The following is a 54471-nucleotide window of genomic DNA, read 5'->3' as shown; positions in this document are numbered from 1 at the left end:
CAGGTGTGCCATGGCCGGATGGCGCGCCTCGTCCACGGTGATCACGCCGCTGAAGAAGTCGCCGAACAGCATGGGCCCGATGGCGATGAAGCCAATGACCACCGACGGAATGGCCAGCAGGACCAGCGGCAGCGTGACCACCCAGGGCGACTCGTGCGGCCTGGCGGGCGCATGGCCGTGATGGTGCTCGTGCGCGTGCGGGTCCTGGTCGTAGCGCTCCTTGCCATGGAAGACCAGGAAGTACATGCGGAACGAGTAAAAAGCCGTGATGAACACGCCGGCCAGCACGGCGGCGTAGGCAAAGCCGGCCGCGGGCAGGGTGCTGTGGCGCACCGCGTCCACGATGCTCTCCTTGGAGTAGAAGCCCGAGAAGAACGGCGTGCCGATCAGCGCGAGCGAGCCCAGCAGCGAGGTGATCCAGGTGACTGGCATGTACTTGCGCACGCCGCCCATCCAGCGGATGTCCTGGTTGTGGTGCATGCCGATGATGACCGAGCCGGCGCCCAGGAACAGCAGGGCCTTGAAGAACGCGTGCGTCATCAGGTGGAACACGGCCACCGAGTAGGCCGAGGCGCCCAACGCCACCGTCATGTAGCCCAGCTGTGACAACGTGGAATACGCCACCACGCGCTTGATGTCGTTCTGGATGATGCCCAGGAAGCCCATGAACAACGCGGTGATGGCGCCGATGATGAGGATGAAGTTCAGCGCGGTGTCGGACAGTTCAAACAGCGGCGACATGCGCGAGACCATGAAGATGCCGGCCGTGACCATGGTGGCGGCGTGGATCAGCGCGGAAATGGGCGTCGGGCCTTCCATCGAGTCGGGCAGCCACACGTGCAAGGGGAACTGCGCCGACTTGCCCATGGCACCGATGAACAGGCAGATGCAGATCACCGTGATCAGCATCCAGTCGGTGCCGGGAAAGCCCAGCGTGCCCAGTTCGCCGGCCTTGGCGAAGATCTCCGCGTAGTTGAAGGTGCCGGCGTAGGCGCCAATCAGGCCGATGCCCAGGATGAAGCCGAAGTCGCCCACGCGGTTGACGAGGAAGGCCTTCATGTTGGCGAAAGTGGCCGAAGGCTTGTTGTACCAAAAGCCGATCAGCAGATACGACACCAGGCCCACCGCCTCCCAGCCGAAGAACAGCTGCAGCAGGTTGTTGCTCATGACCAGCATGAGCATGGAGAAGGTGAACAGCGAGATGTAGGAGAAGAAACGGTTGTAGCCGGGGTCTTCCTCCATGTAGCCGATGGTGTAGATGTGCACCATCAGCGACACGAAGGTCACCACGCACATCATCATGGCGGTGAGGCTGTCGATCAGAAAGCCCACCTCCATCTTCAGATTGCCGACCACCATCCAGGTGTAGAGGGTCTGATCGAAGCGCGCGCCGTCCGACACGACGCTCTGGAACACCAGCGCCGACAGCAGGAACGAGACCAGCACGCCCAGGATGGTCAGCGTGTGCGACACGCCACGGCCAATGCGGTTGCCGCCAAAGGCGGTGCCGAAGAGGCCGGCGAGCAGCGAGCCGGCCAGCGGCGCCAGCGGCACCGCCAGCAGCGTCGAGACAGAAAGCGTTTGACTCATTGTGGAGAACCTTGCAAGTGGCGGGACCGCATCAACCCTTGAGGTCGTTGAGGTCTTGCGCGTCGATGCTCGAGCGATTGCGGAACAGCAGCACCAGGATGGCCAGGCCGATGGCGGCCTCGGCCGCCGCCACCGTCAGGATGAAGAACACGAACACCTGTCCGTGCATGTCGCCCAGGTAGTGCGAAAACGCCACGAAGTTCATGTTCACGGCTAGGAGCATCAGCTCGATGGCCATGAGCAGCACGATGAGGTTCTTGCGGTTCAGGAAGATGCCCACCACGGCCATCGCGAACAGCATCGCGCCCAGTGACAGGAAGTGACCCAGCGTCGGTGTCATGGCTTGCTCTCCTCGGCGGCGGGTGCTGCGGGTGGCTCGGGGGCGCGCGTGGCCGGCACGTTGACCATGACCATGCGGTCGCGGGCACGCACGCGGATCTGGCTGGCAGGGTTGATGGCCTTGGAGTCCTTGCGCTCACGCAAGGTGAGCGCGATGGCGGCGATCATGGCCACCAGCAGGATCACGGCGGCGATCTCCACGGGCAGCAGGTACTCGGTGTAGAGCAGCATGCCCAGCGCCTTGGTGTTGGACACCTCCACCACCTGGCCAGCGCCGTTCACCACGGCGGCCATGGCCTGCGGCGCCTCGACGGTGTGAAAGCCCGTCATCAGCACGGCCGCCATCTCCAGGCCAACGATGCCGCCGACGACCACCGCCAGCGGGAAGTGCCGCCAGAAGCCCTGTCGCACGGACTCGATGCGGATGTCCAGCATCATGACCACGAACAGGAACAGCACCATGACGGCCCCCAGGTACACCAGCACCAGGACGATGGCGAGGAACTCCGCCTTGAGCAGCAGCCACACGCCGGCGGCCTGCGAGAAGGCGAGGATCAGATGCAGCACGGCGTGCACAGGGTTGCGCGCCGTGATGACCCGGAAGGCCGCATACAGCAGCACCACCGAGAACAGGTAGAAAAAGCCGGTCGTGACTTCCATGAATCGGTTCTTTTCAACAAAGGTTCGGCAAGAAAGTCACCGGGTCAGCGGTAGGGCGCGTCCGCGGCCTTGGCGGCGGCGATCTGCGGCTCGTAGCGGTCGCCCACAGCCAGCAGCATGTCCTTGGTGTAGTACAGGTCGCCGCGCTTTTCGCCGTGGTATTCGAGGATCTGCGTCTCGACGATGGAGTCCACCGGGCAGCTTTCCTCGCAGAAGCCGCAGAAGATGCACTTGGTGAGGTCGATGTCGTAGCGCGTGGTGCGGCGCGAGCCGTCGGCGCGCACGTCCGACTCGATGGTGATGGCCAGCGCCGGGCACACGGCCTCGCACAGCTTGCAGGCGATGCAGCGCTCTTCGCCGTTGTCATAGCGGCGCAGGGCGTGCAGGCCGCGAAAGCGCGGCGACAGCGGAGTCTTTTCTTCTGGGAACTGCACCGTGACCTTGCGGCGGAAGGCGTAGCGGCCGGTGAGGGCCATGCCCTTGGCCAGTTCCCAGAGCATGAAGCTCTTGAAGAAGTCCCGAAGAGAGAAAGTTGAAGGAGCAGCAACAGCAGCCATGGATGCCCCCGTTATTTCCAGATGTTCCAGGGCGACAGCAGCCAGCCGCCCACGAGGATCAGCCACACCAGGGTGACCGGGATGAAGATCTTCCAGCCCAGGCGCATGATCTGGTCATAGCGAAAGCGCGGGAAGGTGGCGCGGATCCAGATGAAGCAGGACACGACCATGAAGGTCTTTAGCCCCAACCAGATCCAGCCGGGAATGAAAGCCAGGAAGGACAGCGGCGCCGACCAGCCACCCAGGAACATGAGCACCGCCAGGATGGACACCAGCCACATCGCGGCGTACTCGGCCAGGAAGAACACGGCAAAGCCCATGCCCGAATACTCGACCATGTGGCCGGCAACGATCTCGGCCTCGCCTTCCACCACGTCGAAGGGGTGGCGGTTGGTTTCGGCCACGCCCGAGACCAGGTAGACGATGAAGATGGGCAGCAGCGGCAGCCAGTTCCAGGACAGGAAGTTCAGACCCATGCCGGCCATCATGCCGCGCTCCTGCACGGCCACGATGTCGGTCAGGTTCATGCTGCCCGAGACCATGATCACCACCAGGAAGCAAAAGCCCATGGCGATCTCGTAGCTGACCATCTGCGCCGAGGCGCGCAGCGCGCCCAGGAAGGCGTACTTGGAGTTGGATGCCCAGCCGGCGATGATCACGCCATAGACCTCGATGGAGGCGATGGCGATCACCAGCAGCAGGCCGGCGTTGATGTTTGCCAGCGCCATGTCGGGCCCGAAGGGGATGACCACCCAGGCGGCCAGCGCCGGCATGATGGCCATGATCGGGCCGAGGTAGTACAGGCCGGTGCTGGCGGCCGTGGGCTTGATCAGCTCCTTGGTCAGCAGCTTGAGCGCATCTGCGATGGGTTGCAGCAGCCCGAAGGGGCCGACGCGGTTGGGGCCCATGCGCACCTGCATGAAGCCGAGGAACTTGCGCTCCCACAGCGTCAGGTAGGCCACCGCACCCATCAGGGGCGCCAGCACGGCGACAATCTTGATCAGGTTCCAGAGCACGGGCCAGGCCAGCGTGCTCCACCACTCGGCGGCGACCAGGTTGAGGCCGCCGTTGTACAGGGTGTCGATCATGCGGTGGCTCCTTCACCGCGTGCAGCACGCGCATCGGCGGTCAGTTGCAGCGACGGCGCACGGCGCACCAGGCTGTCGAGCTGGTAGATACTGGCGGCCACGGGCTCGGCGCTGGCGCCGGCCTGGAGCGGAGCTGCAGGGGCGCTGGTGCGGTTGGCCAGGCGCTCGGCGGGCAGATGGCGCAGTTCGCCGACCGGCTGGCCGGTGGCCTCGGCCAGCACGTCCTGCGAGGTCTCGTGGCCCATGCCCTCGACGCCCAGCAGATTGCCCAGCACGCGCAGCACCTTCCAGGCCGGACGCGTCTCGCCGGCCGGCTTGACCACGGCGTGGAAGCTCTGCACCCGGCCTTCGGCGTTCACGAAAGTGCCCGAGGTCTCGGTGAAGGGCGCGATGGGCAGCAGCACATCGCTGAACTCCAGGTTGGCCTTGAAGGGGCTGAGCGTGACGACCATCTCGGCCTGGCCCAGCGTGCGTGCGGCCTCGGCGCCCAGCACCGAATCGTGCACCGGCTCGGTGTTGAGCAGCAGCGCCGCCTTGACGCCGCCCTGCAGCATCTGCAGGGCGTTCAGCCCCCCGCCCTGCGGCTGTGCGCCCACGAACTGTGCGCCCACCGTGTTGGCGGCCTCGGTCAGGTAGCCCACGGTCGCGCCGGTCTGCTCGCCCAGCCACTGCGCCAGCGCCAGCAGCTGCGAAGCCTGGGCGTGGTGCGCGGCGGCGTTGCCCAGCAGGATGGCGCGGCGCTCGCCCTGCAGCAGCGACTGCGCGATGGCGCGCGCCTCGTCGCCGGCCTGCACGTCCGCCACGGGGGCGGAGGCGCCCCGCTCGGCCGCCACGGCCGAAGCGACCTGGGCCAGCAGACCCGTCCACTGCGCGGCCGGTGCCAGCAGCGTGGCGGCCAGCGGCATGGCCCAGTCGTAAGCTACTGCATTGATAGCTGCAACCCTACAACCCACGCGGGTTGCCTGGCGAATTCGCTGTGCAAACAGCGGATGGTCCTTGCGCAGGTTGGAGCCCACGACCAGCACCGACTGCAGCGTGTTCAGGTCGGCGATGGGCATGCCCAGCCAGCGCACGCCTTCAGCCGGCGCGAACTCGGCCTGGCGCAGGCGGTGGTCGATGTTGTCGCTGCCCAGGCCGCGCACCAGCCTGGCGGCCAAGTGCAGCTCTTCCAGCGTGCTGTGCGGGCTGACCAGGGCGCCGATGGCCGCGGCACCGTGCTCGGCCTGGATGTTCTTCAGGCCGTTGGCGACGTATTCCAGCGCGGTCTGCCAGTCCACCGCGCGCCATTCGCCGCCCTGCTTGAGCATCGGGTGCAGAAGCCGGTCATCGCCGTTGAGCGCTTCGTAGGAGAAGCGGTCGCGGTCGGCCAGCCAGCATTCGTTGACCTCTTCGTTCTCCAGCGGCAACACGCGCATGACGCGGTGGTTCTTGACCTGCACGATCAGGTTGGCGCCGGTGGAGTCGTGGGGGCTGACCGACTTGCGCCGTGACAGCTCCCAGGAGCGGGCGCTGTAGCGGAAGGGCTTGCTGGTGAGCGCGCCCACCGGGCATAGGTCGATCACGTTGCCCGACAGCTCGGAGTCCACCGTGTCACCGATCACCGTGGTGATCTCGGCATGCTCGCCGCGGTTGACCATGCCGAGCTCCATCACCCCGGCGATCTCCTGGCCGAAGCGCACGCAGCGCGTGCAGTGGATGCAGCGCGTCATCTCCTCCATGGAAATGAGCGGGCCCACGTCCTTGTGCGGCACGACGCGCTTTTCCTCACCGTAACGCGAGCTGCCCATGCCGTAGCCCACGGCCAGGTCCTGCAGCTGGCACTCGCCGCCCTGGTCGCAGATGGGGCAGTCCAGCGGGTGGTTGATGAGCAGGAATTCCATCACCGATTGCTGGGCGGTGATGGCGCGTTCGCTCTTGGTGCGCACGATCATGCCCTGCGTCACCGGTGTGGCGCAGGCAGGCACGGGCTTGGGCACCTTCTCCACGTCCACCAGGCACATGCGGCAGTTGGCAGCAATCGAGAGCTTCTTGTGGTAGCAAAAATGCGGAATGTAGGTGCCTGCCTTCTCGGCTGCATGCATGACCATGCTGCCTTCGGCGACCTCCACCTTCTTGCCGTCCAGTTCAATTTCAACCATATGCGTGTGGCCCCTTGTTCAGGCGGCTGCGGCCTGCCGGGTGGCGGCCTCGATCTTGGCGACGAACTCGTGCCGGAAATGCTTGATCATGGCGCGCACCGGCATGGCCGCGGCGTCGCCCAGGGCGCAGATGGTGCGCCCCATGATGTTGAAAGCGACCGAATCGAGCAGCTCGATGTCCTCGGGCCGGCCCTGGCCGTGCTGGATGCGGTCGACCACGCGCCACAGCCAGCCCGTGCCCTCGCGGCAGGGCGTGCACTGGCCGCAGGATTCGTGCATGTAGAAGTACGACAGGCGCAGCAGCGATTCAACCATGTCGCGCGAGTCGTCCATGACGATCACCGCGCCCGAGCCCAGCATGGAGCCTGCCTTGGCGATGGAGTCGTAGTCCATCGTGCATTCCATGATGACGTGCGCGGGCAAAACCGGAGCGGACGATCCACCAGGAATCACCGCCTTGAGCTGCCGGCCCTTGCGCACGCCGCCGGCCAGCTCCAGCAGCTTGGCAAAGGGAGTGCCCAGGGGAATCTCGTAGTTGCCGGGACGCTCCACGTCGCCCGAGACCGAGAAGATCTTGGTGCCGCCGTTGTTGGGCTTGCCGCACTCCAGGTAGGCCTGGCCGCCGTTGCGGATGATCCAGGGCACCGCCGCGAAGGTCTCGGTGTTGTTGATGGTGGTCGGCTTGCCGTACAGGCCGAAGCTGGCCGGGAAAGGCGGCTTGAAGCGCGGCTGGCCCTTCTTGCCCTCCAGCGATTCCAGCAGTGCGGTTTCTTCGCCGCAGATATAGGCGCCGAAGCCGTGGTGGGCGTGCAGCTGGAAGTTGAAGCCGCTGCCCATGATGCCGTCGCCCAGGTAGCCGGCCGCACGCGCCTCTTCCAGCGCAGCCTCGAACCGCTCATAGACCTGGAAGATCTCGCCGTGGATGTAGTTGTAGCCCACGGTGATGCCCATCGCGTAGGCGGCGATGGCCATGCCCTCGATCACGATGTGCGGGTTGTACATGAGGATGTCGCGGTCCTTGCAGGTGCCCGGCTCGCCCTCGTCGGAGTTGCACACCAGGTGCTTCTGGCCCGGGAACTGGCGTGGCATGAAGCTCCACTTCAGGCCCGTCGGAAAGCCCGCGCCGCCGCGGCCGCGCAGGGCCGATTCCTTCACGGTGGCGATGACCTGCTCCTGGGTCAGGCCCTCGCCGCCATCGGCGCCGAGGATCTTGCGCAGCGCCGCGTAGCCGCCGCGCGCCTCGTAGTCCTTGAGGCTCCAGTTGGTGCCGTCCAGGCCCGCGTAGATCTGCGGCTCGATGTGCCGGCCGTGAAAGCATGTCTCCACGCCCGTGGCCTGGAACTGCGCCAGGATGCTGCTGGCAGCGCTGCTGTTCATGCCCTGCCCTCCGCGCCACGCAGGCCGTCAACGAGCTGGTCGAGCTTGTCGTCTTCCATGAAGCTGCACATGTTGCGGTCGTTGACCAGCATCACCGGCGCGTCGGCGCAGGCGCCCAGGCATTCGCACTGCTGCAGCGTGAACAGGCCGTCGGGCGTGGTCTCGCCCATCCGGATGCCCAGCTTGCGCTCCAGGTGGTGCAATGCCTCCTGGCCGCGGCGCAGCTGGCACGGCAGGTTGGTGCACACCGCCAGCTTGTACTTGCCCACCGGCTGCTGGTTGTACATGTTGTAGAAGGTCGTCACCTCGTGCACGGCGATCTCGGGCATGCCCAGGTAGGCGGCGATCTCCGCCTCGCTTTGCTGGGTGATGTGGCCCTGCTCCTGCTGCACGATGGACAGGCAGGCCATCACGGCCGACTGCCGCTGGTCTGCCGGGTATTTCGCCACCTCGCGGGCGAAACGTGCTTTGGTCGCTTCGGTAATCATCGATCAATCTCTCCGAACACGATATCCAGGGTGCCGATGATGGCCACGGCATCCGCGATCATGTGCCCGCGCGCCAGCTCGTCGAGCGCCGCCAGGTGGGCAAAGCCGGGCGCACGGATCTTCATGCGATAGGGCTTGTTGGCGCCGTCGCTCACCATGTAGATGCCGAACTCGCCCTTGGGGTGCTCCACCGCCGCATAGGTCTCGCCCTCGGGCACGCGAAAGCCCTCGGTGAAGAGCTTGAAGTGGTGGATCAGGTCCTCCATGCCGCTCTTCATGCGCTCGCGCGGCGGCGGGGCGATCTTGTGGTTGTCGGTGATGACCGGACCCGGGTTGGCGCGCAGCCACTGCACGCACTGCTGGATGATGCGGTTGGACTCGCGCATCTCGGCCACGCGCACCAGGTAGCGGTCGTAGCTGTCGCCGGTCACGCCCACGGGGATGTCGAAATCCATCCGGTCATAGACCTCGTAGGGCTGCTTCTTGCGCAGGTCCCAGGCGATGCCCGAGCCACGCAGCATGGGGCCCGTGAAGCCCAGGTTCAGCGCGCGCTCGGGCGAGACCACGCCGATACCCACCGTGCGCTGCTTCCAGATGCGGTTGTCGGTCAGCAGCGTCTCGTACTCGTCCACGCACTTGGGGAAGCGCCGCGTGAAGTCCTCGATGAAGTCCAGCATCGAGCCCTGGCGGTTGCGGTTGCGCTCGGCAATCGCGCGCTCGTTGCGCACCTTGCTCGCCTGGTACTGCGGCATGCTGTCGGGCAGGTCGCGGTACACGCCGCCCGGACGGAAGTAGGCCGCGTGCATGCGCGCGCCCGACACCGCCTCGTAGATGTCGAACAGGTCCTCGCGCTCGCGGAAGGTGTAGATCAGGATGGTCGAGCTGCCGCAGTCGTTGCCGTGCGAGCCCAGCCACATCAGGTGGTTCAGAAGGCGCGTGATTTCGGAGAACATCACGCGGATGTATTGCGCGCGCAGCGGCACCTCGATACCCAGCAGTTTCTCGATCGCCAAGCAGTAGGCGTGCTCGTTGCTCATCATGGACACGTAGTCGAGACGGTCCATGTAGGGCAGCGACTGGATGTAGGTCTTGTGCTCGGCGAGCTTTTCGGTGGCGCGGTGCAGCAGGCCGATGTGCGGGTCGGCGCGCTGCACCACTTCGCCGTCGAGCTCCAGCACCAGGCGCAGCACGCCGTGCGCTGCCGGGTGCTGCGGACCGAAGTTCAGGGAATAGTTCTTGATTTCAGCCATGGGTCGATCACCTGGGCGCGGCCGCGCCTTTAGTGCAGGCCTCCATAGTTTTCCTCGCGGATGATGCGCGGGGTGAGCTCGCGCGGCTCGATGGTCACGGGCTCGTAGACCACGCGGCGCAGCTCGGGGTCGTAGCGCATCTCGACGTGCCCGGACAGCGGGAAGTCCTTGCGGAAGGGGTGGCCGATGAAGCCGTAATCGGTCAGGATGCGGCGCAGGTCCTGGTGGCCGTCGAAGACGATGCCGTACAGGTCGAAAGCCTCACGCTCGAACCAGTTGGCCGAGTTCCACAGCGGCGTGACCGTAGGCACCACGGGGAAGTCGTCGTCGGTGCAGAACACGCGCACGCGCACGCGCTGGTTCAGCGACACCGACAGCAGGTGCGAGACCACGGCGTAGCGCGGGCCTTCGGTGCCGACGTTGTGCCAGGCGGAGTAATCCACGCCGCACAGGTCGACCAGCTGCTCGAAGCGGCAGGCGGGCGCGTCGCGCAGGATCTGCATGGCCTCGAGGTAGTGCGCCAGCGGCACCACCGCGGTCACCTCGCCCAGGGCGATGGTGACCTCGCGGGCCTTGTCGCCCAGCGCGGCGGCCACGGCGTCGCGCAGCGCCTCGGGCGCGATGGCCACGGGGGAAGAAGCAATGGAGGCAGAAGCAGTCATGGCCCTTCCCTTTTCAGGCACGCGCGATGGTGTTGGTGCGGCGGATTTTTTGCTGCAGCTGGATGATCCCGTAGATCAGCGCCTCGGCCGTGGGCGGGCAGCCCGGCACGTAGACGTCCACCGGCACGATGCGGTCGCAGCCACGCACCACGGAATAGCTGTAGTGGTAGTAGCCGCCACCGTTGGCGCACGAGCCCATGGAGATGACCCAGCGCGGCTCGGCCATCTGGTCATAGACCTTGCGCAGGGCCGGCGCCATCTTGTTGCACAGGGTGCCGGCCACGATCATCAGGTCGGACTGGCGGGGGCTAGCGCGGAACACCTCGGCGCCGAAGCGCCCCAGGTCGTAGCGCGCGGCGGCCGCGTGCATCATCTCGACCGCGCAGCAGGCCAGACCAAAGGTCATGGGCCACAGCGAGCCCGTCTTGGCCCAGTTCACCACCGAGTCATAGCTCGTGGTGATGAAGCCTTCCTTCATCACACCATCAATCATCGTGTCGTTCCTTTGCACAGCGGCCGTGGCCGCTCATTCCCAGTTCAGCGCACCCTTTTTCCACTCGTAGGCAAAGCCCACGACCAGGATGGCCAGGAAGATCAGCACGGCGACGAACCCGGTCATGCCCACTTCCTGCAGGCTCACGGCCCAGGGAAACAGGAAGGCGATCTCCAGGTCGAACAGGATGAACAGGATGGCGATGAGGTAGTAGCGCACGTCGAACTTCATGCGCGCATCGTCAAAGGCCTCGAAACCGCACTCGTAGGGGGAATTCTTGGCCGGATCGGGCCGCTGCGGGCCCAGCAGATAGCCCAGCAGCAGGGGTATCACGCCGACCCCGGCCCCTACCAGAAGGAACAGGAGAACCGGGAGGTACTGATCGAGATTCATCTGAGGGCCTTCTCACCGCTGAAAAGCCGCCCCACCCGTTCCGCTCAGCGGTTCAGACAAGGCGGCCTTTTTTGTGATTGGTGCCGTCGGCGAGACTCGAACTCGCACAGCTTTCGCCACTACCCCCTCAAGATAGCGTGTCTACCAATTCCACCACGACGGCTGTCTTGTTTTGCACGTCTGCAAAGCCCGTTTCCGGTGCCGGTCGGCTTTCCAGACAGACGGCGATTCTAACCCGGAAAAACCCTGTCACATACCCGGGCGCCGCTTTTTTGACACCCGGCCGGGCGTCAGTTCTTCGGGATCTGCGCCGCGCCCGGAGCCGGCTCGGCCGCGGGCGGGGCTTCGGCGGCGCTGGCCGCGGGAGCCGGTGCCGGCTCGGGCGGGGGAGCCGTCGTGGTCGGCACGGCGGCAGCCGGGCCTTCCAGCACGCTGCCCACGCTGGGCGCACGCTGGTTGCCCAGGTAAGCCAGCGCCAGGGTGGCGACGAAGAACACGGTAGCCAGCCCCGCCGTGGTGCGCGACAGGAAGTTGGCGCTGCCGCTGGCACCGAACAGGCTGCCCGAGCCGCCGCTGCCGAAGGCCGCGCCCATGTCGGCCCCCTTGCCGTGCTGGATCAGGATCAACCCGATCATGGCCAGGGCGGTGAGCATCTGCACCGCCAGAATCACGTTCACAAAGGCACTCATGTCAATTTACTCCTGAAACTGTAGCTGCATCTCCTTGCGCAGCGCTGGCTGCGGCAATGATTTGCAGAAAATCCTGGGCCTTGAGCGAGGCACCGCCCACCAGCCCGCCGTCGATGTCGGGCTGGGCCAGCAGCTCGGCCGCGTTGGCGGCGTTCATGCTGCCGCCGTAGAGGATGGGCACCCGCGCGGCATGCGTGGTGGCCGCGGCCAGCTGCGCCCGCAGCACGGCGTGCACCTGCTGGGCCTGCTCGGGCGTGGCCGTGCGGCCGGTGCCGATGGCCCAGACCGGCTCGTAGGCCACGACGATCTCGCTGATGCAGTGGCCATTGGCATGGATGACGGCGGCCAGCTGGCGCCGCACCACGTGCTCGGTCTCGCCAGCTTCGCGCTCGGCCAGCGTCTCGCCCACACAGACGATGGGCGTGATGCCGGCGGCCAGCGCCTTTTGCGCCTTGGCCGCCACGTCGGCATCGCTCTCGCCGTGGTATTGGCGGCGCTCGGAATGGCCGACCAGCACGTAGCGCGCGCCGAAGTCGCGCAGCATGGCGGCCGAGACCTCGCCGGTGTAGGCCCCGCCATCGTGCTGCGAGACGTCCTGCGCACCCAGCGCGATGGGCGAGCCCGACACCAGCGTCTGCACCTGCGCCAGGTAGGGCGCGGGCACGGCGACGGCGACAGCGCAGGCAGCGCCCTGCGGCAGGCCGGCTCGCAGGGCCGACAGCAGCGCCTCGTTGGCGGCCAGGCTGCCGTTCATCTTCCAGTTGCCGGCAATGAGCTTGGGTCGGTTCATCGTCAGGTGCTCCATGTCAGAACGATCTTGCCCACATGCTGGCTGGACTCCATCAGCGCATGGGCGCGGGCGGCCTCGGCGGCCGCGAAAACGCTGTGCACCACCGGCCGGATGGTGCCCGACTCCAGCAGCGGCCAGACCTCGCGCCGCAGCGCGGCGGCGATCTGCGCCTTGAAGGCCTCGGGGCGCTGGCGCAGCGTGGAGCCGGTGATCACCAGCCGGCGCCGCAGCACGGCCCCGGCGTCGATCTGTGCGCGCGTGCCGCCCTGCACGGCGATGATGACGATGCGGCCATCATCAGCCAGGCAGCCGATCTCGCGCCCCACGTAGTCGCCCGCGACCATGTCCAGGATGACGTCGGCGCCGCGGCCGCCCGTGATGCGCTGCACCTCGGCGACGAAGTCGTGCGTGCGGTAGTTGATGGCGTGGTGCGCGCCCAGTGCCAGGCAGGCGGCGCACTTGTCGTCGCTGCCGGCCGTGACGATCACGGTGGCGCCGCGCGCGCGTGCCAGCTGGATGGCCGTCACCCCGATGCCGCTCGTGCCGCCATGCACCAGCAGGGTCTCGCCCGCCTGCAGGCGGCCGCGGTCGAAGACGTTGCTCCAGACGGTGAAGAAGGTTTCGGGCAGGCAGGCAGCCTCGACGTCGCTCAGCCCGGCGGGCACCGGCAGGCATTGCGCCACCGGCGCCACGCACCACTGGGCATAGCCACCACCGGCCACCAGGGCGCAGACGCGGTCGCCCAGCGCCAGCCCGGCCGCAGCCAGCGCCTGCGCGTCGCCCGCCTCCACCGTGCCTGCGACCTCCAGGCCCGGCAGGTCGGAGGCACCCGGGGGCGCAGGGTAGTGGCCCTTGCGCTGCAGCACGTCCGGGCGGTTGATGCCGCTGGCACCCACGCGGATCAGCAGCTCGCCGGCGCCCGGCACCGGCCGCGGGCGCTCGGCGAGGCGCAGGGCCTCGGGCGGGCCAAAGGCCGTGATCTCCACGGCCTGCATGCGTTCATTCATGGCAGATCCAGGCATTGAAACAAGGTCGAGCCCTTGACTGACAAGGGCTCGATGCTCTCAATCGAGGAGCATTCAGGACTCGTAGGAGCCGCCCTCGCCGCCATGGCCTTGGCCATTGCCATTGCCGTTGCCACCGCGGTAGCCGCCGCGGCCGCCGTCGCGGCGCTCGCCACGCTCACCGCGGTCGCTGCGCTCGCCCCGCTCGGGGCGTTCCATGCCGGCAGGGCGCTCGGTCAGGGCCTTGAGCGAGAGCTTGACGCGGCCCTTCTCGTCGGTCTCCAGCACCTTGACCTTGATGACCTGGCCTTCCTGGAGGTAGTCGGTGACCTTTTCCACGCGCTCGTGCGCGATTTGGCTGATGTGCAGCAGGCCGTCCTTGCCGGGCAGCAGGTTCACCAGCGCGCCGAAGTCCAGGATCTTGGTCACCGGGCCTTCATACACCTGGCCGACCTCGACCTCGGCGGTCAGCTCCTCGATGCGGCGGCGCGCCTCGTCGGCCCGGGCCGCCTCGCTGGAGGCGATGGTGATGGTGCCGTCTTCCTCGATGTTGATCTGCGTGCCGGTCTCCTCGGTCAGCTGGCGGATGGTGGCGCCGCCCTTGCCGATCACGTCGCGGATCTTCTCGGGGTTGATCTTCATGGTGTAGAGCTTGGGCGCGAAGCTGGAGATCTCCGCGCGCGCCTCGCCCATGGCCTCCTGCATCTTGCCGAGGATGTGCAGGCGTGCCTCCTTGGCCTGGGCCAGGGCGACCTGCATGATTTCCTTGGTGATGCCCTGGATCTTGATGTCCATCTGCAGCGCGGTGATGCCGGCCGTCGTGCCCGCGACCTTGAAGTCCATGTCGCCGAGGTGGTCCTCGTCGCCCAGGATGTCGGTCAGCACGGCAAAGCGGTTGTCCTCCTTGATCAGGCCCATGGCGATGCCGGCCACGTGGGCCTTCATCGGCACGCCGGCGTCCATCAGCGACAGGCAGCCGCCGCAGACCGAGGCCATGGAGGACGAGCCGTTGGATTCGGTGATCTCCGAGACCACGCGAATGGTGTAGGGGAACTCGTCCTTGGACGGCAGCAGCGGCACCAGGGCGCGCTTGGCCAGGCGCCCGTGGCCGATTTCGCGGCGCTTGGTCGTGCCCATGCGGCCGGCCTCGCCCGTGGCGAAGGGAGGCATGTTGTAGTGGAACAGGAAGCGGTCCTCGTACTCGCCGGCCAGCGCGTCGATGCGCTGCGCGTCGCGCTCAGTGCCGAGGGTGGAGACCACCAGCGCCTGCGTCTCGCCGCGCGTGAACAGCGCCGAGCCGTGGGTGCGCGGCAGCACCGAGGAGCGGATCTCGATGGGGCGCACGGTGCGCGTGTCGCGCCCGTCGATGCGCGGCTCGCCGGCCAGGATCTGGCCGCGCACGATCTGCGCCTCCAGGTCGAACAGCAGCGACTCGACCGCATTGGTGTCGAACTCGGCGCCCTCGTCCTTGAGGGACTGCAGCACGGAGCTCGATGCCTCGCGCAGCGCCTGGGTGCGCGCCTGCTTGCTGCGGATCTGGTAGGCCGCGCGCAGCTTGTCGTCGGCCAGGCCGCGCACCTTGGCGATGAACTCTTCGTTCTTGGCAGCGGGCTTCCAGTCCCACATCGGCTTGCCGGCCTCGCGCACCAGCTCATGGATGGCGTCGATGGCCACCTTGCCCTGCTCGTGGCCGAAGACCACGGCGCCGAGCATCACGTCCTCGGGCAGCTGGTCGGCTTCCGACTCGACCATCAGCACGGCCGTCTCGGTGCCGGCCACGACCAGGTCGAGCTGCGAGTTCTTGCGCGCCGTCTGACCGGGGTTGAGCACGTATTCACCGTTGACGTAGCCCACGCGCGCCGCGCCGATGGGGCCGTTGAACGGCAGGCCGGAGATGGCCAGCGCCGCGCTCACGCCCAGCATGGCGGCGATGTCGGCATCCACCTCGGGGTTCAGCGAGATGGTGTGGATGACCACGTGCACCTCGTTGTAGAAGCCTTCGGGGAACAGCGGGCGGATCGGGCGGTCGATCAGGCGGCTGGTCAGCGTCTCCAGCTCGGAGGGCTTGGCCTCGCGCTTGAAGAAGCTGCCGGGGATCTTGCCGGCGGCGTAGGTCTTCTCGATGTAGTCCACCGTCAGCGGGAAGAAGTCCTGGCCCGGCTTCGGGTTCTTGGAGGCAGCCACGGTGGCCAGCACCACGGTGTCGTCGATGTTGACCAGCACGGCGCCTGACGCTTGGCGGGCGATCTCGCCGGTTTCCAGGACGACGGTCTTGTCGCCCCACTGGAAGCTCTTGGTGACCTTGTTGAAAATGCTCATGATGGCTCCTTGCTCATGTTTTGATAGCTGAACAACGTTGCTCAGCAAGGGTTTCGACCCGATTCGATGCAGAACACGATGCCATTCCAGGGGCGCTTGCGGCCGGGGCGCCAGCGCCCCTGGAATGACACAGCTTCGCTCTGCACGAGGCTGCGGGCCAAAAACAAAAACGCCTGAGCCAGGCAGAGCCAACCCAGGCGTTGTTGCGTTTCGGTGCGCTTACTTGCGCAGGCCGAGCTTGGCGATCAGCGCGGTGTAGCGCTCGGCGTCCTTGGCCTTGAGGTAGTCCAGCAGCTTGCGGCGGCGGCTGACCATGCGCAGCAGGCCGCGGCGACCGTGGTGGTCCTTGGCGTGCTGCTTGAAGTGCGGCGTCAGTTCGTTGATGCGTGCGGTGAGCAGAGCCACCTGCACTTCAGGGCTGCCCGTGTCGTTGGCAGCGCGCTGGTTGGCCTTGACGACCTCGGCTTTGACGGAAGATGCGATCATTGTGGTTTCCTGAATGGACCCCGCCGGGCGCCGCGTTGTGGGCAGCCACCTTGGAGGCTTGGTGAACTTGCGCCAGCGACTGGAAAGGCCGCGGGCGTGCGTCTTGCACTATGCAAAACCGTTCGATTATATCGCGCGCGCTTTTTTCCCTCTATCGGCAGGGGCCCGGGCTGGCCGGCGGCCCGTCCGGTAGCGATGATGCGGACCGCCCCACCCTGCCTGCCGGACCCGCCCATGCTCACCCTGCCGTCCGCCCCCTGCTCTCACCCCGCCCCCGCCGCTGCGCGGGCCCACCGGCCCGCAGCCCTGCTGTGCTGCCTGGCGCTGTCCTGCTCAGTCCTGTCGCCCCCGCCCGCCGCGGCCGCCAAAAAAGGCGCAGCCAGGAAGCCGGCAGCCGTGAAGGTGCGCCAGCAGCAGCACAACTCCCAGGAAAGCGCCGCCGAGCGCGATCGGCGCCTGTACCGGGAATGCCAGGGCAAGCCCAACGCTGGTGCCTGCCTGGGTTACACGCGGCGCTGAGATTTTTTGCTCCTTCTTGTTCGAGCGGGCCAAAAAACCGCATTACAATCGCTCCCGTTGCCGCTGCACACTTCGATGCACCCAGTGATCGGAAAGAAAAAGCGGCAATTTTGAAAAGGGCACGAAATCACGTGCTACAATTCAAAGCTTCGCGGCTGTAGCTCAGATGGATAGAGTACTTGGCTACGAACCAAGGGGTCGTGGGTTCGATTCCTGCCAGCCGCGCCAAACGCAAAGCCCTGAAACCAGCCGGTTTCAGGGCTTTTTCGTTTGTCGCTCCCATTCGGCGGCACCATGGCGGCATGAGCAAAGCCTTCACCCGCGAAACCGACGCCCCCGACGATGACGACGAGCTGCCCGCCGGCCCCAGCATCCCGACCGGCGCCAAGAACTACATGACGCCCGAGGGCCACGCGCGCCTGCGCGCCGAGCTGCTGGCCCTGATCGACGATGAGCGCCCCAAGGTCGTCGATATCGTCCACTGGGCCGCCAGCAACGGCGACCGCTCGGAAAACGGCGACTACATCTACGGCAAGAAACGCCTGCGCGAGATCGACCGGCGCATCCGCTTCCTGACGCGGCGCCTGGAGATCGCCGAGGTCGTCGATCCATCGGTGCACCAGGGCAGCGACCAAGTGTTCTTTGGCGCCACGGTCACCTACGCCGACGATACGGGCGAGGAGCGCACGGTCACCATCCGGGGCATCGACGAGGCCGACAACAGCCGGGGCCAGATCAGCTGGATCGCGCCCGTCGCGCGCGCGCTGCTCAAGGCGCGCGAGGGCGACGAGGTCTCGCTCACGACCCCCGCAGGCCCGCGCCGGCTAGAGGTCATCGCGGTGAGCTATCCGCCACCCCGCCCTGCCGGCTGACGCCGGCCCACTACGCCTCAGGCGGGTGGCGGCAGCACGCGCGAGGCGCGCAGCACCGAGGCTGTGCGCCGCAGGTTGCGCAGCACCAGGTCCAGGTGCGCCAGGTCGCGCACGGCGACGACGAAGCGCAGTTCGGTCGTCGCCATGGCGTCGTCCATGTCCACCCGCACGATGTCGGCCTCGGACTGGGCAATCACGGCGGCGATGCGGGCCAGCACCCCCTTGGCGTTGGTGACGGTGACGGTGATGCCGGTCTCGAACGTGCGCGCCGGCTCGTCTGCCCAGTCCACGGCGATGAAGCGCTCGGCGTCCTTGTGCTGCAGCCGCTGCGCGTTGCCGCACTGCGCGTGGTGCACCACCAGCCCCTCGCCCCGGCCCAGGTAGCCGACGATCGGGTCGCCCGGCACCGGCCGGCAGCACTGGGCGTAGTGCACCGAGGCGCTTTCGTTGCCGTCCAGCGTGATGCTGCCTTGCGAGAGGTTCTCGTGCGCGCCGAAGCGCTCGCGGCTGAGCAGCAGCGCGTCGGGGCGCTGGCCACCCTCGGACAGCAGCACCGCCACCCGCTTGGCGACGATGCCAGCCACGCGCCGGCCCAGGCCGATGTCGGTCATCAGCTCGGCCTGCGTGCGGTTGCCGGTAAAGCGCAGCAGCTTGTCCCACAGCGCGGCGTGGGCCTGCGCATCAGGCAGCTGCTCGACACCCTCGGCGCGCAGCGCCTGGGTCAGGAGCCGCTCGCCCAGGCCGACCGATTCGGTCTGCGCCAGGGTCTTGAGGTAGTGACGGATCTTCGAGCGCGCCCGGGCCGTGCGCACGAAGCCCAGCCAGGCCGGGTTGGGCCGCGCGCCCTGGGCGGTGCGCACCTCCACCACGTCGCCATTCTTGAGCTCGGTGCGCAGCGGCTCCTCCTCGCCGTTGATGAGCGCGCCCACCGTGCGGTCGCCCACGTCGCTGTGGATGGCGTAGGCAAAATCCACCACCGTGGCGCCGCGCGGCAGCGCCAGGATCTGGCTGCGGGGCGTGAAGACATACACCGCATCGGGAAACAGGTCCACCTTGACGTGGTCCCAGAACTCGGCCGCGTCGCGCGTCTCGTTCTGGATGTCCAGGAGTGACTGCAGCCACTGCGTGCCCAGGCGCTCGGCCTCGCCGCCCTCGCCCGCGCGGGCCTTGTAGAGCCAGTGCGCGGCGATGCCCGCCTCGGCGACGATGTGCATCTCCTCGGTGCGCACCTGGAACTCGACGTTCAGGCCGGCCGGCCCGACCAGCGTGGTGTGCAGCGACTGGTAGCCGTTGAGCTTGGCGATCGCAATGTGGTCCTTGAACTTGCCCGGCACCGGCTTGTAGGTCTGGTGCAGCACGCCCAGGGCGGTGTAGCAGTCGAGCACCGAGCGCACGACCACGCGAAAGCCGTACAGATCGGTCACCTGGGCAAAGCTCAGGTGGTTGCCATGCATCTTTTCGTAGATGGCGAACAGCGTCTTCTCGCGCCCGGCCAGACGCACCGGCAGGCCGGTCTGGGCAAAGGCGGCGTCCACCTCGGCCTGCACCTTCTGCACCACGTCGCGGCTGCGGCTGCGGCTGCGCGCCACGGCCTTGGCCAGCGTCGCGTAGCGCCAGGGGTGCAGGTGGCGAAACGACAGGTCCTGCAGTTCGCGGTAGGTCTGGTTCAGGCCCAGGCGGTGGGCGATGGGGGCGTAGATCTCCAGCGTCTCCGAGGAGATGCGGTGCCACTTGGAGCGCGGCATATCCGAGAGCGTGCGCATGTTGTGCGTGCGGTCGGCCAGCTTGATCAGGATGACGCGCACGTCGCGCGCCATGGCCAGAAGCATCTTGCGGAAGGACTCGGCCTGGTTCTCCTCGCGCGTGTTGAACTGCAGCTTGTCGAGCTTGGTCAGCCCGTCCACCAGCTCGGCCACCGCCGTGCCAAAGCGCTCGGCCAGGTCGGCCTTGGTGATGCCGCAGTCCTCCATGGCATCGTGCAGCAGGGCGGCCATCAGCGCCTGGGCATCGAGCTTCCAGCTCGCGCACAGCGCCGCCACGGCGATCGGATGGGTGATGTAGGGCTCGCCGCTGCTGCGCCACTGCCCGAGGTGGGCCCGATCGGCGTAGTGATAGGCCTCGCGTACCTGCTGCGTCTGTGCCTCGTCCAGGTAGTCGAGCTTGTCCAGCAGCGCGGCGAAGCTGGCCGCGGCTGCATCAGGCACCGCCACCGGCGCCGCGGGCCCAGGCTGCTGCGCGCCACTGCCGGGCGGTGGCGCTGCCTGAGTCTTCGTCAATACCGCATGGAAGGAGGAGGCCATAGCCTTGCAACTATAGCGTCACCACACCATGGCGGCCCGGCCCATAAAAAAAGCACCGCCCTGCGGTGCTTTCATTGCGGCGCGGGGCAGGTTACTCAGCCCGGCACCTTCTTGAGCATCTCCAGGCCCACTTTGCCGGCGGCGATCTCGCGCAGCGCCGTCACGGCGGGCTTGTTGCGGCTTTCGATGCGCGGGGCGTGGCCCTGGCTGAGCATGCGGGCGCGGTAGGTGGCGGCAAGCACCAGCTGGAAACGGTTGGGGATCTGCTCGAGGCAGTCTTCCACGGTAATGCGGGCCATGCGGAAAAGCTCCAGGGAATGCGGTGGGGTCTAGGCGGGGATGTTGAGCGAGGCGAAGGTGTCGGCCCGGGCGCGGCGCTGGGCAAGGTACTTGAGCCGCTGGGCGTGGACGATGGTTTTCAGGTCGAAAAGTGCCCGCTCGAAAACTTCATTGATTATAACGAAGTCGAATTTTTCCACCTGAGCCATCTCCTGCTCGGCATTTGTCAGGCGCGTCTCGATCACCTCGGGCGCGTCCTCGCCGCGGCGCTCCAGGCGCGAGCGCAACTCCTCCCAGCTCGGCGGCAGGATGAAGATCAGCACGGCATCGGCGAAGCTCTCGCGGATCTGCAGCGCGCCCTGGTAGTCGATCTCCAGCACCACGTCGCCGCCCTGGGCGATGCGCTCCTCGATGGCGCGGCGCGAGGTGCCGTAGCGGCGCCCGTGCACGTTGGCCCACTCCACGAAGCCGTTGGCCGCGACCATGGCGTCGAACTCGGGCTCGGAGACGAAGAAGTACTCGCGGCCGTGCTTTTCCTGCCCGCGCGGCGCCCGGGTGGTGTGCGAGACCGAGGGCTGCACGTGCGAGTCCAGCTCCATGAGCGCCTTCACGAGGCTGGATTTGCCTGCGCCGCTGGGGGCCGAGACTACGAACAGATTTCCGGGATAGTCCATAAGGGATCAGGGCAACGCGCTATCAAAAAATTATTATCACTCAAGGTTCTGCACCTGCTCGCGCATCTGCTCGATCAGCACCTTCATGTCCACGCTGATGCGCGTGAGCTCCATGGTGGCCGACTTCGAGCCCAGGGTGTTGGCCTCGCGGTGCAGCTCCTGGATGAGGAAGTCCAGGCGCTTGCCGACCTCGCCGCCGCGCGCCAGCAGGCGCTCGATCTCGTCGAGGTGGGCGGTGAGCCGGGTGAGCTCCTCGGCCACGTCGATGCGGATGGCAAACGCCGTGGCCTCGGTCAGGGCGCGCTCCTGGGCCGCCTCGGGCACGACCGCGCCCTCGCCCAGCTGCAGGGCCTCGCGCCAGCGTTCCATGAAGCGCTGGCGCTGCTGGGCGACCAGCTGGGGCACCAGCGGCGCGGCCTGGCGCGCCAGCTCGTGCAGCTGGCGCACGCGGTCGTCGAGCGTGTCCACCAGGCGCTCGCCTTCGCGGGCGCGGGCGGCCAGCAGCTCGTCGAGTGCCTGGCGGGCCAGCTGCAGCAGCTGCGCGCCGTGGTCCTGGGCCGGGGCGGCCAGCCCGGCGCACAGGCGCAGGGCATCGGCCACGCTCAAGGGGGCGGCGGCGGGCAGGTGGGCGCGCACGGCCTCCTGCACGCTGGCCAGGCGCTCGAGCAGCGGCGCGGGCGGCTCGCTCAGCAGGGCGCCCTCGCCGCCTTCGATGAAGGCGCGCAGTTCGACCTTGCCGCGCTTGAGGCCCGCGGTGAGCAGCGCGCGCAGCGCCGGCTCCTGCGAGCGCAGCTCCTCGGCCAGGCGCAGCGACAGATCCAGGAAGCGGCTGTTGACCGAGCGCAGCTCGAGCCCGATCCGGCGCCCCGCGCCGGCGCCGGCGGGGCCTTCGGCCGGGCTCTGCTGCTGCACGCTGGCGTAGCCGGTCATGCTGTAGACTGCCCCGGGTTTTTTCGGTGATGGGTTGCCTGTCATCGGGCGATTATCCGGCCTGCCCCGGGCGCCCGCGTCTTTTTTCCTTGTCCACATGTCCAGAAACAGGCCGGCCCCCCTGCCTGCAGGCACCCCCCTGGGGGACTACCGCATCGTGCGACGGCTGGCGACGGGCGGCTTCGGCATCGTCTATCTGGCGCTGGACGCGCAGGGCGAGCCGGTCGCCATCAAGGAATACCTGCCCTCGGCGCTGGCCACGCGCCAGCCGGGCGAGCGCCTGCCCACGGTGGCGCCCGAGCGCCTGCCGCTCTACCGGCTCGGCCTCAGGAGCTTTTTCGAGGAGGGGCGCTCGCTGGCCCAGATCTCGCACGCCTCGGTGGTCGGCGTGCTCAATTTCTTTCGCGACAACGACACGGTCTACATGGTGATGGACTACCTGGAGGGCGCGAGCCTGCAGGAGTTCATCCTCACCGCGCGCCAGCTCAAGGGCCGCAAGGTGTTTCGCGAGTCCACCATCCGCTCGCTGTTCGACGAGGTGCTGCGCGGCCTGCGCATCGTGCACCAGCACCGTATGCTGCACCTGGACATCAAGCCGGCCAACATCTTCATCACCGACGACGACCGGGCCGTGCTGATCGACTTCGGCGCCGCGCGCGAGGTGCTGGCCCAGGAGGGCGACTTCATCCGCCCGATGCACACGCCCGGCTTCGCCGCGCCCGAGATGCACCAGCGCGATGCGCCGTTGGGCCCCTGGACCGACACCTACAGCGTGGGCGCGTGCATCTACGCCTGCATGCAGGGCCAGCCGCCCCTGGACGCGCCCCAGCGCCAGCAACACGACCGCCTGCAGCCGGACCTGGCCCGGCTGCGCGGCCTGTACTCGGACAGCCTGATCGACGTGGTGCGCTGGTGCATGGCGCTGGAGCCGACCGCGCGGCCGCAGTCCGTCTTTGTGCTGCAAAAGGCGCTCGCGCGCGAGGGCGAGCGCCGCTACACCCGGCCGTCGGTGGCCGAGCGGGTGCGCCTGCGCCTGGATGCGCTGGGCGCGGACCGCCCCGGCGTGGGCTCCCGGCGATGATGAAGTTCTCGGTCTTCCAGGTCAGCCGCACGGGCGGGCGCGAGCGCAACGAGGACCGCATGGGCTACTGCTACACGCGCCAGAGTGCATTGTTCGTACTGGCCGACGGCATGGGCGGGCACCCCCGGGGCGAGGTGGCGGCGCAGATCGCGGTGCAGACCGTCTCGGCCCTGTTCCAGCGGCAGGCGCGGCCGGCGCTGGCCAGCCCGCAGGACTTTCTGCCGGCGGCGCTGCTGGCCGCGCACCGCCAGATCCTGCGCTACGCCCAGCGCCACGGCATGGAGCGCGACGGCCCGCGCACCACGCTGGTGGCCGCCGTGGTGCAGGACGGGCGCGCCTGCTGGGTGCACTGCGGCGACTCGCGCCTGTACCTGGTGCGCGGCGGGCAGGTGCTGCTGCGCACGCGCGACCATTCCCATGACGAGCTGCACAAGGCCGGCGCCACGGGCCCGACGCGCCGCGCCAACCGGCACATGCTGTTCACCTGCCTGGGCGCGCCCTCCACGCCGCTGTTCGACCGGGCCGGGCCGGCGCCGCTGCAGCAGGGCGACCGACTGCTGCTGTGCTCGGACGGGCTGTGGAGCGGGCTGGACGAGGCCGCCATCGCCAGCGGGCTGGCGCGCCAGAGCGTCTCGCACGCCGTGCCGGCGCTGGTCGGGCAGGCGCTGCGCGCCGGCGGCGAACGCTGTGACAATGTCACCGCGCTGGCCCTGGAGTGGGAGGCGCCCGGTGTGCTCGCGCCCGGGCCGGCCCTCGCCACCGATGCGCCGGACGGGCAGACCTTCGCCTCCACCATCGCCTGCAGCCCGCTCGACGGGCTGGCGCGGGGCGGCGACGAACTCGGCGACGAGGACCTGGAGCGCGCCGTCGCCGAGATCAACGACGCCATCCGCCGCGCCGCCGCGCGTAAGGGCTGAAGGCCCGTCCCGGCGCCGCGCCTGGCCGCTCCCGCCCCTTTTCCTTTTTCCATCTGCCGCAGAAAGCCCCCGATGACCCTGCCCCCCGCCACCTCCGCCGCCCGCAGAGGCGGCCGCGCCGCCCAAGCCCTGCGCCCGGTGCGCCTGACACGCGGCTACACCATGCACGCCGAGGGCTCGGTGCTGGTCGAGTTCGGCCACACCCGCGTGCTGTGCACCGCCTCGGTCGAGGAGCGGGTGCCCCCGCACCAGCGCGGCAGCGGCGCCGGCTGGGTCACGGCCGAGTACGGCATGCTGCCGCGCGCCACCCACCGGCGCAGCGACCGCGAGGCCGCACGCGGCAAGCAAAGCGGGCGCACGCAGGAGATTCAGCGCCTGATCGGGCGCAGCCTGCGCGCCGTGTTCGACCTGGCGGCCCTGGGCGAGCGCACCATCCACCTGGACTGCGACGTGCTACAGGCCGACGGCGGCACGCGCTGCGCGGCCATCACCGGCGCCTGGGTGGCGGCGCACGACGCCGTGGCGCACCTGCAGGCCGCGGGGGCGCTGGCCGCCTCGCCGCTGACCGGGGCGGTGGCGGCGGTGTCGGTGGGCCTGCTGGCTGGCACGCCGCTCCTGGACCTGGACTACGCCGAGGACGCCGCCTGCGACACCGACATGAACGTGGTGATGACGGACGCCGGCGGCTTTGTCGAGCTGCAGGGCACGGCCGAGGGCCGGACGTTCTCTCGCGGCGAGCTCGACGCCCTGCTCGGCCTGGCCGGCCAGGGCATTGCCGAGCTGCTCGCCCTGCAGCGCCAGGCCCTCGCCTTTTGATAGCAAAAAGTCCTTGATTGGCAACGAGAAACCCGGGTTTTGATCATGACGATGCAACTGGTTCTGGCCTCCAACAACCGCGGCAAGCTGGCCGAGCTGCAAGAGATGCTCGCCCCCCTGGGCGTGCAGCTCATCGCCCAGGGCACGCTGGGCGTGGGCGAGGCCGAGGAGCCCTTTGACACCTTCGTCGAGAACGCCCTGGCCAAGGCGCGCTTTGCCGCCGCCCACACCGGCCTGCCCGCGCTGGCCGACGACGCCGGCCTGTGCGTGCACGCCTTTGGCGGCCTGCCGGGCGTGCAGACGGCCCACTACGCCACGCAGTTCGGCTACGACAAGGGCGACGCCAACAACGTGCGCGCGCTGCTCGAACAGATGCAGGGCCTCGAGGACCGCCGCGCCGCGCTGGTCAGCACCCTGGTGGCCGTGCGCAGCCCGGCCGACCCCGAGCCGCTGATCGCCACCGGCCGCGTGGCCGGCCTCATCACCCACGCGCCGCAGGGTGAGGGCGGTTTCGGCTTCGACCCGATCATGTTCGTGCCCGAGCTGGGCCGCACCTTTGCCGAGCTGCCCGCGGCCGAGAAGAACGCCCACAGCCACCGCGGCCGCGCCACGCGACAGATGCTGGCGCTGCTGCGCGAGCGTTGGCTATGAAAAAAGTAGCGCTCACCCTTTGCACACTCACGATTTCAGAATCTTTTAACCTTCAAAACATTGTGGGTCAACGAGGTTCAGCTATCCATTCATGAGCAACCCATGACGATTCCCATCCTTCCCGCCGCATCGGCGGCGCCTGCGCGCGACGTCATGCACTACCTGCGCCCCGGCCTGCTGCAGCTGAGCAGCCTGCCGCCGCTGGCGCTGTACATCCACATCCCCTGGTGCCTGCGCAAGTGCCCCTACTGCGACTTCAACTCGCACGAGGCGCGCGAGGGCGCGGCCGCCCTGCCCGAGCAGCGCTACCTCGACGCCCTGCAGGCCGATCTGGAGGCCGCCCTGCCCCTGGTCTGGGGCCGCACGGTGCACAGCGTCTTCATCGGCGGCGGCACGCCCAGCCTGTTCTCACCCGAGGCCATCGACCGCCTGCTGGCGGCGGTGCGTGCGCGCCTGCCGCTGGACGCCGGCTGCGAGGTCACCCTGGAGGCCAACCCCGGCACCTTCGAGAAAGAGCGCTTCCGGGCCTTTCGCGGCGCCGGCGTCACGCGGCTGTCGATCGGCGTGCAGAGCTTCAACGACCAGCACCTGGCGGCTCTGGGGCGCGTGCACGACCGCGCCCAGGCCCTGGCCGCCGTGCAGGAGGCCAGCGAAGCCTTCGAGACCTTCAACCTGGACCTGATGTACGCCCTGCCCGGCCAGAGCATGGCCGAGCTGGAGGACGACGTGCGCCAGGCCCTGGCGCATGCGCCGCCGCACCTGTCCATCTACCACCTGAGCATCGAGCCCAACACCTTCTTCGCCCGCCACCCGCCCGCCGGCCTGCCCGAGGACGATGACGCCTACGCCATGCTCGACCGCATCACCGAGCTGACCGCGGCCGCGCAGCTGCAGCGCTACGAAGTCTCGGCCTACGCGCGCGCCGGCCACCAGTGCCTGCACAACCGCAACTACTGGCAGTTCGGCGACTACCTGGGCATCGGCGCGGGCGCGCACAGCAAGCTCAGCTTTGCCCACCGCATCGTGCGCCAGGTGCGCTTTCGCGAGCCACAGCGCTACATGGCCCAGGCGCTGGCCGGCAACGCCATCGCGCAGGACGAGGACGTGCGCCGCGCCGACCTGCCGTTCGAGTTCATGCTCAACGCGCTGCGCCTGCGCGAGGGCTTTGCCCTAGCCGAATTCACCGAGCGCACGGGCCTGGCGCTCACCGCCATCGAGCGCGGCCTGACCCAGGCCGAGGCGCGCGGCCTGCTGGCGCGCGACATGGAGCGCGCCTGGCCCACCGAGCGCGGCCTGGACTTCCTGAACGACCTGCAGGAGCTGTTCCTGCCCGACTGAGCCGCGCCGGGCCCGGCCCGCAGAGCGCGCGCCCGGCCCCGCGCGCCGCCTTCAGCCGCAGTCCGCGGCCAGCACCTTGCCGCCGGCGTCCACGCGCAGGTTCAGGCGCTCGGCGTTGTGCTCCAGCGTCACCGCCTGCCCCGGCCGCAGCACGCGCGCCATGCGCGCGCCCGAGGCCACCCGCGCCTGCTCGACCACCTGGGCGGTGCTGCTTTTGCCCACGGCCTGCTGCGCGGCCTGGGCGTTGCAGGTGCCGCCCACCGGCGCGGTACTGGCCCCGATGGGGCGCGGCGCCGGCGCTGGAGCGCCACCCTGCGGCCCCAGGGCCGAGCAGCCGGCCAGCGCCAGCAACGCGGCGCTTGCCGCCATGGGAAGAATTCGCCTGCCTGTCATGTGTCTCTCCTCAGATGGGCATCAACAAAAAGGCCGGGCCCGAAAAACCGGCCTCCAGATCCTGAATATCGGTCTGAATGGTAGGGCGTACGGAGCCCGGGCCCGCAGCCTGGCGGCGAGGGCGGGTCACCAACGCGCCAGCCCTTGCGAGGCACGCACGCGGTGGATCGAACGCGGTATCCGCAACGCCTGGCATCACCAGCGCATCGGCGATGTTGCGCCGCTGCCTCGTCAATCGCTGGCAGTCCTCGAAATGCTCACCAAGCCGGTTGGTGGCAGGTGCCCGGAAAGCAAAAAGGCCAGTCCCGAAGAACTGGCCCAAGTGCTTGTTTCGACTGGTAGGGCGTGCAGGACTTGAACCTGCGACCAAGGGATTATGAGTCCCCTGCTCTGACCAACTGAGCTAACGCCCCCTGCCCCACCACGGGCCGCGGGCCCGGCGCCAGGGGAGCCGGCTATTGTAGGGTCTGCCTCACCTGCGGTGGCTCAGGGCGTTGGAGACGAGTTTCGAGGTGATGTCCACGATCTGGATCATGCGGTCGTAGGGCATGCGCGTCGGGCCGATGACGCCCAGCGTCCCCACCACCTTGCCGTCCACCTCGTAGGGGGCACTGACCACCGACAGCTCCTCGAACGGCACGACCTGGCTCTCGCCGCCGATGAAGATGCGCACGCCCTCGGCGCGGCTGGAGATGTCGAGCAGGCGCAGGATCTGGGTTTTTTGCTCGAACAGGTCGAAGGCGCGGCGCAGGTGGCTCATGTCGCTGGCGAAGTCGCTCACCGACAGCAGGTTGCGCTCGCCGGAGATGACCACCTCCTCCTGCGAGGCCGACAGCGCGTCCGTGCCGGCATTCACAGCCGCCTGCATGAGTTCGGCGATCTCCCCGCGCAGGCTCTCCACCTCGTGCTTGAGCCGCTCGCGCACCTGCTCCATGGTCAGGCCCGCGTAGTTGGCGTTCAGGAAGTTGGCCGCCTCGGCCAACTGCGACTGGGTGTGGTCGGTCTCGGTGAAGATGACGCGGTTCTGCACGTCGCCGTCGGGTGAGACGATGATCACCAGGAGGCGCCGCTCGGACAGCCGCAGGAACTCGATGTGCCGGAACACCGAGGCGCGCCGCGGCGCCATCACCACGCCGACGAACTGCGACAGGCTCGACAGCAGGTGCGCGGCGTTGGCGATCACCTTCTGCGGCTGCTCGGGCATGAGCTGCAGCGCCGGCAGCTGGTCTTTTTGCACCGTGAGCATGGTGTCCACGAACAGGCGGTAGCCCCGGGCGGTGGGGATGCGGCCGGCAGAGGTATGGGGGCTGGCGATCAGGCCCAGCTCTTCCAGGTCGGCCATGACGTTGCGGATGGTGGCTGGCGACAATTCCAGTCCCGAAGCCCGCGACAATGTCCTGGAGCCCACCGGCTGACCTTCCGCGATGTAGCGCTCCACCAGCGCTTTGAGCAACAACTTGGCACGGTCATCGAGCATCGAATCATTTTAGTGATGTAATTTCCGACCCATGCTGCCCATCTTCCGCCGCGTCGCCATCATCGGCAAATACCAGCGCTCCGCAGGCGGCGCCATGCCGGAGAACTCGCGCGAGATCATCGACTGCATCGCCCGCTTCGTGGCCGAGCAGGGCTGCGAGCCGGCTCTGGAGGCCGAGACCGCCCAGCTGCTGGACCTGCACGCCTACCCCACCCTGGACATCGAGGGCATAGGCCGCCAGTGCGACCTGTGCCTGGTGGTGGGCGGCGACGGCACCATGCTCGGCGTGGGGCGGCGCCTGGCCAGCCACGGCACGCCGCTGGTGGGCATTAACCAGGGGCGGCTGGGCTTCATCACCGACATCCCGCTGGACAGCTACCGGGCGGCGCTCGAACCCATACTGCACGGCGACTACGAGGAGGACGTGCGCCCCCTCATGCACGCCTGCGTGATGCGGGGCAGCGAATGCGTGTTCGAGGCGCTGGCGCTCAACGACGTGGTGGTCAACCGCGGCTCGACCTCGGGCATGGTGGAGCTGCGCATCGAAGTCGATGGCGTGTTCGTGGCCAACCAGCGCGCCGACGGGCTGATCGTCGCCTCGCCCACGGGTTCGACGGCCTACGCCCTGTCCGCGGGCGGGCCCATGCTGCACCCCGCGCTGCCCGGCTGGGTGCTGGTGCCGATCGCGCCGCACACGCTGTCCAACCGCCCCATCGTGCTGTCGGACGCCACCCAGGTGGCCATCGAGGTGGTGGCTGGCCGCGACATCAGCGCCAATTTCGACATGCAGTCGCTCGCTTCCCTGCAGCATGGCGACCGCATCCTGGTGCGCCGCTCGGCGCACCGCGTGTGTTTTCTGCATCCGCGCGGCTGGAGCTACTTTGCCACCTTGCGCAAGAAGCTGCGCTGGAACGAAGGAGGTTCCTGAACATGGCCTTGAGGCGCATCGCGCTGAAGGATTTCGTCATCGTGCCGACGCTGGAGCTGGATCTGGCGGGCGGCTTCACGGTGCTCACCGGCGAGACCGGGGCGGGCAAGTCCATCCTGATCGACGCGCTGCAGCTGCTGCTGGGCGCGCGCGCCGACACCGGCGTCATCCGCGAGGGTGCCGAGCGCACCGACATCAGCGCCGAGTTTGACGCCACCGGCTCCGAGGCGCTCGCCGCGTGGCTGCACGAGGCCGGCTTTGCCGCCGAGGACCGCCTGCTGCTGCTGCGCCGCACGGTGGACCTGCAAGGCAGGAGCCGCGCCTGGATCAACGGCACGCCCGCCACCGCCGCGCAGATGCGCGCCCTGGGCGAGCACCTGCTGGACATCCACGGCCAGCACGCCTGGCAGAGCCTGACCCGGCCCGATGCCGTGCGCGGCCTGCTGGACGCCTACGCCGGCGTGCAGGGCGAGCCCCTGGCGGGCCTGTGGTCGTCCTGGCGCGAGGCGCAAAAGGCCCTGGCCCACGCCCGCCAGGCCCAGGACACGCTGTCGCAGGAGCGCGAGCGCCTGCAGTGGCAGATCGGCGAGCTGCAGAAACTCGCGCCGCTGGAGGGCGAGTGGGACGAGCTCAACGCCCGCCATGCCCGTCTGGCCAATGCCCAGGCGCTGATCGACAATGCCCAGGCCGCGCTGCAGGCGCTGGAAGGCGAGGACACGGACAGCGCCATGACGGGCCTGGCGCGCGCGCAGGAGCTGCTGCAGGGCTACGAGCAGGTGGACGAGGAGTTTCGCACCATGGCCGAGGTGCTGGCCTCGTGCCTGGCGCAGGCGGGCGACGTGGTGCATTCGCTGCAGGGCTGGCTGCGCCACACCGAGCCCGACCCGGAGCAGCTGGCCGAGCTGGACGCGCGCGTGGCGCTGTGGCTGCAGCTGGCGCGCCGCTACCGGCGCACGCCCGAGGAGCTGCCGCAGCTGCTCGCCGCTTGGCGCGAGGACCTGCGCCGGCTCGACGACGCCTCCGACCTCGACTCCCTGGAGGCGGCCGAGCAGCGCCACGGCGCCGCCTACCACAAGGCCGCGCGCGCCCTGGGGCAAAAGCGCGCCAAGGCCGCGCCGCAGCTGGGCGAGGCCATCACCCGCGCCATGCAGGGCCTGGGCATGGCCGGCGGCCGCTTCGAAGTGCGGCTGGAGCCGGCCGAGCCCGGCCCGCACGGCACCGACCAGGTGGGCTTTCTCGTCAGCAGCCACCCGGGCATGACGCCCCGGCCCATCGGGCGCGTGGCCTCGGGCGGCGAGCTCTCGCGCATGGCGTTGGCCATCTCGGTGACCACCAGCGAGCTGGGCGAGGCGCCCACGCTGATCTTTGACGAGGTGGACTCGGGCGTGGGCGGCGCCGTGGCCGAGACCGTGGGGCGGCTGATGCAGCAGCTCGGCCAGGCGCGCCAGGTGCTGGCCGTCACCCACCTGCCGCAGGTGGCGGCGTGCGCCGACCACCACCTGGTCGTGGCCAAGCGCAAGGGCGCGCAGCAGACCACCAGCAGCGTGGCGCCCGCGCGCGGCGAGGAGCGCGTGGCCGAGCTGGCCCGCATGCTGGGCGGTCAGCAGCAGTCGGCCACCACGCTGGCACATGCGCGCGAGATGCTCGAAGGCGCGGCCCTGGCCGACCGGAGCGGCGCATGACGCTGGAGATCATGGTGATTACCGGCATGTCCGGCTCAGGCAAATCGGTGGCGCTGCATGCGCTGGAGGACGCAGGCTACTACTGCGTGGACAACCTGCCGCCCGAGCTGCTGTCGGCCTTCGCGGCGCTGGAGCACGCCCACCACGGGCGGCGCCTGGCCGTGGCCATGGACGTGCGCAGCGCCACCGGCCTGCCCCTGGTGCCGGGGCAGCTGGCGCAGCTGCGCCGCGATGGCGTGCGGGTGCGCGCGTTGTTCCTGGACGCTTCCACCGACACGCTGGTGCGGCGCTTCTCCGAGACGCGCCGGCGCCATCCGCTGTCGCACGAGGAGCTGCGCGAGGGCCAGCGCGCGCTGGTGCAGACCATCGAACTGGAGCGCGAACTGCTGGCCGAGCTGCGCGAGCAGTCGCACGTCATCGACACCAGCAACCTGCGCTCGGCGCAGCTGCTGGGCTACGTGAAGAGCCTGCTGCCGACGCCGCCCGGGCAGCTGACGCTGGTGTTCCAGTCGTTTGCCTTCAAGCGCGGCATTCCATTGGACGCCGACTACGTCTTCGACGTGCGCATGCTGCCCAACCCGCACTACGAGCCTGAGCTGCGCCCGCTCACCGGGCGCGACGTGCCCGTGGCCGAATACCTGGCACTGCAGCCCGAGGCCGGCGCCATGCTGGCCGACATCTGCGGTTTTCTCGAGCACTGGCTGGACGCCATGGTGCGCAACCACCGCAGCTACGTCACCACGGCGATCGGTTGCACGGGCGGGCAGCACCGTTCGGTGTACCTGGTCGAGCAGCTGGCGCGGCACTTTGCCGGGCAGTGGAACACGCTGCTGCGCCACCGCGAGCTCGATGGCCTGTAAACCAGCGCCAGCAAAGGGCTTGCAGCTATTGTTTTTGAATCCCTGAGGCGACCAGCCCCTCCAGCAGCTGCCGCACGGGCGCAGGCAGCCCGGCGGCGCGCCACTGCTGTGGTGTGAACCAGGCGCCGGCCACGCCCTCCTGCAGGGCCGTGGCGCCGGGCCCGGCAGAGTCCGCCCGCGCCAGCACCGGGTGCAGCAGCAGGTCGCGGTGCGTGAGCCCATGCGCGATGGGGGGCAGCTCCTGCAGCGGCTGGCCCGCGCACGCCAGCGCCGCCGCATCCAGCGACGCACGGTCGTCAAAGACCGGCGGGCAGTACAGGCCCGCCCAGATGCCCGAGGGTGCGCGGCGCTCCAGCCACAGCCGGCCCGCGTCGTCGCGCTGCAGCAGCAGCCACCAGTCCTGCGCGCTGCGGCGGGTGGCGCGCGTGCGCACCGGGTAGCGCTCGGGCTGGCCCTCGCGCCGGGCCACGCACACGTCGTGCAGCGGGCACAGCATGCAGGCCGGCCGCCGCGGCAGGCAGATGCCCGCGCCCAGGTCCATCAGCCCCTGGGTGTAGCGCGGCATGCAGGTCTGCGGATCGCCTTCGGGCAGCAGCGCCTCGGCCAGCTGCCACAGGCCGCGCTCGCCCGCGGCCGTGGCGAGATCGGCGCGGTAGCCCAGCACCCGGGTGAGCACGCGGCGCACGTTGGCGTCCAGGATGGGCGCGCGCGCGCCGAAGCAGAACGCGGCAATGGCGCCGGCGGTCGAGCGGCCGATGCCCGGCAGCGCGGCCAGCTCGGCCACGCTGCGCGGAAAGGTGCCGGCGTGGCGCTGCGCCACCTCCTGCGCGCAGCGGTGCAGGTTGCGCGCGCGGCTGTAGTAGCCCAGGCCGCTCCACAGCGCCAGCACCTCATCGGGCGAGGCAGCGGCCAGCGCCTGCACGTCGGGAAAGCGCTCCAGGAAGCGCTCGTAATAGCCCAGCACGGTCGCCACCTGGGTCTGCTGCAGCATGACCTCGGACAGCCAGACACGGTAGGGGTCGCGGGTGTTCTGCCAGGGCAGCGCGTGGCGGCCGTGCTCGGCCTGCCAGCGCACCACGGGCGTGGCGATGTCGGGCAGCGCCGGAGCGGCTGTGTCGGGCTGCTTGGAGCTCATGCGGTCGGGGGAGTGGTCGCGCCCGCTCAGGCGCGCTGACAGCGCGGGCAGAAATAGGTGCTGCGCTGGCCCTGGCGCAGCAGGCGGATGGGCGCGCCGCAGGCGCGGCAGGGCTGGCCTTCGCGGCCATAGACACTGGCTTCCAGCTGGAAGTGGCCGGCGCTGCCATCGGTGCCGGCAAAGTCGCGCAGCGTGGAGCCGCCGCGCTCGACCGCACGCGCCAGCACTTGGACGATGGCCGCATGCAGGCGCCGCGCCCGGCGCGGGCCGATGGAGGATGCCGGCGCCGTCGGGGCGATGCCCGAGAGGAACAGCACCTCGCTGGCGTAGATGTTGCCCACGCCCACGACCAGGCGGCCGGCCAGCAGCACCTGCTTGATGGGCGCGCGGCTGGCGCGCAGGCCGGCATGGAATGCCTGGAAGTCAAAACCTTCGCCGGGCAGCGGCTCGACCCCGAGCTGCCCGAGCAGCTTGCGCGCACGCGGGTCGTCCTCGCCCGTGGTCCAGACCGCGGCGCCGAAGCGGCGCGGGTCGTGCAGGCGCAGCACGCCGCGGTCGGTGTGCAGGTCGAAGTGGTCGTGCACCCCTGCGGGCGGCAGGTCGGCAGCAAAGCGCAGGCTGCCAGACATGCCCAGGTGCAGCAGCAGCAGCAGGCCGTTGTCGAGGTCGAGCAGCAGGTACTTGCCGCGCCGGCGCACGCCCTGCACGCGCCGCCCCGCCAGCGTCCCGGGCTCGCAGCCTAAGGGCCAGCGCAGGGGCTTGCCCAGGCGCACACCGGTCACGGTCGCGCCGGCTATGGCGTCGGCAAAGCCGCGCCGCGTGACCTCCACTTCGGGCAGTTCAGGCATGGGTTTTTTGCCGCGATCGGCGGGCAGAAACGGCTTTGGGCATGGATTATTATGGGGCGATGGTGCATATTTTTCGTCTTCGGGCCCTGGCGCTGGCCTGCATGCTGACCGTGGGCGCAGTGCCCGCCCTGCTCGCCCAGCCGGCCGCGCCCACCGAAGTGCTGCCAGCCGCCCCCCCGGAGGCCGAGGACACCGACCACCCCCTGGAAGACCAGGACACGGCCCTCACCGCCGAGCTGTTCTACGAACTGCTGCTCAGCGAGATGAGCACCAGCGGCGGCGACGCATCCACGGGCTACGCGCTGATGCTGGACGCGGCGCGCAAGAGCAGCGACCCCCGGCTCTACCGCCGCGCCGCCGAGATGGCGCTGCAATCGCGCTCGGCCGAGGCAGCGCTGCTGGCCATCCGGTCCTGGAACGCCGCCTTTCCCCAGTCGCGCGAGGCCAACCGCTACCTGCTCTACATCCTGGTCACGCTCAACCGCACCAATGAGAGTGCCGAGCCGCTGCAGCGCGAGCTGGCCATGGCCTCGGGGCGCTCCAAGCTCGCCTCCGTGCGCGCCCTGCCCCAGCTCTACGCCCGCGTGAGCAACAAGGCCACCGCGGCACGCATCGTCGAGCAGGCACTGGCGGGCGAGCTGCGCCACCCGGCCATCGGCCCTGCGGCCTGGGCCACCATCGGCCGCATGCGCCTGGCGGCCCAGGACAAGGCAGGCGCCCTGGAGGCGGCCAGCCAGTCCCTGGCGCTGGACCACACCGACGACGGCGCCGCCATGCTGGCGCTGCAGCTGCTCGATGAAGGCGTGGCCGAGGCCGAGGTGCTGCTGCCGCCCTACTTCGCCGACACGCCCATGCCCGAGGTGCGCATGGCCTACGCGCGGCTGCTGCTCGAATCGCAGCGCCTGGCCGACGCGCAGGCCCAGGTGGACGCGGTGACGCGCGAGCGCCCCGACGCCGCCGAGGCCTGGCTGCTGCAGGCCTCGCTCAAGCTGCAGTCCGGCCAGCTGGATGCGGCCGAGCAGGCACTGGCGCAGTTCACGCGGCAGCTCGACAGTGCCCCGCCCGGCGAGATGCGCTCGCGCGCCTTCACCCAGGCCTGGCTGATGCACGCCCAAATTGCCGAGAAACGCGGCGACTATGCCGGGGCCGAAACGTGGCTCGCGCGCATCGACAACGCGCCCGAGCTGCTGGCCGCGCAGAGCCGGCGCGCCTCACTGCTGGCGCGCCAGGGCAAGCTCAGCCAGGCACGCGCCGTCATCCGCGCCACGCCCGCGCGCCAGCCCGAGGACGAGCGCCTGAAGCTCCAGGCCGAGGCGCAGCTGCTGCGCGAAGCGGGCGAGTACCGCGAGGCCTACGAGATCCAGGGCCGCGCCGCGGCGCTGGCGCCTGAGGACGACGACCTGATCTATGACCAGGCCATGCTGGCGGAAAAGGCCGGCCAGCCGCGCGAGGCCGAGCGGCTGCTGCGCAGCATCGTCGAGCGCAAGCCCGACCACCGCCACGCCCTCAACGCCCTGGGCTACATGCTGGCCGATCGCGGCGAAAAACTGGCCGAGGCGCGCAGCCTGATCGCCCGCGCGCTGGAGCAGGCCCCGGGCGACCCCTTCATCACCGACAGCCTGGGCTGGGTGGAATTTCGCCTGGGCAACCACGCACGGGCCGAGGAGCTGCTGCAGTCGGCCTTCGACACCCAGCCCGACGCAGAGATCGCCGCGCATCTGGGCGAGGTGCTGTGGATGCGCGGCCAGCGCGAGCGGGCGCTGCAGGTCTGGCGCGAGGGCCTGCGCATCAACAAGAACCACGACACGCTGCAGGAAACGATCAAGCGCCTCGGAGCGCGGCCTTGACGGCCGGCCTTCAGGCGCCGGGACGGCGGCAGCTGCTGGCCGCCGCCTGCGCCGTGGCGGCCCTGCTCGCCGGCTGCGCCCCGCCGGTGCGGCGCGCCGGCAGCGGTTCGCAGCACTGGGCCGGGCGCCTGGGCGTGCAGGTCGAGGCCCCTGCCGGCACGGACGAGCCCGCGCGCTCGTTCAGCGCGGGCTTCGACCTGGCAGGCTCGGCCGAGGCCGGCGCCCTCACCCTGTTCAGCCCGCTGGGCCAGGTGCTCGCCCGGCTGCACTGGACGCCCGCGCACGCACAGCTCACCAACGGCCAGGAGACGCGCGAGTCGGCGTCGCTGGCCGAGCTGGTGCGCGAGCTCACGGGCACCGAGCTGCCCATCGCCGCGCTGTTCGCCTGGCTGCAGGGCGAGGCGGTACAGGTGCCCGGCTGGCAGGCCGAACTGGATCGCCTGGCCGAAGGGCGGCTCGTGGCCCGTCGGCATGCGCCCGCGCCGCAGGCCGTCCTGCGCATCGTGCTCGACCGTTGAATCTTCTCCCTCTCCCATGCAGGCCCTCCACGACGTGCCGGCCCCGGCCAAGCTCAACCTGTTCCTGCACTTGACAGGGCGCCGGGCCGACGGCTACCACCTGCTGCAATCGGCCTTCATGCTGATCGACTGGTGCGACACGCTGCACTTCGAGCGCCGCGCGGGCGGCGCCCTCTCGCGCGAGGACCGGGGCGCCGCGCTGCCCGCGGACGACCTGTGCCTGCGCGCGGCGCGGGCGCTACAGCAGGCCACGGGCCACGGGGGCGGCGCGCACATCGTGGTGGACAAGCGCGTGCCGGCCCAGGCCGGCCTGGGCGGCGGCTCGTCGGACGCCGCCAGTACGCTGCTGGCCCTCAACCGGCTGTGGGGGCTGGGGCTCACGCGCGGCCAGCTGCAAGCCATCGGTGTGACGCTGGGCGCCGACGTGCCCTTCTTTTTATGCGGCGCCAACGCCTGGGTGGAAGGAATTGGTGACATAATCTGCCCCCTTGAGAGAGAGCAGCGCCTTGCATCGACGCGCTTCGTGGTGGTCAAGCCCGAAGCCGGACTGGAGACAAAAACCATTTTTTCCAGTCCTTCGCTCAAACGCGATTCAGGGCGTGCTACAATCTCAGACTTTGCTGCAGCACCGTACGGTTTCGGAAGAAACGACCTGCAGCCCGTCGCCCAGGCACTCTGCCCCGAGGTCGATCAAGCCATCCAGTGGCTTGCCGGCAAGGGTCTGAAGCCGCGGATGACAGGCTCCGGCAGTGCGGTGTTTGCACAGGTCACACACGTGGTCGATCTGCACGATGCACCCGCAGCCTGGCAGGTCAAAGTGTGTGAGAATCTGCAGTCCCATCCGCTTGCCGGCTGGGTCTCGGATTGAAGAATTCAAGGTGGTCCGGCAGCGCCGGGCAACCTGTGTAGGGGAGTCGCCAAGTTGGTCAAGGCACCGGATTTTGATTCCGGCATGCGAGGGTTCGAGTCCTTCCTCCCCTGCCAAAATCTTTTTTGTCCTGCTGTGCACACGCCACGCCGCAGGGCCTGAACCCACCACCGTCGATCTGCTCATGCAAGCCCATTCCCCTGATTTCATGGTTTTCACGGGCAATGCCAACCCCGTGCTTGCAGCAGACATCGCCCGCCATCTGGGCACGGGCCTGGGCGCCATCGACGTGGGCCGCTTCTCCGATGGCGAAGTCACCGTCGAGATCAAGCAGAACGTGCGTGCGCGCGACGTGTTCGTGGTTCAGTCCACCTGCGCGCCCACCAACGAGAACCTGATGGAGCTGCTCATCATGGTCGACGCGCTCAAGCGCGCCTCGGCCGAGCGCATCAGCGCCGTCATCCCCTACTTCGGCTATGCCCGCCAGGACCGCCGCCCGCGCTCCACGCGCGTGCCGATCTCGGCCAAGGTGGTGGCCAACATGCTGCAGGCCGTGGGCGTGGCCCGCGTGCTGACCATGGACCTGCACGCCGACCAGATCCAGGGCTTCTTCGACATCCCGGTGGACAACATCTACGCCTCGCCGGTGCTGCTGGGCGATCTGAACCAGAAGAAGTACGAAGACCTGATCGTGGTCAGCCCCGATGTGGGCGGCGTGGTGCGCGCCCGCGCGCTGGCCAAGCAGCTGGGTTGTGACCTGGCCATCATCGACAAGCGCCGTCCCAAGGCCAACGTGTCCGAAGTCATGCACGTGATCGGCGAGATCGAGGGCCGCAACTGCGTGATCATGGACGACATGATCGACACCGCCGGCACGCTGGTCAAAGCCGCCGAGGTGCTCAAGGAGCGCGGCGCCAAGAACGTCTACGCCTACTGCACGCACCCCATCTTCTCCGGCCCGGCCATCGAGCGCATCGCCAGCGGCTCGGCCCTGGACGAAGTGGTGGTCACCAACACCATCCCCTTGAGCGACGCCGCCAAGGGCTGCCCCAAGATCCGCCAGCTGTCCGTGGCGCCGCTGATCGCCGAGACCATCCGGCGCATCGCCAAGGGCGACTCGGTGATGAGTCTGTTCTCGGAGCAAGCGTAACCACGCCTCGCTCCGGAACACAACGCAGGCCCCACCCCGCCCAAGGGGACCGGGGCCGTTTTCAACAGTGGGCCGAGCTGGTCGCGGCCGGCCCCCATCAGGAGTTATCAACATGCAATTCGTCGCTTTTGAGCGCGCCAAGCAAGGTACGGGTGCGAGCCGCCGCCTGCGCATCACGGGTCGCGCACCCGGCATCGTCTACGGCGGCGGCACCGAGCCCCAGCTGATCGAGCTGGACCACAACGCCCTGTGGCACGCCCTGAAGAAGGAAGCCTTCCACTCCAGCATTCTGGACATGGAACTGAACGGCACGACTAGCAAAGTGCTGCTGCGCGACGTGCAGTACCACCCCTTCAAGCAGCAGGTGCTGCACGTGGACTTCCAGCGCGTGGACGAGCGCACCCGCGTGCACCTGAAGGTGCCGCTGCACTTCGAAGGCGTGGAGGAATCCCCCGCCGTCAAGCTGGAAGGCTGCACCGTCACCCCCGTGATGCACGAGCTGGATGTGGTCTGCATGCCCGCGCAGCTGCCCGAGTTCATCAAGGTGGACCTGAGCCAGATCACCTCCAAGACCGCCCCCGGCGTGCAGTCGCTCAAGCTGCCGCACGGCGTCAAGGCCGTGGTGCGCGGCTCCAACAAGAACCCGGCGCTGATCTCCATCAAGCTGCCCGAAGTGGTGGTGGACGCCGCCGCTGCCGCGCCCGCACCCGCTCCGGCCAAGAAGGGCAAGAAGTAATCCTTCGCCGCCCCTGCCCGGGCCTTTGCGCCCGGGCACCGAAGGCCCGCCGCGTGTGGGCCTTTTTCGTTTTTCCGTCCTGCGGCGTCCTGAATAATCGCTCCGATGATCAAGCTGTTTGTCGGCCTGGGCAATCCCGGGCCGGAATACGAGGGCACGCGGCACAACGCGGGCTTCCAGTGGGTGGATGAGGTGGCGCGCTCGCTCAAGGTGCAGCTCGTGCCCGAGCGCAGCTACTGGGGCCTGGCTGCGCGCGCCAACGTGCAGGGCCGGCCGGTGTGGCTGCTCGAGCCGCAGACCTTCATGAATCTGTCGGGCAAGTCGGTCGCGGCGCTGGCGCGCTTCTTCAAGATCGCGCCCGACGAAATCCTGGTCGCGCACGACGAACTCGACTTCGAGCCCGGCGTGGTCAAGCTCAAGAAGGGCGGCAGCCACGGCGGCCACAACGGCCTGCGCGACATCCACGCCCAGCTGGGCACGGCTGACTACTGGCGCCTGCGCATCGGCATTGGCCACCCGGGCCTGAAGCACGAGGTCGTGGGCTGGGTGCTCAAGCGCCCGGCGCAGCCCGAGCGCGAGCGCATCGAGGACAGCATCACCCACGCCCTCAAGGCCCTGCCGGTTCTGCTGGACGGCGACATGGAGAAAGCCGTGCAGCAGATCAACACGACCAAGCCACCCCGGCCCAAGCCGCCGCGGCCGCCAGCGGCGACGCCGGCTGCTGGCTGAACAGTCTATTTTTCCGACCCTCTGGCCCCTTCCCCCTCTGGAGGAAGGCGGGGATGGGGGCCGGCGCGCTCCAGCCTGCCGTGTGACGAGGGCACCGGCGCTGGCCCCCACCCCTGCCCTCCCTCAGCGGGGGAGGGAGGAAGACGGACTTGCGAATTTGATAGCTACAAGCCCTTGCGTGGCGCGGGCTTGAGGCCAAAAAGACCTGAAACCCTTACTTTACCAGGGCCTGCTGCCACTGCAGGCGCTGAAACTTCTGCAGCAGCGTCTCGGTGTCCTCCGGGTGCGCCGGGTCCTTGGGGATGCAGGCGACCGGGCAGATGGCCACGCACTGCGGCTCGTCGAAGTGGCCCACGCACTCGGTGCACTTGGCCGGGTCGATGACATAGTGCTCCTCGCCCATGGAGATGGCCTCGTTGGGGCACTGCGGCTCGCACACATCGCAGTTGATGCACTCCTCGGTGATCTTCAGGGCCATGGCAGGCCCCCGGCACAGGGTGGCCGCGCAGGGCGGCAGCGGGACGGGCGGGCGGCGGACATGGGCGGATTATCCGCCCGGGCCGGTGCACGGCCTGCCGGGCACCGCCATGGCCGGGGAGCCCCTGCGGCTTTTGCGGCTATGCTGCGGGCCCGGCGCCGCCCGCCGGCCCTTCTTGCACACATGGCTGTCTTCTTCCTCAAACGCCTGGGCACCCTGCTTGCCACGCTGCTGGCGGCCTCGCTCGTGGTGTTCACCGTGCTGGAGGTGCTGCCCGGCAACGCCGCGCAGGTGCTGCTCGGCCCGGACGCCGCGCCCGAGGCGGTGGCCGAACTGGCGCGCCAGCTCGGCCTGGACCAGCCGGCCTGGCGCCGCTACCTGCACTGGCTTGCGGGCCTGGCCACGGGCGAGCTGGGCACCAGCCACGCCTACGGCTCGCCCGTGGGCGAACTGATTGCCGAGCGCATGGCGCTCACCCTGCCGCTGGCGCTGCTGGCCATGCTGCTGACCACGGTGCTGGCGCTGGCCGCCGGGGTCTATGCCGCGGCGCGCCACAACCGGCTGGGCGACGTGGGCGTCATGACGCTGGCGCAGATCGGCATCGCCATCCCCAACTTCTGGTTCGCCATCCTCTTGATACTGCTGTTTTCGGTGAAGCTGCAGTGGTTTGCCGCCGGCGGCTTTCCGGGCTGGCGCCCGGCCGACGGCGGCGGCGTGCTGCCCGCCCTGCGCGCGCTGCTGCTGCCGGCCATCTCGCTGGCCGTGGTGCAGGCAGCCATCCTGGCGCGCATCACCCGCTCGGCGGTGCTGGACGTGCTGCGCGAGGACTTCGTGCGCACTGCCCGCGCCAAGGGGCTGTCGCGCCGCGCCGCGCTGCTCGGCCACGTGCTCAGGAACGCCATGATCCCGGTGGTCACCGTCATGGGCCTGCAGTTCGCCAACCTGCTGGCCGGCACCATCGTGGTGGAAAACGTGTTCTACCTGCCGGGCCTGGGGCGGCTCATCTTCCAGTCGATCGCCAACCGCGACCTCGTCGTGGTGCGCAACTGCGTGATGCTGCTGGCGGCCATGGTGGTGGTGGTCAACTTCGTGGTCGATCTGCTCTACGCCGTGATCGACCCGCGCGTGAAGGCGGCCGGCGCATGAGCGCCTTTGCACGCCGGGCGCTGGCCCACCGCAGCCTGGTGCTGGGCGCGCTGCTGAGCGGGGCGCTGGTCGCGGCGGCGCTGCTGTCCTTCGCCTGGACGCCCTGGCCGCCCTACGAGATGGACCTGCAGGCCGCGCTGCAGGGCCCGAGCCGCCTGCACTGGCTGGGCACCGACGCCTATGGCCGCGACGTGGCGTCGCTGCTGCTCGTGGGCGCGCGCGCGACCATCGCCGTCGGGGTGATCGCCGTAGGGATCGGCCTGGCCGCGGGCACCCTGCTGGGCCTGGTTGCCGCGGCGCGCGGCGGCTGGGTGGAGGAGCTCATCATGCGCGTGGCCGACTTCACCTTCGCCTTTCCCGCGCTGCTGCTGGCCATCATGCTGACGGCCGTGTTCGGCCCGGGCCTGGTCAACGCCATCATCGCCATCGGCATCTTCTACGTGCCCACTTTCGCCCGCGTCACGCGCGCCTCGGCGCACGCCGTGTGGTCGCGCGAATACGTGCTGGCCGCGCGTGCCAGCGGCAAGGGCGCGGCGCGCATCACGCTGGAGCACGTGCTGCCCAACATCGCCTCGGTGCTGATCGTGCAGGCCACCATCCAGTTCGCGCTCGCGGTGCTGGCCGAGGCCGCGCTGTCCTACCTGGGCCTGGGCACGCAGCCGCCGCAGCCCTCCTGGGGCCGCATGCTGGCCGAGGCGCAAACGCTCATGTTCCAGGCACCGCTACTGGCCGTGTGGCCAGGCCTGGCCATCGCCCTGGCGGTGCTGGGGCTCAACCTGCTGGGCGACGGGCTGCGCGACGTGCTCGATCCGCGTCTGGTGCGCCAGCGATGAGGACGGCCATGGCTGCAGACCCCCAGCCCCCGCTGCTGCAAGTGCAGAACCTGGCCATCACGCTGCCCACGCAGCGGGGCCGGGTGCGCGCCGTGCACGCGCTCGACTTCACGCTGGCGCAGGGCCAGACGCTGGGGCTGATCGGCGAATCGGGCAGCGGCAAATCGCTCACTGCGCTGGCGCTGATGGGCCTGCTGCCCGAGGGCGCCGAGGTGGCGGGCAGCATCCGCCTGGCCGGCCAGGAGCTGGTGGGCCTGCCCGAGGCGCAGTGGTGCCGCCTGCGCGGCAACCGCATGGCCATGGTGTTCCAGGAGCCCATGACGGCGCTCAACCCCGTGCACCCCATCGGCCGGCAGGTGGCCGAGCCCCTGCGCCTGCACCAGGGCCTGAGTGCGCGCCAGGCCCGCGCCGAGGCCATCGCCCTGCTCGAGCGCGTGGGCATCGCGGGCGCCGCCGGGCGACTGGACGCTTATCCGCACCAGTTTTCGGGCGGCCAGCGCCAGCGCATCACCATCGCCATGGCACTGGCCTGCGGGCCGGACCTGCTGATTGCCGACGAGCCCACCACCGCCCTGGACGTGACGCTGCAGCAGCAGGTGCTGGAGCTGGTGCAGGGCCTGGTGGCCGAGCGCGGCATGGCGCTGCTCTTGATCTCGCACGACCTGGCGGTGATCGCCGGCGCCGTGCAGCGCACCCTGGTCATGTATGGCGGCGCGGTGGTCGAGGCCGGCCCCACGCGCGCGGTCTTTGAGCGCCTGGCCCACCCCTACACCCAGGGCCTGTTCGCTGCCCGCCCGCAGCTGGGCGCGGGGCGGGTGCCGGGCTTTCGCCTGCCGGCCATCGCCGGCACCGTGCCCGAGCTGGCCGACCTGCCGCCGGGCTGCCCGTTCGCCGGGCGCTGCCCGCGCACCATCGCGGCGTGCAACGCGGCACTGCCGGCACCGGTGATGCTGGGGCCGGAGCACATGGCACGGTGCATCCGCCTGGAGGAGCCATGATTGCTCCAGTATTCATAGCTGGAAGTCTAGAGAGGACAACGGCACATCGGGTTTTTGACCTGATTTTTTTGCGGGACGGGGGCCAGCCACGATGACCGCTCCCGCCCCCCTCCTGCAGGTACACGACCTGCGCCACCACTACCGCCTGCCGCGCCAGCGCCTGCTCGGCCCGCGCCCGCTGCTGCCCGTGCTGCACGGCGTGGGCCTGGAGATCGCCGCCGGCCGCAGCCTGGGCGTGGTGGGCGAGTCGGGTTCGGGCAAGTCCACGCTGGCGCGCATCGTGATGGCGCTGGAGACACCCACGGGCGGCAGCGTGCACCTGCTCGGCCGCGACCTGCACCGGCTGCCGGCGGCAGAGTTGCGCGCGGCGCGGCGCGACTTCCAGATGGTGTTCCAGGACCCCTATGGCTCGCTCGACCCACGCCAGACGGTGCAGCGCATCGTCGCCGAGCCGCTGGCGGCGCTGGCGCGCGCCCCGCGCGCCGAGCAGGTCGAGCGCGTCGCCGAGGTGCTCGCCCAGGTGGGCCTGCGCAGCAGCGACGCGCACAAATACCCGCACGAATTCTCCGGCGGCCAGCGCCAGCGCATCGCCATCGCCCGCGCCCTCATCACGCGCCCCCGGCTGATCGTGGCCGACGAGCCGGTGAGCGCGCTGGACGTGTCGGTGCAGGCCCAGGTGCTCAACCTGCTGGCCGACTTGCAGGAGCGCCACGGCGTGACCTACCTGCTCATCAGCCACGACCTGGCCGTGGTCAGCCACCTGTGCGACGAGGTGCTCGTGCTGCGCGCCGGCGAGGTGGTCGAGCGCGGCCAGCCGCAGCAGCTGTTCTCGCGCCCGCAGCATCCCTACACCCAGGCGCTGGTGCGGGCCGTGCCGCGGCTGCTGTAGTACAAACACGCCCGGCGCCTGTTTTTCGTGCAGTGCAGCATTCCCCAGCCCAAGGAGACACACCCATGTTCACCCGCCGCTTTGCCCTGGCCACCAGCGCCCTGGCTGCAAGCGTCCTGGCCACGCCGCTGCAGGCGCTGGCCCAGGGCTCGACCAAGGACAGCCTTACGCTGGCCATGACCCTGGAGCCGCCGGGCCTGGACCCGACGGCGGGCGCCGCATCCTCCATCGCCGAGGTGACGCTCTACAACGTCTATGAGACGCTCACCAAGATCAACAGCGACGGCAGCGTCTCGCCCCTGCTGGCCGAGAGCTGGGAGGTCTCGCCCGACCTGAAGACCTACACCTTCCGCCTGCGCCGGGGCGTGACGTTCCACAACGGCGAGCCCTTCAACGCCGAGGCCGTGAAATTCTCCTTCGACCGCGCCGGCGGCGACAAGAGCACCAACAAGGACAAGCGCACCTTTGCCAGCCTGACCACGCAGGTGGTGGACGAGCACACCGTGGTGCTGCTCAACAAGGAGATCGACCCCGACCTGCTGTTCCTGCTGGGCCAGGCGACAGCCATCATCGTCGAGCCCAAGAGCGCCGAGACCAACGCCGCCAAGCCCGTGGGCACGGGCCCCTACCGGCTGGGCGCCTGGAGCCGGGGCGCCTCGGTGTCGCTCATCGCCTGGGACCAGTGGCGCGACGCGGCCAAGGTGCGCATCCGCCGCGCCACCTTCCGCTTCATTCCCGACCCGGCGGCGCAGGTGGCGGCGCTGCTGGCCGGCGACGTGGACCTGTTCGCCCGCGTCACCCCGCGCAGCATGGCGCAGTTCAAGGGCAACCCGCGCTTTCAGGTGGTCGTCAGCGGCTCGCGCGCCAAGACCATCCTGGCCATGAACAACGCCAAAAAGCCCCTGGACGACGTGCGCGTGCGCCGGGCGATCTCCGCCGCCATCGACAGGAAGGCCGTCATCCAGGGAGCGGCCGACGGCCTGGGCGTGCCCATCGGCAGCCACTACGTGCCAGGCGCCTTCGGCTACGTCGACACCACGGGCCTCAATCCCTACGACCCGGACAAGGCCCGCAGCCTGCTGGCCGAGGCCGGCGTCAAGACCCCGCTCACGCTGACCATGACGCTGCCGCCTGCGCCCTACGCCCGCCAGGGCGGCGAGGTCATCGCCGCGCAGCTGGCCAAGGTCGGCATCACGCTGAAGCTGCAGAACGTGGAATGGGCGCAGTGGCTGTCGGGCACCTACGGCAACAAGAACTACGACCTGACCCTCATTTCGCACGTCGAGCCGTTCGATCTGGGCAACTTCGCCAAGCCGGACTACTACTGGGGCTACAAGTCCGAGAAGTTCGACCGGCTCTACGACGAGATCAAGACCGCCACGCGCCCGGCCGACCGCGCGCGCCTGCTGGGCGAGGCACAGCGCCTGCTGGCCGAGGACAGCGTGCACGCCTTTCTCTACCAGCCGCAGTGGGTCACCGTGGCGGCCAAGGGCCTGCGCGGGCTGTGGAAGGACATGCCGATCTTCGTCAACGACCTGTCTGCCCTGTCCTGGTCATGAGCGCAGCCGCCCTGCACGAACTGTCCGCACGCGAGCTGCTGGCCGGCTACCGGGCACGCAGCTTCTCGCCGGTGGAGGTCACGCGCGCCGTGCTCGCGCACGTGGCGCGCTGGGAGCCGCGGCTGCAGGCCACCTGGCTGCTGCGCCCCGAGGCGGCGCTCGAGCAGGCGCGCGCCAGCGAGGCGCGCTGGCTGCGCGGGGCGCCCTGCGGGCCGCTGGACGGCGTGCCGGCCACGCTCAAGGACAACATCGCCACCCGGGGTGACCCCACGCCCCTGGGCACGGCCGCCACCGACCTGGTCCCGGCCATGGAGGACGCGCCCCCGGCCGCGCGGCTGCGCGAGGCCGGCGCCGTGTTCCTGGCCAAGACCACCATGCCGGACTTCGGCATGCTGTCCTCGGGCCTGTCGTCGTTTCACCCGCTCACGCGCAACCCCTGGAACCTGGAGCGCGGCCCGGGCGGCTCCAGCTCCGGCGCGGGCGCGGCGGCGGCGGCCGGCTACGGGCCGCTGCACGTGGGCACCGACATCGGCGGCTCGGTACGGCTGCCGGCCTCCTGGTGCGGCATCTTCACCCTCAAGCCCAGCCTGGGCCGCATCCCCATCGACCCGCCCTACACCGGCCGCGCCGCCGGCCCCATGACGCGCAGCGTGGCCGATGCGGCGCTGCTGATGCAGGTGCTGGCGCAGCCCGACGCGCGCGACAGCATGGCGCTGCCGCCCCAGGCCATCGACTGGGAGCGCTTCGAGTGCGCCCCCGCGCAGCTGCGCGGCCTGCGCCTGGGCCTGCTGCTGGACGCCGGCTGCGGCCTGCCCGTGCAGCCCGAGGTGCGCGCCGCCATCGAGGCCGCCGCCCGCCTGTTCGAGCAGGCCGGCGCCACCATCGTGCCCCTGCAGCCCTTTCTCACCCGCGCCATGCTCGACGGCATGGACCACTTCTGGCGCATGCGCTCGTACATGGACCTGCGCACCCTGCCCGAGGAGCGCCAGGCGCGGGTGCTGCCCTTCATCCGCGAGTGGGCGCTGAGCGCCGCCGGCCTGGACGGGGCGCAGGTGTTCGAGGCCAGCCAGCAGTTTCACGCCACGCGCGTGGCCACGGTGCGCGCCACCGCGCAGGTGGACTACGTGTTGTCGCCGGTGGCGCCCATCACCGCCTTCCCCGCGGCCCTGCCCTCGCCCACGAACGACCCGCTGCGCCCGCTGGAGCACATCGCCTTCACCGTGCCCTACAACATGTCCGAGCAGCCGGCCGCGTCCGTCCCCTGCGGCTGGAGCAGCGACGGCCTGCCCATCGGCCTGCAGATCGCCGGGCAGCGCTTCGACGACCTGGGCGTGCTGCGCGTGGCGCGCGCCTTCGAGCAGCTGCGTGGGCAGGAGCGGCCCTGGCCGCAGCCGCCGGGCTGAGCGGGCGCTGCAAGATCACCATGAAAACCGCCTGGAACCGTTACAGCACTAGGGTTTATAGCTACAAAATCGCTAGCGCTGCGCCAGAGCCAGCCGCACTGCCAGACCGATGAACACCACGGCGGCCGTGCGGTTGAGCACCCGCTGCGCCCGCGCCGAGCGCTGCAGCAGCGCGCCGAATGCGCCCGAAAAGCAGGCGATGGCGCCGAACACCAGGAAGGTCGCCAGCATGAAGACCAGCCCCAGCGCCAGGATCTGCTGCGCCAGCGGCCCGCGCGCCGGGTCGGCAAATTGCGGCAGAAACGCCAGGAAGAAGATCAGTACCTTGGGGTTGGTGAGGTTCATGACCACTCCGCGTCCCACCATGCGCAGGCCCGCCGCCGCGCGGCGCGGGCCGGCCTGCTGCCCGGGCGCAGGCGGCGCGCTGCCCGGTCCCACGGGCGCACGCAGAGCGCCCCAGGCCAGCCACGCCAGATAGGCCGCGCCGCACAGCTTGAGCACCGTGAACGCGGTGCTGGAGGCGGCGAACACGGCGGCCAGCCCCAGCGCCACGGCCGCCGTGTGCCCGACCAGGCCCAGACACAGGCCCAGCACCACGCACATGCCGGCGCGCCAGCCGCGCTGCGCCGACTGCACCAGCACGAAGACGTTGTCCGGCCCGGGCGAGAGCGCCAGCAGCACGGCGACGCCGAAGAAGGCCAGCAGGGTTTGAAGCGAAGGCATGCGGGGAGAGAAGGTCGGGACGGAAAGCGGCGATTGTGCCGGGCGCGGCGCCCGGGCCGGCGCACAATGGCGCCCGGGCCGGCGTGTGCCGGCCCGCCCCGTTTCCCTTCCCGCTCCCTTTTTCCCATGGATCCTCTCGTCCTGGTGGCCCTGGCGGCCACGGGTGCCTGGCTGCTCAATGGCCAGCAACAGCGCAGGCGCATCGCCCTGCTGAGCCAGCATCTGGCCCCCTATCAGATCGAACGCCTGCTGGAGACGCTCACCCAGGGCTACCTGCGCGCCATGGGCGAGCCCGGCGACGAGCGGCGCGCGCAGGTGCTGGCCAACCTGGTGGCCAGCGAGGAGCAGCTGTGCGGACAGTTCGAGCGCTTCGTCGCCGCGTTCGCCCGCGTGCCGGCCGAGCAGGCGCGCGTCAGCCGCCTGCCCATCGGACTGCCCCTGTTGCTGCAGGTCCTGCCGGGCGCGAGCTTCGACCTGCGCGACCTGCTGTCGGTGCACGCGCGCGGCATCGCGCGGGCCGTGCGCAACGACGACAGCCTGCCGCCGCGCGAGCGCGCCTTCACCATGACGGCCGAGCTGCTGCTCATGCAGCACAGCTGCCACTGGTACTGCAAGTCGCGCGCCGTGGCCAGCGCCCGCATGCTGGCGCGCCACCAGACGCCGCACGCGCAGCTGCTGGCCTCGGTCTCGCCCACGACGCGCGCCGAATACCTGGCCCTGACCGGCCTGCGCTGAGCGCGCCGCGCCGCGCCGCGCCGCACGGCGTGGCACCGGCATACACCTGCTTACACGCGGCCCTGTCCTACCCGGAAAAGGGCAGGCGCGCTGCTCCAATGGCCCGTGACGCCATGAACACCTCCACGCACCCTTCCCCCCCGACCGTATCCCCGCTCGCACAGGCCGACGCCGCCTGGATCGCCCTGGGCGTGCAGCACGCGGTGCTGGCCCGCGCCATGCCCGTGGTGCGCCACGACATCGCCGGCCTGCTGACCATCATGCGCATGGGCGCCGTCGTGCTGCGCCGCCGCGCCGGCGACGAGCAGGCGCTCGGCCCGCAGCTGGAACAGTTCGAGGAGCACCTGGTCCACCTGTCGGACAGCGTGCGGCGCCTGCGCCACTGGGACCTGGGGCCCGGCACCAGCGAGCCGCTGGACGAGACGGCGCAGCTGGCGCGCGAGCTGGCCTATCCGCTGCTGGCCATGCGCGGCCTGGACCTGACGCTGGGCAGCGAGGGCGCGCCCCTGCCCACCACGCGCGCCCCCCAGCAGGCGGTGCTGAGCCTGTTGCTGGGTGCCATCCACGCCCTGGCCGAGGCGCCGGACGGCCCGCCCGCGGTGGTGCGCGTCCTGGCCGTGCCGGGCAGCGAGGGCCGCCTGCGCGTGCAGGCCGAGGGCCACGCCCCCGACGCCCCACCGGCCGCGCCCACGCCGGGCATCCCGCCGCTGGACGGCGCGGCGCTCGGCCACCTGGCGCGGCACCTGGGCGCCGGCCTGCACCAGGGCGCGGGCTGGTTCGAGATCGAACCACCGCCCGTCCCGCCCAAGCCCCAGGGTTGAGCCGCTCAGCCCAGCGCCAGCGCCCCCACACCTGCAGCGATCAGCAGCGCGCCCGCCACGCGCGCTGCGCGATCACCCTCGCCCAACAGGTGGCCGCCGATCAGCGCGGCAAACAGCATGGACACCTCGCGCGCTGGCGCCACCAGCGACAGGGGCGCGCTCTGCATGGCAAACAGCACCAGCACGTAGGCCACCGGGCTGACGGCCGCCACCACAAGGGCAAAGCGCCACTGCGTCGCCCACAACGTGCGCAGCTCCTGCGGGCGGCGCAGTGCCGCCGGCGCCAGCACCACCACGCGCACCAGGTTGCCCATGTAGTCCACCAGGATGGGCGAGAGCAGCAGCACCTTGACGGCATAGCCATCGACCACCGTGTAGCTGGCGATGAACACGCCCGTGAGCAGGCCGTACAGCAGCCCCTTGCGTAGCCGCTGCTGTGCCTGCCCACTGCCGCCGCCAGCGCGCAGCAGCGCCGGCCCGCCGGCGATCAGGAACACCCCGCCCACCACGGCCGCGATGCCCAGGGCGCCCCAGGCCGTGAGCCGCTCGCCCAGCAGCGCAAGGGCCGTGAGCGAGGACAGCAGCGGCCCGGTGCCGCGCGCCAGCGGATAGACCACCGTCAGGTCGGCCTGGCGGTAGCCGCGCAGGAGCGTCACGTAATACACCACGTGCAGCACGCCGCTGACCGCGACGATGGCCCATTCACGTGCGCCCCACAGCGGCACGGCGCTGCGCCCCAGCCACCAGCCCAGCGGCGCCCAGACCACCATCATCAGCACCGAGGTGAAGAAGGCAAAGCGTGCATCGCCGCCGGCCTTCTTGGCGGCGACGTTCCACAGCGCATGGATCAGCCCGGCCAGCAGGATCAGGCCGAAGGCTTGCAGGGACACTCAGGCGCGGCCTACGACACAGGCCGTGGCCATCAGCTCCTCCAGCAGCGCCAGCGACACGCGGCCGGAGGCCGCATAGGGATCGAACTCGGGCCGCTCGGAATACTTCAGGATCACGGCATGGTTTTGCTTGGCCAGGTTGACCTGGCCCATGGTCCAGCCGCCAAAGCGCCGCTCGGAGATTTCCTCGAACGACAGCAGCTCGACATCACGGTGGCGCGCATCGCGCTGGATGTGGCCGAACAGCTCGCTCACCACCCGGCGTCCGCCCTCGATGGCTTGCAAAAAGATGCCGCCGCCATAGCACAGCACCCCGGTGATGCCACTGGCCGGGTTGTGCTGGCGCGATTGCGCCAGGATGGCTTCGATGGCGGCGGGCGAGGTGTCCACCGCGCGGCTGACGTAGAGCAGGCGTACCAACATGGCTGTATTCCTTGGGGGCGTTTGACGGCAGGGCCGACTGTGCCTCAGGGCCGCCCGGGAATGAGCGAGAGAAATTCGCGCCGCAGCGTAGGGTCGGTGAGAAACGCGCCGCGCATGACCGAGTTGAGCATCTTGCTGTCCATCTCGCGCACGCCGCGCCAGGACATGCAAAAGTGGCTCGCTTCCATGACGATGGCCAGGCCGTCGGGCTGGGTCTTTTCCATGATCAGATCGGCCAGCTGCACCACCGCTTCCTCCTGGATCTGCGGGCGGCCCATGACCCAGTCCACCAGTCGCGCGTACTTGGACAGGCCGATGACGTTGGTGTGCTCGTTGGGCATGACGCCGATCCAGATCTTGCCGATCACGGGGCAAAAATGGTGGCTGCAGGCGCTACGCACGGTGATGGGCCCGACGATCATCAGCTCGTTGAGGCGTTCGGCATTGGGGAATTCGGTGATCGGCGGCGGCTCGGCATAACGGCCCTTGAACACCTCGTTCACATACATCTTGGCCACGCGCCGCGCCGTGCTGCGTGTGTTGTGGTCGCCCTCGGTGTCGATGACCAGGCTGTCGAGCACGCCCTGCATTTTGGCCTCGACTTCGTCGAGCAAGAGCTCCAGCTCGCCCGGCTCGATGAACTCGGCGATGTTGTCGTTGGCATGGCAGCGCCGGCGGGCTGCGGCCAGCCGCTCGCGGATCTTGACGGAGACGGGCGTGCCCTCGTCGCCAGGCGCGGCGCGCGGCTCGGTAACTGCGGAAACATCAGACATGGGGCGGCATGGTAACAGGGTGTGGCAGCCCGGGTTTTCGTGGTGTTTTTGGCTCTTTGGCGATATCTGGCGCCGCGCTATAGCTATTCAAACGATAGCAAAGCACGCCCTGGCCGGCGCAGGGCGCTCAGTAGCGGTTGCCCGTCACCCACAAGGCCGCGCGCATGCAGCCGAAGGCGATGCGGTCGAGCAGGCGCATGCGCCAGGGCCGGCGGGCGTAGAGCCCGGGTTCGACGCGCCGGCCGGCGTGTTCCATGGCGTGCACCAGCCGCGCGCGCAGCTCGCGGGCGAAGACGCGGTCCTTGACCACGACGTTGGCCTCGCGCGCTAGCAGCAGCGACAGCGGGTCGAGGTTGCTCGACCCCACCGTGGCCCAGGGCCGCGCGCCGTCGGCGTCAATCACCGCCACCTTGGCGTGCAGGAAGCTGGGGGCGTACTCGTGGATCTCCACGCCCGCGGCCAGCAGCGCGCCATAGACCGGGCGCGCGGCGTGGTATTGCATGAAATATTCATAGCGCCCCTGCAGCAGCAGCTGCACGCGCACGCCGCGCCCGGCCGCGTGCTTGAGCGCGCGGCGCAGCTTGGCGCCGGGGATGAAATAGGCGTTGGCGATGATGACCTCGTGGCGCGCCCGGGCGATGGCGCGGCGGTAGGCGCGCTCGATGCGGCTGCGGTGGCGCACGTTGTCGCGCAGCAGGAAGACGGCCCGCATGCCCCGGCCGGCACGCTCGGCGTGGCGGGCCTTGAACTTGGCGCTGCGCGCGGCGCGCCAGTCCGCCAGAGCCAGCGCCAGCCGGCGCTGGCGTGCGTCCTGGCCGGCCTTGAGGCGCCACCACAGCTGCTCCATGGCGTCGCTGGCCTGGGCCACCAGGCTGCCCTGCACCTGCACAGCGAAATCCAGGCGCGGCGCCTCGAGCCGGCCGTGGTGCGGGTCGTGGAAGTCGTCCAGCACGTTGATGCCGCCGCAGAACAGCACTCGCCCATCGACCACGCACAGCTTGCGATGCAGCCTGCGCCAGCGCCGCGGCAGCAGCAGGCCCAGGGGCCCGAGCGGCGAATAGACCTGCATGCGCACGCCCGCCTGCACGAGCCCCTGTTGCCACTCCGGGGGTAGCTGGCCGGTGCCGACACCGTCCACCACCAGATGCACGCGCACGCCGCGCCCGGCCGCGCGCATGAGGGCGTGCGCCACCTCGGCGCCGCTGCCGGTGCAGTCGAAGATGTAGGTCTCGAACTGGATGTCCGAGACCGCCGCGTCCATGGCCGCCACCAGCGCCGGAAAGTACTCGGCCGTGCCCTGCAGCAGCGTGACCTGATGGCCGGGGCGCGGCCGCCGCACGGGGGGCACGGGCACTAGAGCTGGAACTCGGCAATCAAGGGCAGGTGATCGGACATGCGCCACCAGATGCGCCCGCGCGGCACCTGCAGCGACAGCGGCCGCAGTCCGCGCACATAGACATGGTCGAGCTGCACCATGGGCAGGCGCGCCGGGTAGGTATAGGCCTGGGGCGACTCGTCGTACTCGAACAGGCCGAAGCCGGCCAGCATGTTCTTGATCTGCAGGCCCCAGTCGTTGAAGTCGCCCGCCACTACCAGCGGTGCACCGGAGGGCACCTCGCGCTCGATGAAACGCTGGATCTGCGCCACCTGGCGAATGCGGCTGCCGGCGATCAGGCCCAGGTGCACGACGATGGCGTGCACGGGCCGGCCCTGCACCAGCACCTCCACGTGCAGCAGCCCGCGCTGCTCGAAACGGTGGTCGGAGATGTCCTCGTGCTTGTGGCCCACCACCGGCCAACGGGTCAGCAACGCGTTGCCGTGCTCGCCATGGCGGGTGTAGGCGTTGGTGCGGTATACGGCCTCGTAGCCCTCGGGCGCCAGGTATTCGGCCTGCGACACCTCAGGCCAGCGGTCGAAGTACTGGGCCTCGCGCCGGTTGACCGAGCGCACCTCCTGCAGGCAGACGATGTCGGCGTCCAGCTGCTCGACGGCCAACCCCAGGTTGTGGATTTCCAGCCGCCGGGCCGGACCCATGCCCTGCACGCCCTTGTGGATGTTGTAGGTGGCGACCCTCAGGATGCCCGGATGCTCGCCGGGCGCGTCGAAAGGCAGGTGAACGTCAACAGTCATGGCAAGTTGGCAAATCTCGGCAACCACAGGAGGGCTTCGGCATTGGAGGCCGACGCGCAGCGGTCGGCGGCGGCGCGCCAGTCCAGCCAGGCATATGCCGTGTGTTCGCGGGGATTCAAGCTTACCCGCGTGCCCGGCGCCACCTGCAGGCCGAAGACGCGTTCGGTGTTCAGCCAGACCCCCGGGGCGTAGCGGTGCTGCCAGGCCGGATAGATGGTGTAGGTGTTCTCCAGCCCCCAGTCGGTCAGACGGCAGCCCGGCGCTGCGGCGTCAATGCCGGTCTCCTCGGCCACCTCGCGCACGGCGGCCTCGCGCCATGATTCCTCGGGCCAGTCCTTGCTGCCGGTCACCGACTGCCAGAAGGGCTGGCCCTCGTGCAAGAGGGTGCGCTGCAGCAACAGCACCTCGAGCCGGGCGGTGTGGACGATGACCAGGACGGATTCGGGAATCTTGTGCATGCCTGGAGCGAGGCCGGCTCAGGCCAGGCCTGCGCGCCTCAGTGAAGGCCGGCCCGTCCCGCGTGGGCAGGCAGCCCGGCCAATGAAAATGCCAGGGTCCTGGCGGAACCCTGGCATCGCGGTTGCGCCCGGCTGCGGCCCGGCTTACGCGGCAGCCACCGGATTGCGCAGGCGGATGTGCAGCTCGCGCAGCTGCTTTTCATCGACCGGCGACGGCGCCTGCGTCAGCAGGTCCTGCGCGCGCTGGGTCTTGGGGAAGGCGATCACGTCGCGGATGGACTCGGAGCCGGTCATCAGGGTGATGAGGCGGTCCAGGCCGAAGGCCAGGCCGCCGTGCGGGG

Annotated in this window: 59 protein-coding genes and 4 tRNA genes (1 of these 63 only partly in view); 26 read left to right on the top strand and 37 right to left on the bottom strand. The window is 69.6% G+C overall.

Going from position 1 to position 54471, the window contains the following annotated elements:
* The 18 genes from nuoL to rpsO all read right to left on the bottom strand — a co-directional run.
* A protein-coding gene (gene nuoL, locus RT051_RS02560) for an NADH-quinone oxidoreductase subunit L (RefSeq protein WP_313071057.1) crosses the window boundary here: on the bottom strand, positions 1-1590 show its 5' portion. Its footprint begins 420 nt before the window's first position; the window shows 1590 of its 2010 coding nt (coding positions 1-1590); its start codon is at positions 1588-1590; the stop codon falls past the left edge of the window.
* Between the two features lie 31 nt (positions 1591-1621).
* A complete protein-coding gene (nuoK, locus tag RT051_RS02555; RefSeq protein ID WP_313071054.1) occupies positions 1622-1930 on the bottom strand; it encodes an NADH-quinone oxidoreductase subunit NuoK in 309 nt (102 codons plus the stop codon).
* Entirely contained in the window at positions 1927-2589 is a 663-nt protein-coding gene (locus tag RT051_RS02550; protein ID WP_313071052.1) for an NADH-quinone oxidoreductase subunit J, read from the bottom strand. Before RT051_RS02550 ends, nuoK begins: the two co-directional genes overlap by 4 nt.
* Before the next feature lie 44 nt (positions 2590-2633).
* The gene (gene nuoI, locus RT051_RS02545) at positions 2634-3146 is read right to left on the bottom strand and encodes an NADH-quinone oxidoreductase subunit NuoI (RefSeq protein WP_313071047.1); all 513 of its coding nucleotides are present in this window, start codon (positions 3144-3146) and stop codon (positions 2634-2636) included.
* An 11-nt stretch (positions 3147-3157) separates the two neighbouring features.
* Positions 3158-4234, bottom strand: coding sequence for an NADH-quinone oxidoreductase subunit NuoH (gene nuoH, locus RT051_RS02540; protein ID WP_313071043.1), 1077 nt, complete (start codon positions 4232-4234; stop codon positions 3158-3160).
* On the bottom strand, positions 4231-6372 hold the full coding sequence (gene nuoG / locus RT051_RS02535; protein WP_313071040.1) for an NADH-quinone oxidoreductase subunit NuoG: 2142 nt from the start codon (positions 6370-6372) through the stop codon (positions 4231-4233). The genes nuoH and nuoG overlap by 4 nt, the downstream gene beginning before the upstream one ends.
* 18 nt (positions 6373-6390) lie before the next feature.
* The gene (gene nuoF / locus RT051_RS02530; RefSeq protein ID WP_313071036.1) at positions 6391-7749 is read right to left on the bottom strand and encodes an NADH-quinone oxidoreductase subunit NuoF; all 1359 of its coding nucleotides are present in this window, start codon (positions 7747-7749) and stop codon (positions 6391-6393) included.
* Entirely contained in the window at positions 7746-8237 is a 492-nt protein-coding gene (nuoE, locus tag RT051_RS02525; RefSeq protein ID WP_313071030.1) for an NADH-quinone oxidoreductase subunit NuoE, read from the bottom strand. Before nuoE ends, nuoF begins: the two co-directional genes overlap by 4 nt.
* Positions 8234-9487, bottom strand: a complete 1254-nt coding sequence (locus RT051_RS02520) for an NADH-quinone oxidoreductase subunit D (RefSeq protein WP_313071027.1) — start codon at positions 9485-9487, stop codon at positions 8234-8236. Before RT051_RS02520 ends, nuoE begins: the two co-directional genes overlap by 4 nt.
* A gap of 29 nt (positions 9488-9516) precedes the next feature.
* On the bottom strand, positions 9517-10149 hold the full coding sequence (locus RT051_RS02515) for an NADH-quinone oxidoreductase subunit C (RefSeq protein ID WP_313071023.1): 633 nt from the start codon (positions 10147-10149) through the stop codon (positions 9517-9519).
* Positions 10150-10162: 13 nt separating this feature from the next.
* The gene (locus RT051_RS02510) at positions 10163-10642 is read right to left on the bottom strand and encodes an NADH-quinone oxidoreductase subunit B family protein (protein WP_313071021.1); all 480 of its coding nucleotides are present in this window, start codon (positions 10640-10642) and stop codon (positions 10163-10165) included.
* Positions 10643-10675: 33 nt separating this feature from the next.
* Positions 10676-11035: an NADH-quinone oxidoreductase subunit A gene (locus RT051_RS02505; RefSeq protein WP_313071018.1), complete on the bottom strand. Its 360-nt coding sequence runs from the start codon at positions 11033-11035 to the stop codon at positions 10676-10678.
* Positions 11036-11113: 78 nt separating this feature from the next.
* A tRNA-Leu gene (locus RT051_RS02500) sits at positions 11114-11198 on the bottom strand.
* A 127-nt stretch (positions 11199-11325) separates the two neighbouring features.
* Complete coding sequence (secG, locus tag RT051_RS02495; protein WP_313071015.1) at positions 11326-11724, bottom strand: preprotein translocase subunit SecG; 399 nt, start codon at positions 11722-11724, stop codon at positions 11326-11328.
* A gap of 1 nt (position 11725) precedes the next feature.
* Positions 11726-12514, bottom strand: a complete 789-nt coding sequence (tpiA, locus tag RT051_RS02490; RefSeq protein ID WP_313071012.1) for a triose-phosphate isomerase — start codon at positions 12512-12514, stop codon at positions 11726-11728.
* Between the two features lie 2 nt (positions 12515-12516).
* Complete coding sequence (locus RT051_RS02485) at positions 12517-13521, bottom strand: NAD(P)H-quinone oxidoreductase (protein ID WP_313071009.1); 1005 nt, start codon at positions 13519-13521, stop codon at positions 12517-12519.
* Between the two features lie 72 nt (positions 13522-13593).
* Positions 13594-15837 (bottom strand): polyribonucleotide nucleotidyltransferase, encoded by a 2244-nt coding sequence (gene pnp, locus RT051_RS02480; RefSeq protein ID WP_313071006.1) that lies wholly within the window; start codon positions 15835-15837, stop codon positions 13594-13596.
* 219 nt (positions 15838-16056) lie between these two features.
* Positions 16057-16323 carry a 30S ribosomal protein S15 gene (gene rpsO, locus RT051_RS02475; protein ID WP_019373299.1) on the bottom strand — a complete coding sequence of 89 codons (267 nt, stop codon included), beginning with the start codon at positions 16321-16323 and terminating at the stop codon, positions 16057-16059.
* 396 nt (positions 16324-16719) lie between these two features.
* On the opposite strand from rpsO, the gene RT051_RS02470 reads away from it, so the two are divergent.
* From RT051_RS02470 to greB, 3 genes are all read left to right on the top strand, one after another.
* Entirely contained in the window at positions 16720-16842 is a 123-nt protein-coding gene (locus RT051_RS02470; RefSeq protein WP_313071000.1) for a hypothetical protein, read from the top strand.
* Between the two features lie 151 nt (positions 16843-16993).
* A tRNA-Arg gene (locus RT051_RS02465) sits at positions 16994-17070 on the top strand.
* 74 nt (positions 17071-17144) lie between these two features.
* Positions 17145-17714, top strand: coding sequence for a transcription elongation factor GreB (greB, locus tag RT051_RS02460; RefSeq protein ID WP_313070996.1), 570 nt, complete (start codon positions 17145-17147; stop codon positions 17712-17714).
* Between the two features lie 17 nt (positions 17715-17731).
* On the opposite strand, the gene RT051_RS02455 is transcribed toward greB, so the two are convergent.
* The 4 genes from RT051_RS02455 to RT051_RS02440 all read right to left on the bottom strand — a co-directional run bounded on the left by RT051_RS02455 (position 17732) and on the right by RT051_RS02440 (position 21897).
* Positions 17732-20014, bottom strand: a complete 2283-nt coding sequence (locus tag RT051_RS02455) for a RelA/SpoT family protein (protein WP_409520520.1) — start codon at positions 20012-20014, stop codon at positions 17732-17734.
* 95 nt (positions 20015-20109) lie between these two features.
* Entirely contained in the window at positions 20110-20313 is a 204-nt protein-coding gene (rpoZ, locus tag RT051_RS02450) for a DNA-directed RNA polymerase subunit omega (RefSeq protein ID WP_313070992.1), read from the bottom strand.
* Between the two features lie 30 nt (positions 20314-20343).
* Positions 20344-20967, bottom strand: a complete 624-nt coding sequence (gene gmk / locus RT051_RS02445) for a guanylate kinase (protein ID WP_313070987.1) — start codon at positions 20965-20967, stop codon at positions 20344-20346.
* 36 nt (positions 20968-21003) lie between these two features.
* Positions 21004-21897, bottom strand: coding sequence for a YicC/YloC family endoribonuclease (locus RT051_RS02440; RefSeq protein ID WP_313070984.1), 894 nt, complete (start codon positions 21895-21897; stop codon positions 21004-21006).
* Between the two features lie 97 nt (positions 21898-21994).
* Between RT051_RS02440 and RT051_RS02435 the strand changes: the two genes are divergently transcribed.
* The 5 genes from RT051_RS02435 (at position 21995) to hemW (ending at position 26700) form a co-directional block, all read left to right on the top strand.
* A complete protein-coding gene (locus RT051_RS02435; protein WP_313070981.1) occupies positions 21995-22978 on the top strand; it encodes a serine/threonine-protein kinase in 984 nt (327 codons plus the stop codon).
* A complete protein-coding gene (locus RT051_RS02430; RefSeq protein ID WP_313071152.1) occupies positions 22978-23895 on the top strand; it encodes a protein phosphatase 2C domain-containing protein in 918 nt (305 codons plus the stop codon). The genes RT051_RS02435 and RT051_RS02430 overlap by 1 nt, the downstream gene beginning before the upstream one ends.
* A 72-nt stretch (positions 23896-23967) precedes the next feature.
* Entirely contained in the window at positions 23968-24711 is a 744-nt protein-coding gene (gene rph, locus RT051_RS02425; protein WP_313070976.1) for a ribonuclease PH, read from the top strand.
* Between the two features lie 51 nt (positions 24712-24762).
* Complete coding sequence (gene rdgB, locus RT051_RS02420) at positions 24763-25362, top strand: RdgB/HAM1 family non-canonical purine NTP pyrophosphatase (protein ID WP_313071149.1); 600 nt, start codon at positions 24763-24765, stop codon at positions 25360-25362.
* A 102-nt stretch (positions 25363-25464) separates the two neighbouring features.
* Positions 25465-26700, top strand: a complete 1236-nt coding sequence (gene hemW, locus RT051_RS02415) for a radical SAM family heme chaperone HemW (RefSeq protein WP_313070971.1) — start codon at positions 25465-25467, stop codon at positions 26698-26700.
* 51 nt (positions 26701-26751) lie between these two features.
* On the opposite strand, the gene RT051_RS02410 is transcribed toward hemW, so the two are convergent.
* From RT051_RS02410 to hrcA, 4 genes are all read right to left on the bottom strand, one after another.
* Positions 26752-27093 (bottom strand): I78 family peptidase inhibitor, encoded by a 342-nt coding sequence (locus tag RT051_RS02410; RefSeq protein WP_313070967.1) that lies wholly within the window; start codon positions 27091-27093, stop codon positions 26752-26754.
* 10 nt (positions 27094-27103) lie between these two features.
* Positions 27104-27415, bottom strand: a complete 312-nt coding sequence (locus RT051_RS14665) for a hypothetical protein (protein ID WP_409520519.1) — start codon at positions 27413-27415, stop codon at positions 27104-27106.
* A 14-nt stretch (positions 27416-27429) separates the two neighbouring features.
* A tRNA-Ile gene (locus tag RT051_RS02400) sits at positions 27430-27506 on the bottom strand.
* Positions 27507-27565: 59 nt separating this feature from the next.
* Positions 27566-28570 carry a heat-inducible transcriptional repressor HrcA gene (gene hrcA / locus RT051_RS02395; RefSeq protein ID WP_313070963.1) on the bottom strand — a complete coding sequence of 335 codons (1005 nt, stop codon included), beginning with the start codon at positions 28568-28570 and terminating at the stop codon, positions 27566-27568.
* Positions 28571-28601: 31 nt separating this feature from the next.
* Between hrcA and RT051_RS02390 the strand changes: the two genes are divergently transcribed.
* From RT051_RS02390 to rapZ, 3 genes are read left to right on the top strand one after another with little or no spacing between them, the layout of a single operon-like run.
* Positions 28602-29498: an NAD kinase gene (locus RT051_RS02390; protein WP_313070959.1), complete on the top strand. Its 897-nt coding sequence runs from the start codon at positions 28602-28604 to the stop codon at positions 29496-29498.
* Positions 29499-29500: 2 nt separating this feature from the next.
* Complete coding sequence (recN, locus tag RT051_RS02385) at positions 29501-31180, top strand: DNA repair protein RecN (protein ID WP_313070956.1); 1680 nt, start codon at positions 29501-29503, stop codon at positions 31178-31180.
* On the top strand, positions 31177-32040 hold the full coding sequence (gene rapZ, locus RT051_RS02380; RefSeq protein WP_313070952.1) for an RNase adapter RapZ: 864 nt from the start codon (positions 31177-31179) through the stop codon (positions 32038-32040). The genes recN and rapZ overlap by 4 nt, the downstream gene beginning before the upstream one ends.
* Before the next feature lie 25 nt (positions 32041-32065).
* Here the strand turns inward: rapZ and mutY are convergent, their stop codons facing one another.
* Both mutY and mutM read right to left on the bottom strand, forming a co-directional pair.
* Positions 32066-33175: an A/G-specific adenine glycosylase gene (gene mutY / locus RT051_RS02375; RefSeq protein ID WP_313070949.1), complete on the bottom strand. Its 1110-nt coding sequence runs from the start codon at positions 33173-33175 to the stop codon at positions 32066-32068.
* Between the two features lie 26 nt (positions 33176-33201).
* Positions 33202-34023 carry a bifunctional DNA-formamidopyrimidine glycosylase/DNA-(apurinic or apyrimidinic site) lyase gene (gene mutM / locus RT051_RS02370; RefSeq protein WP_313070944.1) on the bottom strand — a complete coding sequence of 274 codons (822 nt, stop codon included), beginning with the start codon at positions 34021-34023 and terminating at the stop codon, positions 33202-33204.
* Between the two features lie 41 nt (positions 34024-34064).
* Between mutM and RT051_RS02365 the strand changes: the two genes are divergently transcribed.
* The 7 genes from RT051_RS02365 (at position 34065) to pth (ending at position 39871) form a co-directional block, all read left to right on the top strand.
* Complete coding sequence (locus RT051_RS02365; protein WP_313070940.1) at positions 34065-35870, top strand: tetratricopeptide repeat protein; 1806 nt, start codon at positions 34065-34067, stop codon at positions 35868-35870.
* Positions 35867-36388, top strand: a complete 522-nt coding sequence (locus tag RT051_RS02360) for a lipoprotein insertase outer membrane protein LolB (RefSeq protein WP_313070934.1) — start codon at positions 35867-35869, stop codon at positions 36386-36388. Before RT051_RS02365 ends, RT051_RS02360 begins: the two co-directional genes overlap by 4 nt.
* Before the next feature lie 16 nt (positions 36389-36404).
* Positions 36405-37256, top strand: coding sequence for a 4-(cytidine 5'-diphospho)-2-C-methyl-D-erythritol kinase (gene ispE / locus RT051_RS02355; RefSeq protein ID WP_313070929.1), 852 nt, complete (start codon positions 36405-36407; stop codon positions 37254-37256).
* 39 nt (positions 37257-37295) lie between these two features.
* Positions 37296-37372, top strand: a tRNA-Gln gene (locus tag RT051_RS02350).
* 68 nt (positions 37373-37440) lie between these two features.
* The gene (locus tag RT051_RS02345; RefSeq protein ID WP_313070925.1) at positions 37441-38406 is read left to right on the top strand and encodes a ribose-phosphate pyrophosphokinase; all 966 of its coding nucleotides are present in this window, start codon (positions 37441-37443) and stop codon (positions 38404-38406) included.
* Between the two features lie 112 nt (positions 38407-38518).
* Positions 38519-39142, top strand: a complete 624-nt coding sequence (locus RT051_RS02340) for a 50S ribosomal protein L25/general stress protein Ctc (protein ID WP_313070921.1) — start codon at positions 38519-38521, stop codon at positions 39140-39142.
* Positions 39143-39247: 105 nt separating this feature from the next.
* The gene (pth, locus tag RT051_RS02335; protein WP_313070914.1) at positions 39248-39871 is read left to right on the top strand and encodes an aminoacyl-tRNA hydrolase; all 624 of its coding nucleotides are present in this window, start codon (positions 39248-39250) and stop codon (positions 39869-39871) included.
* A gap of 214 nt (positions 39872-40085) precedes the next feature.
* Here the strand turns inward: pth and RT051_RS02330 are convergent, their stop codons facing one another.
* Positions 40086-40349, bottom strand: a complete 264-nt coding sequence (locus tag RT051_RS02330) for a YfhL family 4Fe-4S dicluster ferredoxin (protein WP_313070907.1) — start codon at positions 40347-40349, stop codon at positions 40086-40088.
* A 183-nt stretch (positions 40350-40532) separates the two neighbouring features.
* Between RT051_RS02330 and RT051_RS02325 the strand changes: the two genes are divergently transcribed.
* The 6 genes from RT051_RS02325 to RT051_RS02300 all read left to right on the top strand — a co-directional run bounded on the left by RT051_RS02325 (position 40533) and on the right by RT051_RS02300 (position 47177).
* Entirely contained in the window at positions 40533-41495 is a 963-nt protein-coding gene (locus RT051_RS02325) for an ABC transporter permease (protein ID WP_313070903.1), read from the top strand.
* Positions 41492-42328 (top strand): ABC transporter permease, encoded by an 837-nt coding sequence (locus RT051_RS02320; RefSeq protein ID WP_313070899.1) that lies wholly within the window; start codon positions 41492-41494, stop codon positions 42326-42328. Before RT051_RS02325 ends, RT051_RS02320 begins: the two co-directional genes overlap by 4 nt.
* Positions 42329-42336: 8 nt before the next feature.
* Positions 42337-43326, top strand: a complete 990-nt coding sequence (locus RT051_RS02315; RefSeq protein ID WP_313070893.1) for an ABC transporter ATP-binding protein — start codon at positions 42337-42339, stop codon at positions 43324-43326.
* A gap of 91 nt (positions 43327-43417) precedes the next feature.
* The gene (locus RT051_RS02310; RefSeq protein ID WP_313070888.1) at positions 43418-44215 is read left to right on the top strand and encodes an ATP-binding cassette domain-containing protein; all 798 of its coding nucleotides are present in this window, start codon (positions 43418-43420) and stop codon (positions 44213-44215) included.
* 65 nt (positions 44216-44280) lie between these two features.
* A complete protein-coding gene (locus RT051_RS02305; protein WP_313070882.1) occupies positions 44281-45774 on the top strand; it encodes an ABC transporter substrate-binding protein in 1494 nt (497 codons plus the stop codon).
* Positions 45771-47177 carry an amidase gene (locus tag RT051_RS02300; protein ID WP_313070877.1) on the top strand — a complete coding sequence of 469 codons (1407 nt, stop codon included), beginning with the start codon at positions 45771-45773 and terminating at the stop codon, positions 47175-47177. Before RT051_RS02305 ends, RT051_RS02300 begins: the two co-directional genes overlap by 4 nt.
* Before the next feature lie 72 nt (positions 47178-47249).
* Here RT051_RS02300 and RT051_RS02295 read toward each other — a convergent pair whose 3' ends face one another.
* Positions 47250-47900 (bottom strand): LysE family translocator, encoded by a 651-nt coding sequence (locus tag RT051_RS02295; protein ID WP_313070874.1) that lies wholly within the window; start codon positions 47898-47900, stop codon positions 47250-47252.
* A 126-nt stretch (positions 47901-48026) separates the two neighbouring features.
* On the opposite strand from RT051_RS02295, the gene RT051_RS02290 reads away from it, so the two are divergent.
* Both RT051_RS02290 and RT051_RS02285 read left to right on the top strand, forming a co-directional pair.
* Positions 48027-48635: a hypothetical protein gene (locus RT051_RS02290; protein WP_313070870.1), complete on the top strand. Its 609-nt coding sequence runs from the start codon at positions 48027-48029 to the stop codon at positions 48633-48635.
* 113 nt (positions 48636-48748) lie between these two features.
* Positions 48749-49456 carry a hypothetical protein gene (locus RT051_RS02285; protein ID WP_313070865.1) on the top strand — a complete coding sequence of 236 codons (708 nt, stop codon included), beginning with the start codon at positions 48749-48751 and terminating at the stop codon, positions 49454-49456.
* Between the two features lie 5 nt (positions 49457-49461).
* On the opposite strand, the gene RT051_RS02280 is transcribed toward RT051_RS02285, so the two are convergent.
* From RT051_RS02280 to RT051_RS02250, 7 genes are all read right to left on the bottom strand, one after another.
* Positions 49462-50346 (bottom strand): DMT family transporter, encoded by an 885-nt coding sequence (locus tag RT051_RS02280; RefSeq protein ID WP_313070861.1) that lies wholly within the window; start codon positions 50344-50346, stop codon positions 49462-49464.
* Positions 50347-50769, bottom strand: coding sequence for a BLUF domain-containing protein (locus RT051_RS02275; protein ID WP_313070857.1), 423 nt, complete (start codon positions 50767-50769; stop codon positions 50347-50349).
* A 44-nt stretch (positions 50770-50813) separates the two neighbouring features.
* Positions 50814-51542 (bottom strand): GTP cyclohydrolase I, encoded by a 729-nt coding sequence (gene folE / locus RT051_RS02270; RefSeq protein ID WP_313070852.1) that lies wholly within the window; start codon positions 51540-51542, stop codon positions 50814-50816.
* A 127-nt stretch (positions 51543-51669) separates the two neighbouring features.
* Positions 51670-52896 (bottom strand): cardiolipin synthase ClsB, encoded by a 1227-nt coding sequence (clsB, locus tag RT051_RS02265; protein WP_313070848.1) that lies wholly within the window; start codon positions 52894-52896, stop codon positions 51670-51672.
* Entirely contained in the window at positions 52896-53672 is a 777-nt protein-coding gene (locus RT051_RS02260; protein ID WP_313070844.1) for an endonuclease/exonuclease/phosphatase family protein, read from the bottom strand. Before RT051_RS02260 ends, clsB begins: the two co-directional genes overlap by 1 nt.
* Complete coding sequence (gene nudB, locus RT051_RS02255) at positions 53669-54130, bottom strand: dihydroneopterin triphosphate diphosphatase (protein ID WP_313070839.1); 462 nt, start codon at positions 54128-54130, stop codon at positions 53669-53671. Before nudB ends, RT051_RS02260 begins: the two co-directional genes overlap by 4 nt.
* Before the next feature lie 144 nt (positions 54131-54274).
* Positions 54275-54471, bottom strand: a 197-nt coding sequence (locus RT051_RS02250) for an amino acid--tRNA ligase-related protein (RefSeq protein WP_313070834.1), incomplete at its 5' end; no start/stop codon positions are given.

Origin of the sequence: Melaminivora sp., from assembly GCF_032059615.1 — a bacterium.
GTDB lineage: Bacteria > Pseudomonadota > Gammaproteobacteria > Burkholderiales > Burkholderiaceae_C > Melaminivora.
Note: the sequence above shows the minus strand (reverse complement) of the source record. Positions and strands in the feature narration are given on the sequence as shown.

Excerpts from the sequence above, each read along its gene's own strand:
- nuoK (WP_313071054.1), bottom strand. The coding sequence starts at position 1,930 with ATGACACCGACGCTGGGTCACTTCCTGTCACTGGGCGCGATGCTGTTC.
- RT051_RS02550 (WP_313071052.1), bottom strand. The coding sequence starts at position 2,589 with ATGGAAGTCACGACCGGCTTTTTCTACCTGTTCTCGGTGGTGCTGCTG.
- nuoI (WP_313071047.1), bottom strand. The coding sequence starts at position 3,146 with ATGGCTGCTGTTGCTGCTCCTTCAACTTTCTCTCTTCGGGACTTCTTC.
- nuoH (WP_313071043.1), bottom strand. The coding sequence starts at position 4,234 with ATGATCGACACCCTGTACAACGGCGGCCTCAACCTGGTCGCCGCCGAG.
- nuoG (WP_313071040.1), bottom strand. The coding sequence starts at position 6,372 with ATGGTTGAAATTGAACTGGACGGCAAGAAGGTGGAGGTCGCCGAAGGC.
- nuoF (WP_313071036.1), bottom strand. The coding sequence starts at position 7,749 with ATGAACAGCAGCGCTGCCAGCAGCATCCTGGCGCAGTTCCAGGCCACG.
- nuoE (WP_313071030.1), bottom strand. The coding sequence starts at position 8,237 with ATGATTACCGAAGCGACCAAAGCACGTTTCGCCCGCGAGGTGGCGAAA.
- RT051_RS02520 (WP_313071027.1), bottom strand. The coding sequence starts at position 9,487 with ATGGCTGAAATCAAGAACTATTCCCTGAACTTCGGTCCGCAGCACCCG.
- RT051_RS02515 (WP_313071023.1), bottom strand. The coding sequence starts at position 10,149 with ATGACTGCTTCTGCCTCCATTGCTTCTTCCCCCGTGGCCATCGCGCCC.
- RT051_RS02510 (WP_313071021.1), bottom strand. The coding sequence starts at position 10,642 with ATGATTGATGGTGTGATGAAGGAAGGCTTCATCACCACGAGCTATGAC.
- RT051_RS02505 (WP_313071018.1), bottom strand. The coding sequence starts at position 11,035 with ATGAATCTCGATCAGTACCTCCCGGTTCTCCTGTTCCTTCTGGTAGGG.
- secG (WP_313071015.1), bottom strand. The coding sequence starts at position 11,724 with ATGAGTGCCTTTGTGAACGTGATTCTGGCGGTGCAGATGCTCACCGCC.
- tpiA (WP_313071012.1), bottom strand. The coding sequence starts at position 12,514 with ATGAACCGACCCAAGCTCATTGCCGGCAACTGGAAGATGAACGGCAGC.
- RT051_RS02485 (WP_313071009.1), bottom strand. The coding sequence starts at position 13,521 with ATGAATGAACGCATGCAGGCCGTGGAGATCACGGCCTTTGGCCCGCCC.
- pnp (WP_313071006.1), bottom strand. The coding sequence starts at position 15,837 with ATGAGCATTTTCAACAAGGTCACCAAGAGCTTCCAGTGGGGCGACAAG.
- rpsO (WP_019373299.1), bottom strand. The coding sequence starts at position 16,323 with ATGATCGCATCTTCCGTCAAAGCCGAGGTCGTCAAGGCCAACCAGCGC.
- greB (WP_313070996.1), top strand. The coding sequence starts at position 17,145 with ATGAGCAAAGCCTTCACCCGCGAAACCGACGCCCCCGACGATGACGAC.
- RT051_RS02455 (WP_409520520.1), bottom strand. The coding sequence starts at position 20,014 with ATGGCCTCCTCCTTCCATGCGGTATTGACGAAGACTCAGGCAGCGCCA.
- rpoZ (WP_313070992.1), bottom strand. The coding sequence starts at position 20,313 with ATGGCCCGCATTACCGTGGAAGACTGCCTCGAGCAGATCCCCAACCGT.
- gmk (WP_313070987.1), bottom strand. The coding sequence starts at position 20,967 with ATGGACTATCCCGGAAATCTGTTCGTAGTCTCGGCCCCCAGCGGCGCA.
- RT051_RS02440 (WP_313070984.1), bottom strand. The coding sequence starts at position 21,897 with ATGACCGGCTACGCCAGCGTGCAGCAGCAGAGCCCGGCCGAAGGCCCC.
- RT051_RS02435 (WP_313070981.1), top strand. The coding sequence starts at position 21,995 with ATGTCCAGAAACAGGCCGGCCCCCCTGCCTGCAGGCACCCCCCTGGGG.
- RT051_RS02430 (WP_313071152.1), top strand. The coding sequence starts at position 22,978 with ATGAAGTTCTCGGTCTTCCAGGTCAGCCGCACGGGCGGGCGCGAGCGC.
- rph (WP_313070976.1), top strand. The coding sequence starts at position 23,968 with ATGACCCTGCCCCCCGCCACCTCCGCCGCCCGCAGAGGCGGCCGCGCC.
- rdgB (WP_313071149.1), top strand. The coding sequence starts at position 24,763 with ATGCAACTGGTTCTGGCCTCCAACAACCGCGGCAAGCTGGCCGAGCTG.
- hemW (WP_313070971.1), top strand. The coding sequence starts at position 25,465 with ATGACGATTCCCATCCTTCCCGCCGCATCGGCGGCGCCTGCGCGCGAC.
- RT051_RS02410 (WP_313070967.1), bottom strand. The coding sequence starts at position 27,093 with ATGACAGGCAGGCGAATTCTTCCCATGGCGGCAAGCGCCGCGTTGCTG.
- hrcA (WP_313070963.1), bottom strand. The coding sequence starts at position 28,570 with ATGCTCGATGACCGTGCCAAGTTGTTGCTCAAAGCGCTGGTGGAGCGC.
- RT051_RS02390 (WP_313070959.1), top strand. The coding sequence starts at position 28,602 with ATGCTGCCCATCTTCCGCCGCGTCGCCATCATCGGCAAATACCAGCGC.
- recN (WP_313070956.1), top strand. The coding sequence starts at position 29,501 with ATGGCCTTGAGGCGCATCGCGCTGAAGGATTTCGTCATCGTGCCGACG.
- rapZ (WP_313070952.1), top strand. The coding sequence starts at position 31,177 with ATGACGCTGGAGATCATGGTGATTACCGGCATGTCCGGCTCAGGCAAA.
- mutY (WP_313070949.1), bottom strand. The coding sequence starts at position 33,175 with ATGAGCTCCAAGCAGCCCGACACAGCCGCTCCGGCGCTGCCCGACATC.
- mutM (WP_313070944.1), bottom strand. The coding sequence starts at position 34,023 with ATGCCTGAACTGCCCGAAGTGGAGGTCACGCGGCGCGGCTTTGCCGAC.
- RT051_RS02365 (WP_313070940.1), top strand. The coding sequence starts at position 34,065 with ATGGATTATTATGGGGCGATGGTGCATATTTTTCGTCTTCGGGCCCTG.
- ispE (WP_313070929.1), top strand. The coding sequence starts at position 36,405 with ATGCAGGCCCTCCACGACGTGCCGGCCCCGGCCAAGCTCAACCTGTTC.
- RT051_RS02345 (WP_313070925.1), top strand. The coding sequence starts at position 37,441 with ATGCAAGCCCATTCCCCTGATTTCATGGTTTTCACGGGCAATGCCAAC.
- RT051_RS02340 (WP_313070921.1), top strand. The coding sequence starts at position 38,519 with ATGCAATTCGTCGCTTTTGAGCGCGCCAAGCAAGGTACGGGTGCGAGC.
- pth (WP_313070914.1), top strand. The coding sequence starts at position 39,248 with ATGATCAAGCTGTTTGTCGGCCTGGGCAATCCCGGGCCGGAATACGAG.
- RT051_RS02330 (WP_313070907.1), bottom strand. The coding sequence starts at position 40,349 with ATGGCCCTGAAGATCACCGAGGAGTGCATCAACTGCGATGTGTGCGAG.
- RT051_RS02325 (WP_313070903.1), top strand. The coding sequence starts at position 40,533 with ATGGCTGTCTTCTTCCTCAAACGCCTGGGCACCCTGCTTGCCACGCTG.
- RT051_RS02320 (WP_313070899.1), top strand. The coding sequence starts at position 41,492 with ATGAGCGCCTTTGCACGCCGGGCGCTGGCCCACCGCAGCCTGGTGCTG.
- RT051_RS02315 (WP_313070893.1), top strand. The coding sequence starts at position 42,337 with ATGGCTGCAGACCCCCAGCCCCCGCTGCTGCAAGTGCAGAACCTGGCC.
- RT051_RS02310 (WP_313070888.1), top strand. The coding sequence starts at position 43,418 with ATGACCGCTCCCGCCCCCCTCCTGCAGGTACACGACCTGCGCCACCAC.
- RT051_RS02305 (WP_313070882.1), top strand. The coding sequence starts at position 44,281 with ATGTTCACCCGCCGCTTTGCCCTGGCCACCAGCGCCCTGGCTGCAAGC.
- RT051_RS02300 (WP_313070877.1), top strand. The coding sequence starts at position 45,771 with ATGAGCGCAGCCGCCCTGCACGAACTGTCCGCACGCGAGCTGCTGGCC.
- RT051_RS02295 (WP_313070874.1), bottom strand. The coding sequence starts at position 47,900 with ATGCCTTCGCTTCAAACCCTGCTGGCCTTCTTCGGCGTCGCCGTGCTG.
- RT051_RS02290 (WP_313070870.1), top strand. The coding sequence starts at position 48,027 with ATGGATCCTCTCGTCCTGGTGGCCCTGGCGGCCACGGGTGCCTGGCTG.
- RT051_RS02285 (WP_313070865.1), top strand. The coding sequence starts at position 48,749 with ATGAACACCTCCACGCACCCTTCCCCCCCGACCGTATCCCCGCTCGCA.
- RT051_RS02275 (WP_313070857.1), bottom strand. The coding sequence starts at position 50,769 with ATGTTGGTACGCCTGCTCTACGTCAGCCGCGCGGTGGACACCTCGCCC.
- folE (WP_313070852.1), bottom strand. The coding sequence starts at position 51,542 with ATGTCTGATGTTTCCGCAGTTACCGAGCCGCGCGCCGCGCCTGGCGAC.
- RT051_RS02260 (WP_313070844.1), bottom strand. The coding sequence starts at position 53,672 with ATGACTGTTGACGTTCACCTGCCTTTCGACGCGCCCGGCGAGCATCCG.
- nudB (WP_313070839.1), bottom strand. The coding sequence starts at position 54,130 with ATGCACAAGATTCCCGAATCCGTCCTGGTCATCGTCCACACCGCCCGG.